This window comes from Winogradskyella sp. (genome assembly GCF_045105575.1).
GTDB lineage: Bacteria > Bacteroidota > Bacteroidia > Flavobacteriales > Flavobacteriaceae > Winogradskyella.
Genome location: NZ_JBGCDQ010000002.1, coordinates 57672 through 109555 on the forward strand (window position 1 = coordinate 57672; position 51884 = coordinate 109555).

Sequence of the window (51884 nt, forward strand, 5' to 3'; positions counted from 1 at the left end):
CTGTTCCATAGACGCATCAGTAGGTTTTATTCAGCAATTAGAAAAACAATACAATGTGGATTTAATGGATAAAATGAATGTCTCTTACAAGCAAGGTGAATTTGTAGCCTACAAATCATTGATAGATTTTAAAAAAATGGCACAACAAAAAGCAGTTTCTAAAAACACCATCGTCTTTAATAATTTGGTGACGAATATTGCCGAATTTAATGAGAATTGGGAAGTGCCTGCAAGTGAAAGTTGGCATAGTAGATTCATAAAATAGAAATTCCAACGTTTAAATCTCAAATTCCAGTCCGTACGTAATAAATCGTACATCTTAAATCAAAATTCGTAATTCATTAAATGGACACAGACATTTTCTTATTAAATATTTCAGGACAAGATAAACCAGGATTAACATCCAGCTTAACAGGTGTTTTAGCTGCATACGATGCTAAAGTTTTAGATATTGGACAAGCAAACATTCATGATACCTTGTCTTTAGGCATTATGTTCGAAATAAAATCAGGTAAAAAATCAGCAGCAGTACTTAAAGATTTATTATTCAAGGCTTACGAGTTGGGTATTACTGCCAAGTTTTCACCAATATCACTTGAAGATTATGAGAAGTGGGTGAATCTTCAAGGTAAAGACCGCTACATTATCACCATTTTAGGCGAAAAATTAACGGCTTTACAAATATCTGAGGTCACTAAAATAATTTCAGCTAAAAACTTAAACATAGATTCTATAAAACGTTTAACAGGAAGAACCTCTTTGGTAAAACACGAAGACTATCCAAGAGCGTCGATTCAATTATCCATAAGAGGCAACATTAGTGACAAGTCAGATTTCACGCAGAAATTTATGGAGATTTCACGCGAATTAGATGCCGATATTGCGTTTCAAGAAGATACGATTTTTAGACGTAACAGACGTTTGGTGTGTTTTGATATGGATTCCACGTTGATACAAACCGAAGTTATTGATGAGTTAGCGGAATTGGCTGGAGTTGGTAAGGAGGTTAAAGCGATTACAGAATCTGCGATGCAAGGCGAAATAGATTTCAACGAAAGTTTTAAACAACGCATGAAACTTTTAGAAGGTTTAAGCGAATCGGTTTTACAAGAAGTCGCAGAGCGTTTGCCAATTACAAAAGGAGCTAAACGACTGATTGATACCTTACATTATTACGGATTTAAAACAGCCATTTTATCTGGTGGATTTACGTATTTCGGACATTACCTTCAGAAAAAATTAGACATCGACTATGTGTATGCCAATCAGCTCGAAATTAAAGATGGCAAATTAACTGGTGGTTATTTAGGCGATATTGTGGATGGCAACAAAAAAGCAGAATACTTACAGTTATTGGCAGATAATATGCAAATAGATATTAACCAAACTATTGCTATTGGTGATGGTGCTAACGATTTGCAAATGCTAAATTTAGCTGGTTTGGGTATTGCGTTTCATGCAAAGCCAAAAGTGAAAGACAATGCACAAAGTTCTATTTCTAGTATTGGCTTAGATGGTGTGCTGTATCTGTTGGGTTATCACGATCGTCAGATTGATTTGTTTGAGTAGGTTATACTCTTGGGTTTTTCAAAATTGTCCTGATAATTTTAATATACGGATAAATGAAGCGGTATGTGTTTTTAAAAAATGACTTTCTGTACTTTATCTGCGATACTTAAAATCACGATTCCATTTTTCAAGCAATTTCCATTATCAAAAATCTATCATAAAGTCTTTTTACTTCCTACGAAATATGCTAATTTGGCACAATATTCGTTATCACTTCAGATATTAAACCTATAAACGATACAGATTTCAATGCGTTACCTTGCCCTTTTTCTTATATGTGCTTGTTTTCAAATTAATGTTGCACAAGATCTTTCTGCTAATCCACTGCAATCTCAAGATGCTATTCAGCAACAAAAATGGGTAGATAGCCTTTATAATGGCATGTCTATTGATGAAAAAATTGGTCAATTGTTTATGGTTCAGGTTTTTTCTAATAAAGGAAAAGCGCATGAAAATGGTATCGCTAAACTCATTACCCAACAACATATTGGAGGTTTAATTTATTCTAATGGTGGGCCAATTCGTCAGGCCAAATTAAACAACCAATTGCAAGCGGCTTCTAAGATTCCGTTATTAATTGGTATGGATGCGGAATGGGGTTTAAGCATGCGCTTAGATTCAACATATGCATTTCCTTGGAATATGACACTTGGTGCTATTTCAGATAACCAATTGGTAGAACAAACAGGACGACAAATCGGTGAACATTGCAAACGTTTAGGTGTGCATTTTAATTTTGCGCCTGCGGTAGATATTAACACCAATCCAAAAAACCCAATCATTGGCAACCGTTCCTTTGGTGAAGATAGAGACAATGTTACGGATAAAGGTTTGGCTTTTATGAAAGGTATGCAAAGTGCAGGAACACTAGCCAATGCTAAACATTTTCCTGGTCATGGTGATACGGAAGACGATTCTCATTTAAAATTACCAACTATTAATTTCAGCGCAAAACGCATCGATTCTATAGAATTGTATCCTTATCGAAAATTGATTAAAGAAGGATTAGCAAGTGTCATGGTAGCACATTTAAATGTACCAAGTTTAGAATCAAGACCAGATTTTCCGTCGTCATTGTCTAAGCATATTGTCACCGATATTTTAAAAGACAGTTTAGGATTTAATGGTTTAATTTTTACGGATGCTTTAACCATGAAAGGCGCAGCAGATTATGTGGCACAAGATATTGATGGTACAAAAACCAAGAGTTTTGTACAAGGAGGTGAAGTAGATTTAATGGCATTTTTAGCAGGAAACGACGTAATGTTAATGTCCGAAAATCCAGAAAAAGGCATTGCTAAATTTGTTGAAGCCTTTAATAATGGCACCATCACTGAAGATCGTTTGGCACATTCGGTTAAAAAAATATTAATGGCGAAGTATAAAGTTGGGCTTCATAACTATTCACCCATTGGCATCTACGATTTAGAAAATGATTTAAATCGATTAGAAGACGACTTACTCTATGAAGAACTCATGGAAAATTCCATTACAGTCGTTAAAAACACAAATACCTTATTACCATTACGTAATTTAGAAACTAAGAAAATTGCCTATGTGAGTTTAGGAGATGATGATGGTTCTTTATTTTTAGATGAACTTAGAAAATACACCAAAGTTCACGAGATTAAAGCAGATAAGTTGGATGGTATCATTTCAAAACTTCAAAATTACAACACGGTTGTGGTTGGTTTTCATAAATCGAATTCGAATCCATGGAAAAGCTTCAAATTTTCGCAAAAAGAAATGACTTGGTTGTATGAAATTGCGAGAACCAATACCATTATTCTAGATGTTTTTGCCAGACCTTACGCCTTAAACGATTTACTTTCCATAGAAAATATAGAAGGCATGGTAATGAGTTACCAGAATAGTAAAATTGCCCAAGAGAAATCGGCTCAGCTTATTTTTGGTGCTATTGCTGCTAAAGGAAAATTACCAGTGAGTACAGGTCAGTTTTTTCCGGTAGGAACTGGAGAAACCTATAATTCCATTTCAAGTTTAAGTTACGGTTTGCCAGAACGTGTAGGTATGGATTCTAACCTATTAAGTAGAATTGATTCTGTTGCGAATCATGCTGTAAATGGCAAAATGACACCTGGTATTCAATTGCTCGTAGCACGAAAAGGGAAAGTGATTTACAATAAGAATTTCGGATATCATACCTATTCCAAAAAGAACAAAGTAGATTTTAATGATATCTATGACGTAGCGTCATTAACCAAAATATTAGCCACGTTGCCAGTATTAATGGAGTTAGAAGAGCGAGGATCCATTTCTTTAGATGATAAACTCAATAAGTTGATGCCTGAGTATAAAAACACGAACAAGAAAAATGTGACACTAAAGAAAATGTTATCGCATTATGCCCAACTCAAACCTTGGATTCCGTTTTATTATGCCACTTTAGATACGGTAACTAAAAAACCAGATCCTAAGTACTATAGAAAAACACGTACCAAAGGCTTTAATGTAGAAGTGACGAATACCCTTTTTATGCGTAACGATTATAAGGATTCTATTCAGAAAATTATACGTGAAAGTGAATTGCTATCGAGCTTGCGTTACCGTTATAGTGACTTGCCCTATTATATTCTTAAAGATTATCTCGAAGGGTTTTATGACAAACCGTTAAGTGAAATTGCGGACGATCGTTTTTACAAATCTCTAGGAGCCAATTACACCACTTACAATCCACGCAAAAAATTCAGCTTAAAAGATATTGTACCGACTGAAGTAGATAATTATTACCGTTACAAAAAAGTACATGGTTACGTACACGATATGGGAGCCGCTATGCAAGATGGTATTGGCGGACACGCAGGAGTTTTTAGTAATGCCAATGATGTTGCTAAAATAATGCAGATGTATCTACAAAAAGGCTTTTATGGTGGCAAACGTTATTTTAAAAATGAAACCGTAGATAAGTTTAACTATTGTTATTACTGTGGCAACAATAACCGAAGAGGTATTGGGTTTGATAAACCGCAATTAGGCGAGGAAGGTCCAACCTGTGGCTGTTTATCCATGACGAGTTTTGGGCATTCCGGATTTACAGGAACCTACGCTTGGGCAGATCCTGAGGAAGAAATTGTTTATATATTTTTAGCCAATAGAACCTATCCGCAAGCAGGAAAAAACTTATTGCTAAGAGAAAATATTAGAACCGAAATTCAACGCTTAATTTATGAGGCGATTATTGATTAGAGTGCCTAGAGTTTTAAGTTTGAAATTATTTAAAGTTGGAATTCGCCAATACGACAGTGTTAATTTCAAGAAGGGATGAATTTAAAAAAGACCGCACACTATAAATTTGCAAGGATTAAGAATCGATAACGACCGAAACCAAATACGTAACGTTAAGTGCTTGAAATTTCAGACACTTTAAATTTTAAAAAAAATGAAAATAGGAATAGTGTGTTACCCAACCTTCGGTGGAAGTGGAGTGGTTGCTACAGAATTAGGCTTAGAATTGTCTAAACGTGGTCACGAGATTCATTTTATAACCTACAGTCAGCCTGTACGTTTAGAATTGTTGAGTAGTAATGTGCATTTTCACGAAGTGCATGTTCCAGAATATCCGTTGTTTCATTATCAACCCTATGAGTTGGCCTTATCAAGTAAATTGGTAGATATGGTAAAGCTACATGGCATTGAATTATTACATGTACATTATGCCATTCCGCACGCTTATGCAGCTTATATGGCGCAACAAATGTTAAAGGACGAAGGTATTAACGTACCAATTGTAACTACGTTGCATGGCACTGATATTACCTTAGTTGGAAGTCATCCGTTTTACAAACCAGCTGTGACGTTTAGTATCAATAAATCTAACGCAGTTACTTCGGTTTCAGACAGTTTGAAGAAAGATACCATGCGTTTATTCAATATTAAAAAAGAGATTCATGTGGTGCCTAATTTTATAGATTTAGAAAAACAGAATCATAATTTTACGGATTGTCAACGTGGTATGATGGCAGACGATAACGAACGAATTATAACACACATTAGTAACTTTAGGGAAGTGAAACAAATTCCTGATGTCATAAAGATTTTTTACAACATCCAAAAAGAATTACCAGCCAAATTAATGATGGTAGGTGAAGGACCAGAAAAAGAAGGAGCAGAACGATTGGCTGAAGCATTAGGAATTTCGGATCGTGTTATTTTCTTTGGAAACAGTCATGAAATCGATCGTATTTTATGTTTTAGCGATTTATTTTTATTACCATCACAAACCGAAAGTTTTGGTTTAGCAGCTCTAGAAGCGATGGCAAATGGAGTGCCAGTAATTTCAACAAACACAGGTGGCTTATCTGAAGTTAATGAAGATGGCTTTTCTGGTTATTTAAGTGATGTCAATGCAGTTAAAGATATGTCTGTAAATGCTGTTAAAATCTTGTCAGATATACCTACTTTAAACAAATTCAAAGCCAACGCTAAAGCGCAATCACAGAAATTTGATCTTCGTGAAATTGTACCAATGTACGAAGCCATTTATGAGGAAACGTTAAAAACGTATATGGTGTACTAGTGATAGTTGCCACAAATATTCAGGAGAATCAGAGATCACTATTTTTTTCAATAATTTTGAAAGTCTAACTTTAAGAAAGCGTATCATCTTATTCAAGAAGCTATGATTGACGGTAGTTATGCCATAAGCATAAACTTTCGAATACAGAAAGTAACCAGAGATTGGCACCTGATACTGAAACGTCTTCCCTCTGGGAAGGTTGGATGGGCTTTTCTACCACATCGTACTAACCTCTTCCTTAATAAAAGCCAAAGCTGCATTACTCGGAGCCGCTTTATCCATAAGTTCGGTTAAAACCACTTCGCGCAGTTTTTCGGCAGTATCAGTACCTTCTTTCATAGTCGCTTTTCTAATCAACTGAATTGTGGCGTTTTTTGCCGCCTGGGTAATGGACCAACATTGATCGCTAACGTAGATTTGTTGCGTTAAATTGTGTTCAAACTCTTGCTCAATAGTGGCAATAAGTAGACTTTCGTAATCTTCTTTATTTGAGGATGTTGGATTCGTTCTTGTTAATAATTTTGAAGGCGCAATACGTTCTAAAAAAAGGGTTATGCGCTCATAGGCTTGCAGTCGCAATGGGAAGGATGCTTTTTGCATATCCTTTTGTAATAAAAAACGTCTGCGGTTGTCTTCATTTTCAATGAATTGTTTGAAAAAATAATAGGCTAAAGCACCAACAATTAAAGCAGGTGCAAGATTAAAAATAAGCGTTAAAAGGTCATCAATATCCATCGAAACTATTTTTTTGAGTTGATTTTTAGTTTATCAATTGCGAATATAAAAACAATCTAAAGAACTCTTATTTAGAATTCAAATAATCTAAAGTAAGTTGCGTAAATGCTTTTACTCCGAGTAACATGCCACTTTCATCAATCATAAAATCAGGAGTGTGGTGTGGAAAAGCTCCTTTCGATGTGTCGCTTGGCGTCATACCTCCTAAAAAGAAATAAATGCCAGGCACTATTTCTTGAAAATATGAGAAATCTTCACCACCTGTGGTCGCTTTCATAAGTTTTACATTCTCAGTTCCTGCGACTTTTTGCAATGATGGTAACATTTGGTCTGTTAACTCAGGATCGTTGTAGGTAATCGATGTTTGGTTTCTAAAAGAAATTGTAGCTTCACCACCATAGGCTTTCGCAATGGTTTCGGTCATTTCAGTCATGCGCCTTTCAATCATAGTCCGCATGTCTTTGTCTAAAGTTCTTACCGTTCCTATTAATTGAGCGGTTTCAGGTATGATATTAAATCGGGTTCCTGCGGTTATTTTTCCAACGGTAATTACAGCAGCTTCATCCGTTAATTTGGCTTCTCTACTAATAATGGTTTGCAAACCATCAATGATTTTAGCCGAAATTAAAATAGGATCTACACCAGACCAAGGTTGAGAGCCATGGGTCTGTTTCCCTTTTACATCGATAACAAAACGCTCTACAGAAGCCATAATGCCACCTTTTTTATACTTTAAAGTACCAACAGGAGTGCCTGCGTTAATGTGCAGTCCAAAAATAACATTGACCTTCGGATTTTCTAAAACTCCTTCTTTAATCATGAGTTTTGCGCCACCTTTTTCGCCTGGCGGAGGGCCTTCTTCCGCAGGTTGAAAAATAAATTTTATCGTCCCTCTTATTTTGTCTTTATGTTTAGAGAGCACTTCAGCTGTAGCCATTAAAATAGCGATATGCGTATCGTGTCCACAAGCATGCATCACGCCAGTTTCTGTACCTAGAAACGTCGTTTTGACATCAGATTTAAACGGTAAATCATTTCGTTCTGTTACAGGAAGCGCATCAATATCGGCTCGTAAAGCCACCACTTTACCAGGTAAGTCGCCTTTTAGTAAGCCAACAACTCCAGTGATCGCTACTTCGGTTTCAACTTCCAATCCTAAAGATTTTAAATGCGCAGCAATTTTTTCAGCGGTTTTAAATTCTTGATTCGATAATTCTGGGTTTTGGTGGAAATACCGTCTCCATTCAATAAGCTTTGATTCAATGGACGCAATGTCTTCATCAAGAGCGTTTTGAGCAAATGATAAGGTTGATGCAAATAGTAACAGGTATAAAAATGGCTTCATGTTGTTTAATTTTGCCCTAAGATATCGAAATTTTATCAAACTAAATTTTGAAATATTTTTATAATTTATACGCTTTACATTCGGAAAACTATAAGACTATCCGTAATTTCACAACTTCAAAAAAACGTAACTTGGAAAAGTATCTCAGTCAACTTAACGACGCACAATTAGAACCTACCTTACAGATTGATGGTCCGATGATTATCATCGCTGGCGCAGGTTCGGGCAAAACACGTGTGTTGACTTATCGTATCGCTTATTTAATGAGCAAGGGTGTGGATTCTTTTAATATTTTAGCACTCACCTTTACCAATAAGGCTGCCAAGGAAATGAAAGGAAGAATTGCTGATATTGTTGGCGATGGTGAAGCTAAAAATCTTTGGATGGGAACGTTTCACTCTGTTTTTGCTAAAATATTACGTTTTGAAGGGCACCACCTCGGTTTCCCAAGCAATTTTACCATTTACGATACACAAGACTCTCAGAAATTAATGGGTTCCATTATTAGGGAAATGGGACTCGACAAAGATATTTACAAAACAAAACAGGTTTATAGTCGTATTTCATCTTACAAAAATAGTTTGGTGACTGTAAAAGCCTATTTTAAAAATCCCGAATTGATGGAAGCCGATGCTATGGCAAGGCGACCAAAAATGGGAGAAATCTATAAAGAATATGTAGACCGTTGTTTTAAAGCAGGTGCTATGGATTTTGATGATTTGTTGTTAAGAACCAATGAGTTGTTAACCCGTTTTCCGAATGTATTAGCACAATATCAAAATAAATTTCGCTATATTCTGGTCGATGAGTATCAAGATACCAACCATTCTCAATATTTAATTGTGAGAGCCTTGGCTGATCGTTTTCAGAATATCTGTGTGGTAGGTGATGATGCACAAAGTATTTATGCATTCCGTGGTGCTAACATTAATAACATCTTGAATTTTCAAAAAGATTACGATAATGTTAAAATGTACCGATTAGAACAAAATTACCGTTCTACAAAAAATATTGTTGGTGCAGCAAACTCAGTCATTGAACATAATAAAACCAAGATTGATAAAATCGTTTGGACGGCAAATGTTGAAGGCGAAAAGGTGTTGGTGCATCGTGCTATGACAGATGCAGACGAAGGACGCTATGTAGCAAGTACCATTTGGGAAACCAAAATGAATCACCAATTAGCCAATAGCGAGTTTGCGGTTTTGTATAGAACCAATGCACAGTCTCGTGCTATTGAAGATGCCTTAAGAAAACGTGATATTCCCTACCGAATTTACGGTGGATTATCATTTTACCAACGCAAAGAAATTAAGGATGTTACGGCTTATTTGCGTTTAATTCTCAATTCTGCAGATGAAGAAGCCTTAAAACGCGTTATTAATTATCCTGCCAGAGGCATAGGTCAAACCACCATTGATCGTTTGTTAGTGGCGGCAAATGCCACAGGAAAAACCATTTATGATCTTATTAAGAACATTGATACTATTTCCATAAACATTAATAATGGGACTAAAAATAAACTTCGAGATTTTGTAACGCTTATTGAAAGTTACAAAGTCATGAATCAGACAGCTAATGCGTTTGATTTAGCAGAGCATGTCACTAAAACCAGTGGTTTAATTAGAGAGTTAGGAAAGGATGCGACACCAGAAGGAGTGACACGTATTGATAACGTTCAAGAATTATTGAATGGTATCAAAGATTTCGTAGAAGGCCAAATGGAACTCGCTGATGCTGGTGACTCTTTGGCTGAATTTTTAGAAGATGTGGCTTTGGCAACTGATTTAGATGCCGATAAAGGCGATCCAGATCATGTGGCTTTAATGAGTATTCACATGGCGAAAGGCTTGGAGTTTGGTCATGTATTTATTGTAGGTATGGAGGAAGATTTATTTCCAAGTGCCATGAGCATGAATACGCGTAGTGAACTCGAAGAAGAACGTCGCTTATTTTATGTCGCCATTACCAGAGCAGAAAAACAAGCGTATTTAACCTATACCTTATCGCGTTACCGATGGGGAAAATTAATAGATGCCGAACCTAGTCGATTTATTGAAGAGATTGATGAAGAATTTGTAGACATTATTACACCATTAAAAGAACAACGATTCAACCCAATGCTCGATGCCTCCATTTTTGGAGATATTGAGCCTAACAGAGTAAGATTCGCAAAACCAAAGACAGCCAAAATGCCGAAAAAGAACACAAAAGCCAAACCTGAAAATTTTGAAATCAAAGCGCCAAAGAAAATGGTTCCAGTTGCTAAAACTGAAGAACAGGCATCTTTTGAAACAAAATTAGAGGTAGGAGACAAAGTGAATCATCAGCGGTTTGGTAGAGGTGAAGTGATTAATATTGAAGGGAAAGGTGCGGACTCTAAAGCTGAAATTAAATTTCAGAAAGGTGATGTCAAAAAATTATTGTTGCGTTTTGCAAAGCTTCAGATTATGAGATCTTAAAAAGGGCGCATTAAACGCTTAATAGCTCCGCTTTAGATACTTTAAGGTAAGGGTTAGTAATTCTAAAAATTATATGTTATTTTGTTAATGCAATTTTAAAAACTGCATGGTATGGCTGAGTTTATTAAAATATATCCTGAAAACCCGAATCCGAAAGCGATTCAGAAAGTCGTTAGCGTTTTAAAAAGTGGTGGATTAGTCATTTATCCAACCGATACCGTTTATGGTTTAGGCTGCGATATTACCAATATAAAAGCTTTAGAACGCATTGCCAAAATTAAAGGGGTTAAGCTAGAAAAATCTAATTTCTCATTTGTCTGCGAAGATTTAAGTAACCTGAGTGATTACGTTAAGCAAATTAATACAACGACCTTTAAAATCTTAAAACGTGCTTTACCTGGACCTTACACGTTTATTCTACCAGGTTCAAAAAACTTACCCAATCCCTTCAAAAAACGAAAAACAGTTGGTATTAGAGTACCAGACAATTCCATCGCTTTAGCCATTGTAGCAGCATTAGGAAACCCAATTGTATCCACGTCAATTAGAGATGACGATGACGTTTTAGAATACACTACTGACCCAGAATTAATTCTTGAAAAATGGGATAATTTAGTCGATTTAGTTGTTGATGGTGGTTATGGCGACAACGAAGCTTCTACTATTATTGATTTGTCCGAAGACGAACCTGTAGTTATTAGAGAAGGTAAAGGGAGTTTGGAGATTTTTTAAATATCTCATATGAATATTTTATAGAGGTAGAAGAATAAAGAAGTGATGTTTGTGTGGAACAGTAGCTTCACCTGTTTTAAAATTATTGATAAATATCAAATTAGTAATAATCAGATTAATCTTCTGATTCTTAAAAAAGCTCATGAAGGAATTCCTATAGAAAATTGGGATATGTTTATTCAATTTTAGATAAATCTTATATCAAATCTTAAACGTTTACCCTCGAGCAGGTTTCTTCACACTATAAAACAAGACCAAACCAATAACACCTGTGACTAAAAAACCAATAAACAAAGGCAGTACTGAGGTTGTAACGAAACTACCGATATAGTTGGCAATAGGAACAGCCATAACGGTTGAAATAAAGCCATTGAGTGCAGAACCAATACCTGCAATATGTCCCATGGGTTGCATGGCTAAAGCCCGATAATTTCCGAATAAAAAGGCAATACTTGCAAATTGAAGCATTAAAAATGCCATCAATATTTCGATGGGTGGATTGATGCCAGACCAAAATATAATCACATAACACAATGATATGGTGACGAATGAAATCATAGCGATATGCACTAAATTCCACATACCAAAGCGCATCACAATGGTACTGTTTAAAAACGTGGCTAAACCAATGGTTGTGGCTAAACTGGCAAAGATGTATGGAAAGTAGTCTCCCAAATTATATTGCACCTGAAAAATTTGTTGAGACGTACTCAAATAGACCATAAAAGAACCCGTTACTAATCCTGAAAGTAGGGTGTAAACTACTGCTGATTTTATTCTAATAAATGAAATGGTACCCGATTTAAAAATAGAGAGTTTAAAGGTTTTCTTATATTTTTCGTGAAGTGTTTCGGGTTGCCGTTTCCAAAACCATAGGATCACTATTAATCCGAATATGAGATTGAAACTAAAAATGGATTTCCAACCAAATTGTCCAAGCAAAAATTGACCAAGCATAGGTGCAACGACAGGAACTAAAATAAAGGTCATCACTACAATAGAAAGAATCTTAGCCATATGGTCACCACTGTAAGAATCTCTCACCATCGCAATACTCATGGTTCTCGCAGAAGATAAACCAATACCTTGCAGTACGCGTCCAAAAATCATCATTTCAAAATTACGCGTGGTCACACATATAATAGACGCGATTACGAATACTCCAAAACCAACATAGATCACAGGTTTGCGTCCAAAACTGTCTGATAATGGTCCAAAAAGAAGCTGACCAAATCCGAGACCTAAAAAAATAGCGGTTATCAGTTTCTGATTTTCAGTAGCACTTGCACTGCTAATATGTGCACCAATATTAGGCAATGCAGGTAAAACAGCATCAATAGATATAGCGACGATAGCCATTAAAGCTGCCATTAATAACACAAATTCTAATTGCGACCGTTGTTTATTTTGCATGGCGCAAAAGTAGTTTAATTATACATGAATTAAGGTTTGGTTTTAGAGGAATATAAGAGATAATGCTATTATAAAATTTATGATTTATGAATATCATCCGAAACTAACCAAAACCCACAGGTTCATCTTATATTTGCATAAAATTAAAGGGAATGCAGCATTATAAAGAACGTTCTAAAACGTCAAAAACGGATAAGCCAAAAGTTACTATGGCAACGGCTTTTAAAACGATTATCTGGCCAAGACGAAATTTGGTTTTACTAGGCTTATTACTAATTGTTATTAGAAGTTTATCAGGTCTTATTTTGCCATGGCAAAGTAAAGTATTGTTAGACGATGTGGTGCCTAACAAAGATTTCGACCAGTTGTATTTACTCATTGGTATTGTAATTGCAGCAATTACCGTTCAGGCGCTAACATCGTTTGCTCTAACTAAAATATTAAGCGTACAAGCCCAATACCTTATCAGCGAATTACGTGCACAGGTGCAGAAAAAAGTACTGTCGTTGCCTATTAGTTTTTTCGATAACACAAAATCAGGTGGTTTAGTGTCGCGTATTATGAGCGATGTGGAAGGTGTACGGAATTTAATTGGTACTGGTCTAGTGCAATTGGTAGGTGGCACGTTTACAGCCATTGTATCTATGGTAATTTTAATAAAATTGAATGCTTGGATGACGCTATTTGTGTTTGTTCCGCTATCAATTTTTGCGGTCATCGCTTTAAAAGCCTTTAAATATATTCGACCAATATTTAGAACACGAGGAAAAATCAATGCAGACGTTAAAGGCCGTTTAACAGAAACCTTAGCTGGTGTGCGTGTGATAAAAGCATTTAATGCGGAAGAACAAGAAAATAAAGTCTTTGAAAAAGGAGTCGATGCTATTTTTCAGAATGTAAAAAAGAGTTTAACAGCAACAGCGTTAATGACGAGTTCTTCCACCTTTTTGATAGGAGTAGCCACTACCGGAATTATGGGAATTGGTGGTTACTACATGATTGATGGTAGTATGACGACAGGTGAATTCTTATTCTTCACATTAGTCCTCGGTTTTATGATTGCACCCATTGTACAAATGAGTAATATTGGGAGTCAACTTACGGAAGCTTTAGCTGGTTTGGACAGAACTGAAGAGTTAATGAATATGACAGCCGAAGATGATGACGAAAATAGAACTATTGAAATTGAAAACTTTAAAGGCGAATTAGAATTTAACGACGTGTCTTTTGAATATGAAGAAGATAAAGAGGTGCTACACAACATAGATTTTAAAGCTGAGTCTGGTTCCGTCATTGCCTTAGTTGGAAGTTCAGGTTCTGGTAAATCGACGATTGCAGGCTTATCTGCCACATTTTTAAATCCGAAATCAGGAACCATAACCATCGACGGTCAAGATCTATCGAAAGTAAAATTGAATAGTTTTAGAAAGCATTTAGGTGTGGTGTTACAAGATGAATTTTTGTTTGAAGGTTCTATTAGAGAAAATATTATGTTTCCGAGGCCAAACGCCACTGAAGCCCAATTACTAGCTGCGGTAAAAGCGGCTTACGTTAATGAATTTACAGATCGTTTTGATGAAGGCTTAGAAACGTTGATAGGTGAACGAGGAGTGAAATTGTCTGGAGGGCAACGCCAACGAATAGCCATAGCAAGAGCCATTTTAGCCGATCCGAAGATTATTATTCTAGATGAAGCGACCTCTAATTTAGATACCGAAAGTGAAGGGTTAATTCAAAAGAGTTTATCTGAATTGACTAACAATAGAACAACGATTGTTATTGCGCACCGTTTGAGCACCATTAAAAAAGCAGATCAAATTTTAGTGATTGAAAACGGACGCATTGCAGAACGTGGTACGCATGATGAATTGCTGAAAGCAGAAGGACGTTATTATGATTTGTATACGTTTCAGGCTAAAATATAATACTAAAGTGTCTAAGCTTTAAATAAAAATAAGACCTGCTAGGTTTTTAAAACCTGACAGGTCTATTAAAATCTCGTTAAAGAGGAATATTCCCATGCTTACGATTAGGTCTAACAACATCCTTATTTTCAAGCATGCTAAACGCTTTTATCAATTTACGTCTCGTGTTTTGTGGTAAAATTACATCATCTACAAAACCACGTTCGGCTGCACTGTAAGGATTGGCAAATAATTCAGCATACTCAGCTTCTTTTTCTTTCCATTTGGCTTCTTTATCGTCAGCAGCATTGATTTCGCGTTTAAAGATAATTTCCGCAGCGCCTTTGGCTCCCATCACCGCAATTTCGGCATTTGGCCACGCAAAATTCATGTCCGCACCAATGTGTTTAGAATTCATAACATCATAAGCGCCACCATAGGCTTTTCTCGTAATCACCGTGATTCTTGGAACGGTAGCTTCGCTAAATGCGTAGAGTAATTTTGCTCCGTTAACGATAATGCCACTCCATTCTTGGTCAGTTCCTGGTAAAAATCCTGGGACATCTTCTAAGACTAACAACGGAATATTAAAACAATCACAGAAACGTACAAATCGTGCTGCTTTTTTAGAACTGTTTACGTCTAAAACACCAGCTAAAAACATAGGTTGATTCGCAACAATACCAACAGATTTGCCACCTAAACGTGCAAAACCAACAATGATATTTTCTGCGTAATCTTTATGAATTTCGTAAAACGAGTCTTCATCGATAATGCCATGAATCACCGCATGCATATCGTAAGGTTTGTTAGGGTTTTCAGGAACTATCGATGATAGTACATCTCTAATTTCGTCTTTTAATTCAAATGGGATGTCATCGGCTTTTGTTTTATTACTCTGTGGTAAATAGCTTAAAAGTTTTTTAATGTCTTCTAAACATTCCACATCATTAGTGGATGTTTTATGTGCCACACCAGATTTTGAGGAATGTACGCTGGCACCACCTAATTCTTCACTGGTTACTTCTTCATTAGTTACTGTTTTTACCACATTTGGACCCGTCACAAACATATAACTCGTGTCTTGAACCATTAATGTAAAATCCGTCATCGCAGGCGAATATACCGCTCCACCAGCACAAGGACCCATAATTGCAGAAATTTGAGGAATCACACCAGACGCCTGAACATTGCGATAAAAAATATCAGCATAACCACCTAAAGAACGCACACCCTCTTGAATTCGTGCACCACCAGAATCATTCAATCCAATAATTGGTGCACCAACGTTAACGGCCATATCCATAATTTTACAGATTTTCTCCGCATGTGTTTCTGATAATGACCCACCAAAAACGGTAAAGTCTTGTGCAAATACATAGATTAATCTTCCGTTGACAGTGCCGTAGCCTGTAACCACACCATCACCATAAAATTGTTGGTCTGCCATTCCGAAATCCTTGGTTCTGTGTGTGACTAAGGCTCCGATTTCTTCAAAAGAACCTTCATCTAAAAGATACATTACACGTTCTCTTGCGGTTAGTTTTTTCTTTTGGTGCTGTTTGTCTATTCTGGCTTGTCCGCCGCCTAGTTTGGATAAGGCTAGTTTTTCGTTTAGGGTTTTTATGTTGTTGTTCATACTTTTTTCTTTTCTTGCTTTTTTCTCGCAAAGTCGCTAAGACGCAAAGCTGTATGTATTATATTGTTTATTGTTTAGTTGTCAGTTCATTTGAAACTCTGAAAACTGAGACTGCGACTGAAAACTAATTTGGTACTCGTAATAATTTCTGTTCTTCTAAATATTTTTTCAATGCAATTTTCGCAGCAATTTCTGCTTCTAATTTGTGTTGTGCTTCTAAAAGGCTAGGTGAGTAGTACTTTTTTACAAAATGGGTATCGAAGTTGCCACTTCTAAAGGCTTCATGTTCGCAAACAAACCGTCCAAATGGTAATGTGGTTTCTACACCTTTAATATGATAATTATCAATGGCTTTAATCATCAATTCAATAGCTTCTTCACGTGTTTCACCATAAGTGATTAATTTTGAAAGCATTGGATCGTAATAAATGGGAATATCCATACCTTCCTCAAAGCCGTTATCCACTCTAATGTTTTCACCTTCTGGTAATTTATAAACTTCTAAATTTCCCACGCTTGGTAAGAAATTGTTCATGGGATCTTCTGCATAGACTCTGAGTTCTAGAGCATGACCTTTGATTTTTAAGTCTTCCTGTTTAATATCTAGTTTTTCACCTCTAGCGACTTTAATCTGAAGTTCTACCAAATCAACACCTGCAATCCATTCCGAAACAGGATGTTCTACTTGTAATCTGGTATTCATTTCTAGGAAGTAGAAATTTAGGTTTTCGTCTAATAGAAATTCAACAGTACCAGCACCAATATAATCACAAGAACGTGCTACGTTGATTGCTGCTTGTCCCATTTCTTCTCGTAATTCAGGAGTTAAAACCGCAGAAGGAGCTTCTTCAACTACTTTTTGATGACGACGTTGTACAGAACATTCACGTTCAAAAAAATGTAATAAATTGCCATGCATATCAGCCATGATTTGTATTTCGATATGACGTGGCGAACCTACATATTTTTCAATAAAGACAGAACCGTCTCCAAAAGCTGATGTAGCTTCACTGATGGCTCTATTCATTTGCGATTCAAATTCGGCTTCATTTTCTACAATCCGCATGCCTTTTCCACCACCTCCAGCAGAAGCTTTAATTAGAATAGGAAAGCCAATATCCTTAGCAATTTTCTTAGCTTCAGGAATATCAGTTATGGCTTCATCTGTGCCAGGAACCATTGGTATATTGTAATCTTTAACCGTATCCTTTGCCGCTAATTTGCTTCCCATAACTTTAATGGCATGTGAGCGTGGTCCAATAAAGAGGATATTATTTTTTTCGCACAATTCTGCAAAATCAGCATTTTCACTCAGAAAACCATAACCTGGATGAATGCCGTCAACGTTAAGATTTTTGGCGACTTCTATAATTTTATCACCTCGTAAATACGATTCATTTGAAGGTGCAGGTCCAATACAAACCGCTTCATCTGCGTATTTTACATGCAATGCATTTCTATCGACTTCAGAAAATACAGCGACCGTTTTGATGCCCATTTTCTTTGCGGTTCGCATCACTCTGATGGCAATTTCTCCTCTATTTGCTACTAGTATTTTTTTAATTTTATGCTGAACTTGTTTCAGTATCTATTCCATATAACACGGAATATCTTTTAATTAAACTTACAATATCTACAAGGTTTTGACTTCGACTTCGCTCAGTCACCATAAAACTTTGCAGTATAACATTAGGCTTCAAATTCTATTAACATCGCATTTTTATCAACGGTTTCTCCTTGTTTCACACTGATAGATGTAATAACACCATCTCGTGGTGAATTAATGACATTTTCCATTTTCATGGCCTCCAAAATCAGTAAAGGGTCATTTTCTTTTACCTCTTGACCTTCGTTGACGCTAATTTCTAAAATTAAACCAGGCATTGGTGCTTTAATATCGTTGACTTGTTTTGAAGCACCAATTTCAAAGCCAAGGGCTTCAATTTGTTGGTCTAAATCATCATGGATAGAAACGTCATAGACGTTATTGTTCACCTTTACGGCATACGACTTTCTGTTGAAATCTGATTGTAAAATTTTAGCCTTTATAGACCTGTTATCTTGAAGAATATGATAATTATCTGTTGTGGTTTCTATGGCATCTAGAGACTCTAAAGTGTCTTTTGAAATATCGAAACTATGAGAACTATTGACTTTTATTTTGTACATAAACTAAGGATTATTATCTAATTGCTAATTTAAAACTAAATCATCAAATAAAATATAAAAATAATCAGCTTATTTTAAGAATCTTCTAAAGTTTTAAAGTTTGAATCGTCTTGGTGTTTTTTAATCGCTTTTTTAGATAGAACGATACCAATGATTAAAGAAACAAAAGCACCTATGGTGATACCAGGAATAAAGCTGATAAATAAGAAAAAATCATAAGCTCCGTGAAATAGAATGGCCAATCCTAATCCTGAAAAATTCAATAGTACTCTATTTTTAGAGAATTTTGCTTTTCCCATATAGTAACCCATTAATATACCAAAAGTAGCATGAGCAGGCACTGCGGTAAACGCTCTAGCAATGGCAACATTGTAACCACCATCAAGCACATACATAATGTTCTCGGTGCAGGCAAAACCCATAGATACCATTACAGCATAGATAATACCATCGTAAGGTTCGTTGAATTCTTTTTTTGGTTGTGCATAGTATTTAACAATAATGTATTTACTAAACTCTTCAGCTAAAGCGACGACGACAAAGGCCTGAATGAATTGCTGCCAAATACTAAACTGATCAGTGATGGGAATTAATCGTCCTGTAAAAAAGTATAATATAAATACGATAATAACACTGACGATTGCTCCTGAAAGAAAACTATAAAGTAATAAGCTTCTGGGTTCTTTTTCGTGTTTGTCTTGTACATAAATATATAAGATGATACTGAGAACTGGCGCAATTGCGAGTAAGAGTAAATTCATTATAAGGTGGTTTCTTTTATTGCTTTGAGTACAAATTCATAATAATTTGCATTGCTCGCTATAAAATGCTGATTGGTTTCACTGTGCGATAATAGGGTTTCAAATTCTTCAAAACTTACCAATTTCAGAGCTTCAACTTCGTCTTCCTGTGGCACTAAATCTTGCAGAGCAACGTTCAATTCACCAATAAAAACCTGATGAAATTCATTATCTTGAATTTTTCCATTACCATAACTCGATTCATGCAGAAACACACCAATATGTTGAAGCTTTTCTGGCTTGAGTTGTAAGCCTATTTCTTCTTTTGTTTCTCGCAAAGCCGCTTCAATAAACGTTTCTCCAGCATCAATATGGCCTGCGACTGAAACATCCCAAAGTAAAGGGTAAATCAGTTTTTTGTGCGAGCGTTGTTGTAGAAGAATTTCACCTTTAGCTGTAAATAGCCATAAGTGAATAGTGTTGTGATATAAGCCTTTGGCATGTGCTATGGATTTTAGGGCTGTTGTGCCTGTTGGTTTGCCTTTATTGGTAACAATGTCTAGAAGTTCGTCCATAGTTATAAGAAGACCTCAAGGGTTTTGGACACCTTTGAGGTCTTTAAAATTATTGTTTTGCTAAATCTCGCTTAGCGAGTTATTTGAAGTAACTAAACGTCTCTCCGTCTTCAATCTTAAGTAAAGTTTCATAAATCAACTTAATTACATTTTCAACATCATCTCTATGTACCATTTCTACAGTAGTGTGCATATAACGCAATGGCAAAGAGATTAAGGCCGAAGCGACACCTCCATTGCTGTAGGCAAACGCATCTGTATCTGTACCAGTAGCACGAGATAAGGCGGCACGTTGAAACGGTATTTTCTTTTCGTCTGCTGTATCTGTAATTAAATCTCTTAATTTTTGTTGAACGGCTGGTGCATAAGCGATAACAGGACCTTTTCCGATTTCTGCATAACCTTGTGTTTTTTGCTCAATCATTGGAGTAGTAGTATCGTGCGTTACATCTGTAACAATAGCCACATTTGGTTTAATGGTTTGTGTAATCATTTCAGCTCCACGCAAACCTATTTCTTCTTGTACGGAATTGGTAATGTAAAGTCCAAACGGTAAGGTTTTCTTATTTTCTTTGAGTAAACGTGCTACTTCGGCAATCATAAACCCACCCATTCTGTTGTCTAAAGCTCTGCAGACAAATTTGTCTTTATTTAGAATATGAAATTCATCTGGATAGGTAATGACACAACCGACATGAACTCCCATTTTTTCAACTTCAGCTTTATCTTTCGCTCCAATATCAATACAGATATTATCTGGTTTTGGCGCTTGCTCTTTAGCTTTACTTCTGGTATGGATGGCTGGCCAACCGAAAACACCTTTTACAATGCCTTTTTTAGTATGAATATTTACAATTTTACTTGGTGCAATTTGGTGATCGCTTCCTCCGTTTCTAATGACATAAAGCAAACCATTATCCGAAATATAATTGACATACCAAGAAATTTCATCAGCATGCCCTTCAATAACGACTCTATATTTTGCTTTCGGGTTAATTACAGCAACGGCTGAACCGTAAGTGTCTGTAATGAATTCATCTGCGTAGGGTTTTAAATAATCCATCCAGATTTTTTGACCTTCCCATTCGTAACCCGTAGGCGAGGCATTATTTAAATATTTTTCGAGAAAAGCAAGTGATTTTTTATTGAGAATACTTTTAGGAGCCATAAATACTTATTTTGTGTTTCTGTAAAAATAATAGGATTTCCTTAGCTTTTAGTCGCTTTTGAAATATTTTTGTAACAAAATGGTCTATTTTTACACTCATACAACTATAATCTTAAACGCACTATAATGAAGCTAGTTATAACCGATCTTACTAAAACGTATAAAAATGGAGTTAAGGCCATTGATAACCTTAATCTTGAAATTGGAACAGGTATGTTTGGACTCTTAGGTCCGAATGGAGCTGGGAAATCGTCTTTAATGCGGACGATTGCCACTTTGCAAAGTCCAGATTCAGGATCGATAGTGTTTGGCGATATTAATGTTTTAGAAGATAAAATGGCTCTTAGAAAGGTGTTAGGTTATTTGCCGCAAGAGTTTGGTGTTTACCCTAAAATGAGTGCCAATGATTTACTACATTACTTTGCAAGTTTAAAAGGAATTACCAATAAACAAGAACGAAATGATTTAGTAGATAAAGCACTTGAGGTAACAAATTTGAGTAGCGTCCGTAATAAACACGTTGCTGGATATTCTGGTGGAATGAAGCAACGTTTTGGAATTGCTCAGTTGTTATTAAACAATCCGAAATTAATCATTGTTGATGAGCCAACGGCAGGATTAGATCCAGCAGAACGTCATCGTTTTCTAAACGTATTAAGAGAAATAGGAACAAATCACATTGTCATTTTTTCAACGCATATCGTAGATGATGTAAAAGAATTATGTACAGATATGGCGATATTAAATGGAGGTCGAATACTCGCTCAAGCCACGCCAAAACAGATGACGGCAGCTTTAACGGATAAGATATGGATGACTACTGTTGCGCGTGAAGCCATTGAACAAATGCAAGATACTTACAATGTTATTTCTTCTAACTATAACGAAGACAATATGCTGAATGTGCGTGTGTATTCAGAAGGGTCTCCTGGTGCTGCCTTTGAAAAAGTGAAACCAACACTAGAAGATGTGTACTTTACAACCTTAAGTAATGACGAATTTGTCGCTCAATCAGAAATCGCTTAATTATGTTTTCAACAATATATTTACACGAAATAAAAACATGGTTTAAGAAACCTGCTTTTTATATATACGCTGGTATTATGATTTTGTTATCAATAGGATTGTCTGCGCTTGCAGTTGGTGTTTTTGATAGTGATAATGTTACGGTAACTAGTGCCATAAAACTGAATAGTGCTGTAGGTATTTATGGGTTACTGGGCCTTTTTGCCATATTTACATATTTACTAATACCTACCATTATTGGTGGTACGATACAGCGTGATTTTAAGAATAATACGCATTACGTACTTTACTCATATCCACTAACTAAAGTCAGTTATTTATTGGCAAAATTTAGTGCAGGCATGACGATTACATTGCTTGTAATTATAGCAAGTGCTATTGGTATTACTTTAGGTTTCTATTTGCCAGGTGCAAATGCAGATTTGGTTGGGCCGTTTAAAATTATGAATTATTTACAGCCGTTCTTAGTTTATGTTATTCCTAATGTGTTCTTTTACGGAGCAATCGTTTTTGCTATTACTGCTTTTTTTCGAAATATAAACATAGGTTTTATGTTTGTTTTGGTTATGATCATTCTTCAATTTGCAGCACAATCGAGTCTATCAACTATGGATGATACCTATTGGGTAGAGTTGTTGGAACCTACAGGTGATAGTGCAACTTATAATCAAATTAGATATTGGACGCCAGAAGAGCAAAGTACGCAACTCATTCCAGTTACAGGAACATTGTTGTACAACCGTCTTATATGGTTAGGTCTTGCGCTTCTTGTATTTGTGAGCGTATTATTCAAGTTTAAATTTTCTCAAAATCCTACAACCATTTCCTTGGTAAAAGCAAAAGCGCAACGTGTCACCAAAAGGAATTTTGGAACTATACAGAAAGTTGTTATGCCCGAAGGGACGCAAAACTTCTCTTTTTTAGGCCAACTTAAAACCGCTTTTATACTTGCCAAGTCTGATATTGCTTATATCGTCAAAGGATGGCCATTTATCATAATTGCATCGGTAGCTTTTGCCTTTTCATTACTGACAATGTTAATTACAGGTCAGCAATACGGAACAGATATATTACCTAAAACTTGGGTGATGCTCCAATTTGCAGGTGGTATTTTTAGCACATTTGCGTACTTATTAATATATCTCTACACAGGATTGATTATGAATAGAGCTAAATCAGCTCATACAAATCAGTTGGTAGATACAACAGCAACTAGAAATTGGGTGTTACTGTTTTCTAAATTTGTAGCCATATTTGTAATGGTGGCTGCGTTATTATTGATAGTTATTTTAAGCGGCATAATCATTCAGGCTTATAATGGTTATTTTGAATTCGAATTACCACTGTATCTATTTGATTTATATATGGTTAATATTTGGGATTTTCTTCCATGGATATTAATGTCTTTATTAATTCATACACTTATTAAAAATCGATGGTTAGGCTTAATTACCTTATTGGTCTTAGCTTTAGGAATACCGCCTTTATTAGAAGCTATAGGTGTTGAGCAAAGTCAATTTATATTTAATCAAGGAGCAGGTTCACCTAGTCCTAGTGATATGAATGGTTATGGCAGTGGTTTACCAGCTTACTTTACCTATCGTTTATATTGGATTCTATTTGGTATCGCTCTATTTGTTTTAGCCATTGTATTTTATCGTCGTGGTATGGGCTCTAATGTAAAAGAACGCCTTGCTTATGCAAAGCAGCGGTTTACAAAGCCATTAATTGGTGCAGTAACCGTTTGCTTATTAGGTTTCTTTGCTATTGGCGGATATATATGGAAAGTCAACAACATAGATAATGAGCGCACAACAGGCAAAGAACAAGAAGAACTTGTGGTTAATTATGAAAAAGAACTCAGTAAATTTCATAAAGTGCCTCAGCCTCGATTGGTAGCTGTTAATACATTTATGGATATATTTCCAAAGACACGAGATTTTAAAGCTGGTGCAACTTACACACTTATAAATCAAACCGATGTGGTTATAGATACGTTACATGTTAACTATCCTGATCGACCTACAACCATTGAACTAAATCGTACGACCGAAATTGTTTACGATCATGAAGACTATGATTATCGTATGTATAAATTTAAAACACCTTTGCAACCTGGAGATACGCTTATTATGACGTTTACTACAAATAATAGGCCTAATGCGTTTCTTGATAATAATTCTCCTGTTGTAGATAATGGAACGTTTATAAATAACTCTATTTTTCCATCTATTGGTTACAACGATCAAGGCGAATTGCGCAACCCTCAAGTGCGTAAAAAATATGATTTACCAGCAAAAGATATATGGCCAGATCAAAACGCTCCTGGTGCTAGAGAAAATAATTACATAGGCGGAAACAGTGATTGGATAGATTTTGAAGCCACAGTAAGTACCTCTAGCGATCAGATAGCGATTGCTCCAGGATATCTTATTAAAGAATGGGAAGACGATGGACGAAAATATTTTAAGTACAAAATGGATTCTAAAATCTTAAATTTCTATGCGTTTTTAAGCGGTCGTTATAAAGTGAAACGTGATGAGCACGATGGAGTAAAGCTAGAAATCTATTACCATCCAGATCATCATTATAACGTGGATCGTATGATGAATGGCTTAAAGGAAGGGCTAGATTATTACAACGACAATTATACACCTTATCAGCATAGGCAAGCACGTATTATTGAATTCCCTAGAACAGGTGGCGGATTTGCACAAGCATTTCCAAATACCATTCCGTTTAGTGAGGCCATAGGATTTATTGCAGATGTAGATGATGAAGATGATGACGCTGTCGATTACCCATTTAGTATAACAGCACATGAATTAGCACATCAATGGTGGGCGCATCAAGTTATAGGTGCAAAAGCTAAAGGTGCTACATTACTTTCTGAAAGTTTATCAGAATATAGTTCACTCAAAGTACTAGAAAAAACCAATGGAAAACAGCAGATGCGTAAATTCCTTAAAGATGCTATGGATGGTTATCTTTTAGGAAGAACTGTTGAGCAAATAAAAGAAAATCCATTAATGTATAACGAAAATCAACAATACATACATTACCAAAAAGGGTCTCTCGTTTTATATGCAATGAGCGATTATTTAGGTGAAAAGAAATTTAATAATGTTATAAAACGGTTTGCGGAGAAGTATCAATTTAAGGGTGCACCTTATCCAGTGGCAGCTGAATTTGTAGACGATATTAAAGCCGTGACTCCAGACAGTCTGCAATATGTCATTAAAGATATGTTTGAAACGATTACGTTGTATGACAATAAAGTGAAAGATGTAAAATCAACCGCATTAGACAACGGCAAGTTTCAGATAGATATTGAATTTGAAGTCAGTAAATACCGAAATGACGAAAAAGGGAAGCAACACTTTTCTGAAGTTGGTCGTGATTCAATTTCATACCTACCAGAAGGGAAGAAGAAACCTATATTGTCATTGCCACTTCAAGATTATATAGATATCGGTATTTTTGCAGAACATGAAGTAGATGGTAAAATGAAAGAGAAAGAACTGTACTTAAAGAAACATAAAATTACAGCCATTGATAATAAGATTACAATTATTGTAGATGAGAAACCAAAGGACGTTGGTGTAGATCCTTACAATAAGCTAATTGATAGAAATTCTGGTGATAATCGTCAGCGTTTGTAGATGGATTTTAAATTATGACAAGAAAGACCTTTCAGATGATACAATTTGAAGGGTCTTTATTTTTGCACTATTATTTTGCTAAAATGGAAATTCTTCAGCAAATTTAGCTGATACGTTTGGGTGTTTTTACATTTTGATGGCAACGTATTATTGGTGACTTAAAATGAGGTCATCGTTCGTGATTCTAATAGCGAAGTGATCTTAAGTCTTTTTAAGCAATATTAATAAGAATTTAAGGTTATACATTTGAATTATTACTAATTTTGAAAGGTCTTAAAATTCAACTTTGGAACGGTTTTAGCACTGCACAGATTCATGAAGTACATCGCCTACATACTATTATTTTTTTCAGGAGTCTTAAGTGCGCAAGAAAACCCTGTGAAACAAGACTCGACGGAAGTGCATTATATGTACATTGAAGGCGACTCTATTCCTGTAACTTCGGTAGAATTAGACGAAGTTTTGGTATTACCAAATCTTAAATTCACGGATCGCGAAGCCCGAAGACGTTATATCATTTTAAGACGAAAAACATTAAAAGTATACCCTTATGCTAAACTTGCCGCTGAACGATTGGAAGCTTTACAAAAACGCCTAGACGAATTAAAACGTAAGCGCGAAAAAAAGCGGTATGCAAAAATTATTCAGAATTATATTGAAGAAGAGTTTTCTGCTGAGTTAAAGAAGTTAACTAAAACCGAAGGTCAGATTTTAGTAAAACTCATTCATAGACAAACTGGTAAAACAACGTTCGATCTTATTAAAGAATTACGCAGTGGTTGGCGTGCCTTTTGGTTTAATAGCACAGCAAGTGTCTTTGATATTTCTTTAAAACGTGAGTTCAACCCAATGGAAGATGAAGAAGATTATTTAATAGAAGATATCTTGCAACGTGCCTTCCGAAATCAATATTTAGAACGCCAACAACCAGCGTTTGATATCGATTTTTACGCCTGTGCAAACAAATGGTCTAAATCTAAAAAAGTAATTGATACTAAGACCAAAAGTTAATTATGCGCATTCAAACCAAACGAGAAGAACAGCTTAATACCTTAACACACGGCTTTGGAGCACTTTTAGGAATAATTGCCTTAGTATTACTAATATTTAAAGTAGATGATTCTACACCTTGGAGTCTGTTTAGTGTTGTGGTTTATGGACTTTCAATTATTATTTTATTTTTTGCGTCAACATTCTATCATGCTGTAGAAGGAGAGAAGCGCAAACACTATTTCAGAATTGTGGATCACGTTAGTATTTATCTGTTAATTGCAGGGACTTATACTCCTGTATTATTAATTTTACTGACAAATAGCTTGGGTTGGGAGTTGTTTTGGTCGGTTTGGGGAATTGCAGTCTTTGGTGTGATTTTAAAACTCTTTTTCACTGGAAAATTCGAAATATTTTCAACACTCTTGTATTTGGTAATGGGTTGGTTGATTGTTCTCGATTTTTCAAACGCATCCAACGCATTAGGTACAGACGGAGTCTTATGGTTATTTGCTGGAGGTTTGTTCTATACCGTTGGTATCGTTTTTTATAGCATTCAAAAAATACCTTATAACCACGTTATTTGGCATTTATTTGTACTTGCAGGAGCGATGTGTCACTTCTTCATGATCTACCTTCACGTTATTCAACCTATTTGTAAAAAATAATAAATTGTACTATAATTCCGATTAGAATGATAACTCCAATTTCTATTTTAGACATCGTTGCCGATGTTTTTAAAGAGCTATTGGCAAAGTTCGTCATACTTTCGCCTTCTTGTAATTGTATTAGCGCTAAGTCGTCTAAATCTTTTTGAATTCTTTTAAGCTGCATTTGTAGTTTTGCGCGCATTTCTTTAGAATTTAATTGCATCATTGAGTTTTCAAAGATTTTTAATTCGTTAAAATGGTTCTCAAAATTATCCAACGACGTCTTTTCACCACGTGTTAATTTAGTAGATTTAAAACTTATAATAAGATCATCTACTTCATTATGATAAGATTCTGCTTTATAACTAAGGGTATCTGCAAGTAAGCCCTTTTCTTGATCGTGAAATATATTATTTAATTTATATAAATGACCTTTAGCAACCAAACGATCTTCATAAACTGACGTTAAAGATTCACTGATGGTGGTGAAGCGTTTTTTGTCTATTCTATTTGTGGCTAAAACGAGTAAGAATACAATTGCAAATGAAAAGCCAATTTTAACGCGGTTGTTGAGAGATAATTTATTGCCCATATTTTTCGTTTAATTAGGTGATCGAAAATACTTTAAATCTATGATTTTTACTAATATTTAACAGATGCTTTAAGAATTGGTACTATTAAAAAGAAAGATTTATAACAAGAATTATGGAGTTAAGGTTTAAAATTTTATTCACGAATAAAAACCATACAATGCTGCCAAGGTAGATTTGAAATATTCTCTTTTAATTTAAATCCAACGGCTTTCATTTCTTTAACAGCTTGGCTTTCGCTCATTTTGTGTACTTTTTTAATGGGCACAGTAGCATCTTCAGCACGATACTCAATTAAATAAATTTCACCATCTTCTCGCAGAGCTTCTTTAATAGACAAGAGCATTTCGTAAGGATAATTAAATTCATGATACACATCTACCATCAGTATTTTGTCAACGGAATTTTCAGGAAGGTTTACGGTTTTTTCAGTGCCTAAAACGGTACTAATATTTTTGCGAGACTCGTCATCTGAATTCTCAGTAATAGCTTCTAACATTTCTTCTTGAATATCTACAGCAAAAACAAACCCTTGGTTCGCAATTTTAGCCATTTTAAAGACATGATATCCAGATCCTGCACCAATATCTGCAATGGTGTCTTCTGGTTGAATATTCATGTTTTTAATAAGTTTGGACGTGTTTTCTTCGGCTTCAAGCTCAGGACGTTCTAACCAGCTCATACCTTGAAATCCCATCACATGCGCAATTTCGCGACCCATGTACCATTTGCCAATACCATTAGGATCTCCTTTTTTGAACGTGTACTTTTCGTCTTTTGATGTGTCTTGTCCAAATGAGCCTGTTGGTAAAGCAACGAGCGACAGAATTATTAAGAGTTTTGTAATGTGTTTCATGTAGTTTTTAATTATTTGTTTCAAGGTTTCTTAGCATCTAGTATCTATTTCATTCCGTTTTAAGTTAAGCAGTGTGCTAACTACTCTATCAATTCTACCGTCTTAATAAATACATTTTTTATGGGCCATTCTCCATCATCGGTTTCTACTTTCGAAATTTCATCAACCACATCCATTCCAGAAATGACTTCCCCAAAAACGGTATATTCACCATCTAAATGATACGCGCCATCTGGTTTCTGAACAATAAAAAACTGATACGGACTTGCTAATTTATAAGCATTTTCAATTTCACTACTTGGCATGGAAACTGCACCACGTTTGTGCGTATAACCACGTTTGGTATCTGGCGGAAGCAAATAACGACCAATTTGGCGACGTCTTTTGTAAATATCCATGCCATCGCTACTGCCGCCTTGAATCACAAAATTTGGGACGACTCTGTAGAATTGGGTATAATCAAAATAGTTTCGTTTGGTGAGATAGATGAAATTGGCGCGGTGAAATTTAGTTTTATCATAAAGTAAAATATCAATATTCCCAAAGTCAGTAACGATACGAACTTTATTTTCTTTGTGCTCTTTTTCGTATTCTAAAAAGAATTCCATGGCATTGTCGTCCGTAAGTTTTGGATAGGCTCTTTTTGTTTGCGAGGTAGCTTTGGTTTTAGCAATCGTAGAATCTTTTGCAACTGTTGTATTCGTTTTTTTTGAACTTTGCTTATCTTCACAACTCAGAAGTAACAATCCAACACTCACAGTAAATACGAATAGAAATCTCATAAATGCAATTTAGTACGTTTTTAGAATCGGTAGTAAAAATAAAACATATCACGCTTTCTGGCGAAGACTCTCATGCTAAAATGTCTCCTCCATATCGATTAGATTTGGCTAAGAAGATGAAAGAGAAATCGCAAACAGCACGAAAAGCCGCAGTTATGGCGCTGTTTTATCCCAATCATAATGATGAAACGTATTTAGTGTTGATTCTGCGAAAAACATATAAAGGAGTGCATTCTGCGCAAGTAGGATTTCCTGGTGGAAAATATGAAGACGAAGACGCTAATGATTTAATGGTTACAGCCATTAGAGAAACAGAAGAGGAAGTAGGTGTGTCAAAATCAGCTTATGAGGTTGTAAAAACCATGTCACCAATATACATTCCGCCAAGTAATTTTATGGTACATCCTTTTTTTGGCATTGCAAAACATCCTATAAAATTTACAAAGCAAGACGACGAAGTAGAAGCCATAATAGAAGTAAAGCTAAAGGATTTTCTAGACGATACAAATAGCATAACTACAAGAGTACCAACGTCTTTTAATGTTGAAGTGGACGTTCCTGCTTTTCAATTAAACGGCCATAAGGTTTGGGGTGCTACAGCCATGATGTTGGGAGAAATAAAAGACGTGCTAAAACAGGTTTTATAGTGCATCTTATTAATATATTTGTAAACGACTAACTTTTAAAATTAACTATGGGATTATTCAAAAGAAATCCTTTCGGTCATATACTTTGGGTTAAAAAATGGCTGATTAGACTTTTAGGTGTTTTTACACACAGACGTTTTAGAGGCTTTAATGATTTACAGATAGAAGGTTCTGATATTATTAAAAATCTTCCAGATACCAATGTATTGTTCATTTCTAATCATCAAACTTATTTTGCTGATGTTATTGCCATGTTTCATGTCTTTAATGCCAGTTTAAGTGGTCGTTTAGATAGTATTAAAAATGTGGGTTACCTATGGAATCCGAAGTTAAACATGTACTACGTAGCGGCAAAGGAAACGATGAAATCTGGTTTTCTTCCAAAGGTATTTGCTTACACAGGGTCTATAAGTATAGAACGAACCTGGCGTGCCGAAGGAAAAGATGTAAATCGCCAAGTTAAAATGAGTGATATCACCATGATAAAAACCGCTTTGGGTGACGGTTGGGTGATCACATTTCCTCAAGGCACTACAACACCTTTTAAACCGATTAGAAAAGGAACGGCACACATCATAAAAAAATACCAACCCATCGTCGTACCCATTGTTATTGATGGATTTCGACGTTCATTTGATAAAAAAGGACTGAGAATTAAAAAGAAAAATATATTTCAATCTTTTGAAATAAAAGAACCTTTAAAAATCGATTACGAAAATGAATCGATTGCCGACATTGTTGAAAAAATAGAGTATGCTATAGAGCAGCATCCATCGTTTTTAAAAGTAATTCCTCAAAAAGAACTTGAAGAAAAGGAGCGATTTAATAAGGAATTACGTGATATGTAAGTGTTTTATTTGTATTCATTAATAAATATTAGAATCCTTAAGAAATCAATTAAAAATGAAACTCATTCTCTCGTACATATTTAGGCTATAATAAATAAAGGCAACTTTTAAGTTATCACTATTTAACTGCAAGCTTTTACACCTCCAGCTTCTTCAATTCATCATAATTTGCCGTCAATCGCTTAATTAAAATACCATAAATTAATCGGTAGAATAACCAAAATAGAAATATAAACGCTGCTGATGCCACAATAACAATTAAAAGCATCACTGCTAATTGGGTATTTGATGCTGTGTTTAACATTTCTGAAATTTCAGGATGCTCGTTAATACTAAAATAGAGTGAAATAGGAATACTTATAACACCTGTAAATAAAATATAAAGCACGTAATATTTCACTATTTTGCGTGTCTTTAAAATGCTTTCCATAAGTTTTTTTACATCATCTGTTACTGTGATGGCTTTTTGCGCCTTAAAGAGTAAAAAGATGAAAAATATAGTGACTCCAAGGCTGAGACTGTTCAATCCAATATAAATCCAACTCTGACTAATATTTCCGAGTTCAGATTTCATTTGGTCTGAAAGCACAAAGGGCAAAAAGTTAATTAAGATCCAAAACACCAATTCTGCCATACTGATGTAAAACAAGGTTTTAACAATGGTAGATGATTTTTTATGACTCATTTTATAGATATCACTATCTGAAAACGATGCAAATTGATTGTCGGTTTTCTGCCAATCTTTTTTTAATAATTCTAATTCATCCATAATCTTACGGATTTAATATGGTTTTTAATTTCTTTTTCACACGGTTCATCTTCACTCGTGCATTAACTTCGGTAATACCTAAAGTCGCACTTATTTCTCTATAATCTTTGTCTTCTAAATACAAGAAGACCAAGGCTTTTTCAATATCATTGAGTTGGTGCACCGCTTGGTATAATAGTTTCAGTTGTTGCTCTTCCGTATCGTCATAATCCTCTGCTTTAATTTTAAATTGAACGGTATCAAAAGCTTGTGTATTGATGCGCCTTTTAGATTTTCTATATAAGGTAATAGCGGTATTTAAGCCTACGCGATACATCCAAGTACTAAACTTTGCTTCACCTCTAAACTTAGGGAATGCTCGCCATAATTGTATGGTGATTTCTTGAAACAAGTCGTTATGAGCATCGGCATTGTTAGTGTATAAACGACACACTTTATGCACAATGTTTTGATGCTTTTGCAACTGTTCTACGAAACTATGTTCTAGTTTTTTGTTCAATTAATAAATTAGTTAGTTATAATGTTAGTAGTAAACGGATCTGTTTTGTTACAAATTTATACAACAAATACATATTATTTTTTTTTGTCTATTAATTATTGGTAATGGTACTAAGTTTTTTTGATCTTAATACATTTAATAGTTCCTGTGGGTTTTATAAAGTCAGGGATTTTGCTTTTGAACAGAACGTATAATTTTAGAACATTTGAGAATATAGTTTTTAAATGATGTTTTTAGTTTTAATCGTTTATTTTTGCCGCCATTATTAACCATAGCCCATCGTGGCTTTTATATTTTTTAAATGAAAAAAATTTTTATTTTAGTTTTGGCGGCCTTTTTTGCAGTGTCTTGTTTAGATGATTCTGATGAAATAACACTACCTTCTAATGAAATTACTAACAGTCTAGCTTCTGGAACAGTATATGGCTCAGATTTTACTATTGGTGGAGGTAAAGTACAAGCGACAGACTTTTTTGATGTACCAAGTTTTAGATTTTGGATGACAGAAGAAGCTCTAGGTTGCGAAACATTAGGTTTTTCTGGTTTTCCAATCGTAGTAACTTCTCCAAATACGGTAGGTGTTCACACAGTGAATACGTATGCGACTTTTACTGATGCTGAGGCAGATTCGTTTATAAGTTTTTCTAGTGATATTACTGTTGAAATCATTTCAATTACAGATGATTTAGTTGTTGGTAAAGTACGCGCCATAGACAGTTTTACAAATAACGCCATTGAAGGTAGATTTGAGTTACCACTTTGTGAATAAACCTTCACATCAATTTTATAATTACAGAAAACCGCTTTTTAGCGGTTTTCTTGTTTAAAATAGATAGGTATTTTGGCTTAAACAAACTATTTGCAGTACCATACTAAAAGTTGAAATGTAAGTCAAGTAAGATGCCCATATGTAAATATACGAGAGCCTTATTTTATTATTACAATCAACTTTATTTTTACTAAATATGTCCTGTTAAGGACAACCTATTGGTAGAACAATAAAATTAGCGTTTGGCATTGTGCCTTTAGGTACAACATATGGTGTACTTAAAGGCACACTTGATTTCAGTAAAAGATATTTTTTACCTATATAAAGTCCCTAACGTGATAAAGCAAGAGTTTTGTTAACCTATTTGGTTGGTATTAAAACTAAAGGTAATAATTGAACTTTTTGTTTTAAGCTCAATTTGTAACACTCTAAAAATCGAATTTACAAAAAAATCAATGCTCAACCCAACTAGAGCTTAAACCAAATATATTCAATTCATCTCTAAAATTTTACAGTTCGGAAAAATAGAATTCGTGTTGGCTTAAAAATGGTTCAAGTTTGTACCAATCAATCAAATTCAAACTTTTATTATCAATCAAAAATGAAACATGTATTCACATTTATTTTTTTATTTCTTTTCACACTGACGTTTGCACAGACCATTATTTCTGGTAAAGTTCTCGATAAAAGAAATCAACCGATCATAGGTGCCAACGTATATTTAAACGGTACTTATGATGGAGCCACGTCAGATGATAATGGTAAATTCTCTTTCACTACAACTGAAAAAGGAGCACAAACCTTAATCATTTCGTTTATGTCTTTTGAAACAAAACAAATTATGGAAGATGTTTCAAAATTGAATAATATGACGATTAACTTACGTGAAGATGTGGAATCTTTAGATGCCGTAGTTTTGAGTGCAGGTACTTTTGAAGCTAATGATAATAGTAAGGTGTCTGTTTTAAAACCTTTAGATGTGGTCACAACAGCAAGTGCACTAGGTGATTTTGTGGGAGCCTTACAAACCTTACCAGGCACGTCTAACGTTAATGAAGACGGACGTTTATTTGTACGTGGTGGTAACGCAGACGAAACACAAATTTTCATCGATGGTATTCGTGTGTTTACACCATATACGCCTACCACTAATAATATTCCAACGCGTGGTAGGTATTCACCATTTTTATTCGATGGTATTACGTTTTCCACAGGTGGTTACTCGTCTGAATTTGGGCAAGCACTTTCTAGTGTACTACTTTTAAATACGATTAACGAACCAGATCAAGAAAAAACAGATATCGGTATTTTAAGTCTTGGCGCAAGTTTAGGCAATACTCAAAAATGGGAGAACTCTTCACTAAGTGTTAATGCATCATACATTAATTTAGCACCTTATTTGGCTATTTTTGAAGACAGAAATGAGTGGAAAAAGCCTTTTGAAACGGCTCAAGGAGAAACCGTTTTTAGACAAAAATTAGATAATGGTCTTTTAAAATTTTATGCGGCTTTCGATACCTCGTCTTTTGAATTGAACCAAGAGAATATTAATTTTGAAAATGGTATCGATCTTAGCCTAAACAATAATAATCTGTATTTCAATACATCATATAAAGGTGTTTTTGGTAATAATTGGACCTTATCTTCAGGTTTGAGTTATACTTATGCTAAAAATAAAACAGGTATTGATATTAATAAAATTACTGATACTGAAAACTCTGTTCATGCTAAAATAAAGTTGAAAAAGCGCTTTAACAGTCATTTTAAATTAAGTTTTGGAGCTGAACAATTTACAACCAAGTTTAAAGAGAATTTTAACGATGGAGTTATAGATGTTACTTACGGATTTGATAATAATATCACTGCAGGTTTTGCGGAAGCAGATCTTATTTTTTCTAAAAAATTAGCCTTAAAAGCTGGTGTGCGTGCCGATCACGGCTCTATATTTAATAGTACTGATATTGCACCTAGAGCAGCTTTAGCCTATAAAGTCTCTAAAAATGGACAGTTTTCTTTAGCCTATGGTAACTTTTTTCAGAATCCAAATAGTAATATTTTAAAGTTTGAACAAAATTTACAATCCCGAAAAACATCACATTACATTTTAAACTATCAGTACGTTAATGATGGAAAAATATTTAGAGCAGAAGCCTACCGAAAAGATTATGATAATTTGGTAAAGTTTGATGGTGAATTTGAAAACTTCGCTACTAACTTTTCATCCACAGGAAATGGATATGCACAAGGCTTAGATTTATTCTGGCGCGATAATACAAGCGTAAAAAATTTAGATTATTGGTTAAGCTATTCTTATTTAGATACCGAACGCAACTATCGTAATTTTGATAGCGCAGCGCAGCCTAATTATGCTAGCAATCATAATTTATCTATTGTTTGTAAATATTGGATCGAAGGTTTAAAAAGTCAGGTTGGTATGGATTACGGATTTTCATCTGGTCGTCCTTATACCAATCCAAATACAGGCCTTTTGTTAAGTGAGCGTACCAAATCATTTAATAATATCAGTTTAAATTGGGCCTATTTGCTCGATCAGCAAAAAATACTTTACTTCTCTGTAAATAATGTATTGGGTTTTAGAAACATTAATGGCTATCAATACGCCAACACTCCAGATGCTAGTGGAAATTTTAGCAGACAAGCTTTAACTCCTGCAGCAGATCAATTCTTTTTTGTAGGATTCTTTTGGACGCTAAGTGAGAAAGGAACGGACAATCAATTAGATAATTTATAATTTTTCAACCGTTGATTTGGTAATAGCATAATTTTTCGAGCAATTTCTTAATCAATAGAAATTCAATCTAATAATTAATTAACTTTAAAGCATAAAGTTAAAAGATTTATTATGAATCAGGTCATCACATTCGGAGAAGTATTAATGCGCATTTCACCAAGAGGGAATAAGAAATTTATGCAATCTAATATGGTTGAGTTTTATTTTGGTGGTACCGAATTAAACGTCGGTATATCTATAGCAAATTTTGGAGGAAAGGTAAAGCATATCAGTGCTGTTTCAGATGATTTTATTGGAGACACAGCCTTATCTTACATTAGAAAATTTGGAGTTAGTACCTCTTCAATTGTGCGCTCTAAGCGTCCTTTGGGTGTGTATTTTTTAGAAGTAGAAGCAGTGATGCGACCAAGTAAAATATCATATAATAGATCGCATTCATCATTTTCTGAAATTGTACCAGCAATGGTAGATTGGGAAAAAGCCTTGAGAAAAGGAAGTTGGATGCATTGGACTGGAATTACACCAGCATTAACAAAAGGTGCTTTTGATACGCTAAAAGAGGGCTTAGTTCTTGCTAGAGAAAAAGGTTTAACCGTTTCTGCGGATCCAACTTATAGAAGTGGTTTATGGCAATATGGACAAGACCCAAAAACGGCTTTAATAGAGTTGTTGCATTTATCTACAATTTTTATTGGTGGTATCAATGAGATAAATGAAGTATTAGGAACGGACTTTAGTTACTCGAATGAAGATTTTATAGAAGCTAGCCAGCGCATTATGGATACCTTTCCTTCTATAGAAAAAGTATTTGATAAAATTAGAACGTCCAAGAATTCATCTTGGCACCAAATTAGAGCAAGGATGTGGAACGGATCAGAGTTTAGAGAAACCCAAGACTTAGATATTACCCATATTGTTGATAGAATTGGCACAGGTGATGCTTTTGCAGCTGGTTTAATCTATGGGTTACAACAATACGACGATTATAAAGCCATGCTATTTGCAAGTGCAGCATGTGCATTAAAACATACTTACGAAGGAGATGTAAACCTTACCAATGTAGATGAAGTCATTTCCATTATAGATGGAAATATTTCTGGACGTTTTGTAAGATAATGTTCTTTAAATTATTGATTTTCAGGTAAACATGACATATGTCATATTTTTTACGCTTTATGATGATTAACTTTATAACATAAAATTAAACGTCATGGAAACTAAAAAAAACCCAAGAGCCAATGTAGGTCGAAACAGCAGTTTATATTTTGCTGTTGGCTTAAATGTAATGTTACTCCTTACTTATTTAGGACTAGAACATAAGACTTACGACACGCAAGCAACAAAAGTTGATATCTTAATGTTAGACGATCAATTTGATGAAGACATTCCTATTACAACGATCGATTTTGTGCCACCACCACCTCCTGCACAAAAACAGATTATTACAGAAACAATAACCATAGTAGAAGATGTGGTTGATGTGGAGGAAAGCCTTATTGAAAGTACCGAAATCGGACAAGACGATATTATAGATGATCGTGAAATTGGTATAGAAGATGTCGCCGTAGTAGAGGTTGAAGAAGAGATTGAAGTGGCTTTTGCGGTCATTGAAAAAGTACCAATATTTCCTGGTTGCCAAGGGACTAATGCAGAGTTAAAAGCTTGTTTTGAGCGAAAGATGCAAGAACATTTGCAAAAAAACTTTAGATATCCTGAAACAGCTGTCGACTTAAATATACAAGGTAAAGTCTTTGTGTTCTTTAAAATTGATAACAACGGTGTGGTAACAAAAGTGAAGAGTAGAGGGCCAGATCAACTTTTAGAAACCGAAGCCGAGCGTATTATTAATTTGTTACCAAAAATGGAACCTGGTAAACAACGTAACAAATCCGTAAGCGTTCCTTATAGCATACCAATCAACTTTAAATTACGACAACAATAACCGCTACTAACAGCCAGTTTTAATAGAGCCGATGTCTTCAAAAAGATTTCGGCTTTTTTTAGTTGTAATTTTTTAGTGTGTACCAATTACACAAATCCCCTTCATAAGTAAAAGTGCCAGAAGCTTGCATGCCTATATGTTTTAAAATTGTATTCGATGCGACATGGTCTATAGCTGCAGCAGCACCAATTTCTTCAAGTTTTAAATCTGTAAAGCCATAGTCTAAAGATGCTAATGCTGCTTCTGTGGCATAACCTTTCCCCCAGAATTGTTCTTTAAGTCGGTAACCTAGATCGTAATAACTAAATTCTTTTCTTAGGTTTTGCTCAAATTTTATTCCAGCCCAACCTATAAATGCAGTTGTTGATTTTTCAATCACTGCCAAACGTCCCAAACCATTGGTCTCATATTGCTCTAAAATGGCATCGATCATGAGTTGAGATTCTTCAAGACTTGTCACTGGCTTATTACCGAGATACACGTGTACTTTCGGATTAGAATCTAATTCAAAGAAATCGTGTAGATCTGTTTCTTCAACAGGTCTTAAGATGAGACGGTTGGTTTCTATGGGTTTAAAATTCATGAGTGGTTTTTGGTTATCGATTAAAAAAGATGTTCTAATAAATTAATTTTCGTTCTTGTTAATTTAAGTTTAAAGCTTTATAATGGTTCAGTACTACTATAACGGTCAGATAATTAACGATAAAAACACCAATTTAAGGCTAAAAAGTTTAGGTTTTTTTGCTACAACGAAATTAGTTAATTATTAGTTAAACTAAATGTAAGACTAGTAATAATGAAAGTATTACTATTATATTTGCATTCAAAATAACTAAAAATGACATTAAGACTTTCGGTTTTGATTATTGTACTAGGAATGTTTAGCTTATCTGCTCAGGTAGAAGAATCTGAAACAGGGGCATGGTACATGTATTTTTTAAATCATCAATTCAAGGATAGTCAATGGGGAGTTCAAGGCGATTTTCAGTACAGAGATTGGCAAGGACTTGGCGATATGGAACAATTATTATTGCGTTCTGGTCTTACTTTTACTCCTAAAGATTCTGGTGTAATGTTTACCTTAGGTTATGCTAATATCACTACAGGTCAGTTCGGTGATAATGATGATACTTCTGGTGAAAATCGTATCTATCAAGAGGCTTTAATTCCTCAAAAATTAGGATCACGGTTTTACTTAACACATCGTTTTAGATATGAGCAGCGTTTTGTAGAGAATCAAGATTTTAGAACACGTTACCGTTACAATTTATTTTTAAATGTGCCTTTAAACAAAACAGATTTGAGTCCTAAAGCATTTTATGCAGCTTTTTACAATGAATTATTTATCAACGGACAAACCGATATTGGTGATGGTAGAGCTGTTGAATTATTTGATAGAAACAGAACCTATCTCGGCATGGGCTATGTTTTAACTCCTAAAATACGCTTTCAGCTAGGTTGGATGAACCAAAAAACAGTGGCTTGGGGAAAAGGACAATTACAATTTAGTATGCATCATAACTTTTAAAATAACGTAAATAGTAATACATATGAAAACAATGATAAAAAAATTAGGTTTAGTAGTAATTGCTTTAGGTATGATGTCTTGTGAAGAGACTAAAAAAGAAGCTGTACCAGCTGATGATGTAGTTGCTGAAGTTGAGCAAACTCCAATAAAAAGTATCCTAACGGCCGAAGAACAAGCTGATATGTCGCCCGATGAAATTATTGGCAGATTGAAAAAAGGAAACGAGAATTTTGTAAGTAATAATTTAACGCAACGCGATCACTCCGAACAAAGACGTTTAGCCATGATTGGTCAGTATCCAAAGGCTATTGTATTATCTTGTGTAGACAGTAGAGTGCCAGTAGAAGATGTATTCGATTTAGGTATTGGAGATATTTTTGTAGCACGTGTCGCAGGAAATATAGAAAATGATGACATCGTTGGTTCTATGGAATTTGCAACGGCTGTTGCAGGTTCTAAAGTGGTTATTGTTATGGGACACACCGCTTGTGGTGCTGTAAAACACGCCATTGATAATACAGATGCGGCTTCTATGGATATGAATGCGCTTCAAAATTTATTAAACGAAATAAAGCCTTCAATGGCAGGTGTTGAGAACACAGGAGAGGTATCTTCAAAAAATCTTGAATTTACCAATAGTGTTATTCGTAATAATGCCATGCAAACGGTTAAAGATATTAGAGAAACGTCTCCTAAAATGGCATCCTTAGAGAACGAAGGAAAAATTAAAATTGTAGCTGCTGTCTATGACATGGCTACAGGTAAGGTAAAGTTTATGTAATTTTTCATAAATTTTGATTGATTGGTTGTTAGTGGCGAAGGCATTAAATTTATTTAATGCCTTCGCTTATTTTATAGAGATTATGGGATAAATTTAACAAGTGAATCTTTATTTTTGTAACTATGATAAAAGCACGTTACCATCAACATATTCTAAATTTTAATAGACCAAGCGGCACATCGCGAGGTGTTATGACCACGAAAGAAACGTGGTTTTTGGTTTTAGACAAAAAAGGAAAAACAGGAGTTGGAGAGTGTGGCATTTTAAGAGGGTTATCTGTAGATGATGTTTCAAATTATGAAGACCAATTAAAATGGGTTTGCCAAAATATAAATTTAGGATTAGATCAGCTCTTGTCGGAGTTAATAGAATTTCCAAGCATTCAGTTTGGCTTAGAAACGGCATTTAAATCTTTAGAAAGTCAAGATCAGTTTCAATTATTTCCTTCAGATTTTACTAGCGGAAAGGATGTAATTCCTATAAATGGATTGGTTTGGATGGGAAGCGAAGCGTTTATGCGCACTCAAATTCAAGAAAAAATAGAAGCAGGTTTCAATTGTATTAAATTAAAAATTGGAGCTATAGATTTTCAAACAGAATTGGATATTTTAAAATCAATTCGTCAAGAATTTTCAGTGTCAGATATGGAATTACGTGTGGATGCCAATGGTGCATTTTCACCACAAGATGCTTTAGAAAAGTTAAAACAATTATCAGACTACCAATTACATTCCATAGAACAACCCATAAAACCTAAGCAATTTGAGGCTATGGCACAACTTTGTGCAGAAACACCTTTGCCAATTGCTTTAGATGAAGAGTTGATCGGTGTTTTTAAATCCGAAGAGAAAGCACAAATCTTGCAAACCATTAAACCACAATATATTATTTTAAAACCAAGTTTGGTTGGAGGATTTGCAGGCAGTAAAGGATGGATCGATTTGGCTGAAGACCTAAACATAAATTGGTGGATTACCAGTGCCTTAGAAAGTAATATTGGCTTAAATGCTATTGCACAATGGACCTACACACTAAAAAGTGAAATGCCACAAGGTTTAGGTACAGGTAGTTTATTTACTAACAATTTTCCATCGCCATTAACTGTAAAAAATGGTACTTTGCAATACGACATAAACCAAAATTGGAATTTTAATATATAAGTATGAATTATATTCAACAAGCCTACAAAGGACAGCGCGAACTCTGGATGTTTATCTTAACTACGTTTTTAGTAGCTGGTATATTTATTGGTAATTTTATTTATTTCTTAGTCGCAGATCCTGCAGACTTGGATATGGCTTATGATTTAATGAAGCAGATACCAGCAAATGTATCTTTAGTTATGAACCTCTTACCATTTGCCTTTCTGCTCGGCCTGCTCTTCATATTAGTGAAATTTGTGCACCAAAGATCTATATTGTCGTTAACCACAACACGATCTAAAGTAGATTTTAAACGCATCCTATTTTCATTTTTAATGGTAACCTTCTATGCCGTTGGTGGCTTTTTCTTAATGTATTATATAGATTCATCAGAAATCGTGTATCAATTTGATGCGGTTAAATTCACTATTCTGTTCATTATAAGTATCCTGTTATTTCCGTTTCAAATAGGTTTAGAAGAATATCTGTTTAGAGGCTATTTAATGCAACACATAGGAATTTTAGTTAAAAACAAGTGGTTTCCATTAATTTTTACATCGATTTTATTCGGAATAGCACATAGTGCAAATCCAGAAGTTGGTGCTATCGGTTTTTGGCAAATGATGATTTTTTATATCGGAACAGGTTTGCTATTAGGGATTATGACCTTAATGGATGAAGGTTTAGAACTCGCATTAGGTTTTCATTTAGGAAATAACTTAATTGGTTCATTGTTAGTGACAGCAGACTGGACAGCCTTACAAACTGACGCCATTTTTAAAGATACGTCTGAGCCCATGATTGGCACTATTTCAGAAATTATACTACCTGTTTTAATAGTGTATCCTATAATGCTATTGATTTTATCAAAGGTTTACGGATGGACCAACTGGAAAGATAAATTATTTGGAAAGGTGACAGCGCCACCAAAAGAAGATTATAAAATAATTGAATAATAAGTAGAACACGTATAAAGTTATTTAGTTATTTATGAAATGCTCTAAACAACTAAACAACCAAATCGAAATCATTGTTTTAACCTTAAATTGCTAATAGATGACACCAACATATAATAAAGTACATAACCGTTTTAAGTTTAACGGACTTCATTTTACGCACGAAGATTTAAAAGAAGTCGCTTACAGCCTTATTAAAGAAGGCCTGCCTTACGAAAAAGTAACTGGTAATTTTTTACTAGATTGGTTAAATAGTAAAGATTACTTGTATGTTGCAACTTCCGGTTCTACAGGTCAGCCTAAGGAAATTAAGTTGATGAAACAAGCCATGGTCAATTCTGCCATAGCAACAGGTAACTTTTTTGGTTTAGAGCCTGGCGATAAAGCATTACATTGTTTGCCAAGCCATTTTATTGCTGGTAAAATGATGTTTGTACGTGCTTTGGTTTTAGGTTTAGAACTCGATTTTGTAGAGCCTTCTGCACATCCTATTTTCGATTACGAAAAAATTTACGATTTCTGTGCTATGATTCCGTTGCAATTAAAGCATACTATTGATTATGTTTATAATATAAAAACCATTATTGTTGGTGGTTCAAAAGTCACCAAACCTCTATTACAAAAGATTGCTAATGGTCAACCAAAGTTTTATGAAACTTATGGTATGACGGAAACCGTGACGCATGTTGCAGTAAGATCACTACAATCTAAATCTGGAAAAAAGGAAGCTTATTTTGAGGCGTTAGAGCATGTTAGTTTTGCTGTAGATGATAGAAATTGTCTCATTATTAATGCTCCAAATTTGGTTGAAGAGGCACTGATTACCAATGACATCGTTGATTTAAAAACCGAAACAAGTTTTGAGCTTTTAGGGCGATTTGATAACGTGATTAATTCTGGTGGAGTCAAACTTTTTCCGGAACAAATTGAAGATAAATTACAACCTGTAATTGATGAGCGTTTTATTATAGCAGGAGAAGACGATGCCGAACTTGGTGAGAAATTAATTTTGATTATAGAAAACCCAAGAGATTCTGCTGAAAGTATTAAAAACAGAATCATACAATTAAAAGGCATTACTAAATTCGAAATTCCAAAAGAAGTCTATACCGTAGATAAGTTTTTAGAAACCGTTAATGGAAAAATTCAGCGTAAAAAAACAATCAAGGCGGTTCTGAGATAGTTAACTCATTCAAATTGCCACTTCACTCATTCTAGGTTTTAACGCTTCGAGTTTATTTATAGGTTTACAGCAACTTATAAATCAACTCTTATGAAAAATTTCGTATTTATTTTATGTCTCGTATGTGCGTCTTGGCAGATACAATCTCAAGAAAAAACAATTTCAGGAACAGTCACTTCGGCTGACGATGGCTTGCCACTTCCTGGAGCAAGTGTCGTTATAAAAGGGACTTCCGACGGAGTTCAAACCGACTTTGATGGCAAGTATACGCTTAAAGTTAATTTAGGTGATGTTCTAATAGTGTCTTACGTAGGTATGGTAACTGAGAAAATTACGGTTGGCAAAAGTCTTACTTATGATGTAGCCTTGAAAGGCGATCATAGTCGCTTAGATGAAATTGTGGTAATGGCTTATGGGAAAACAACCAGACAATCAATATCTACTTCGGTATCAGCAGTTTCGGCGCAAAACTACCAACCAAGCAAATCACAACTTAGAAACCAAGCTAAAAAGCGAATGCACAATAAAATTGCTCAGCAACTCTCAGGTAAAGCTGCAGGTTTAACGATTAAAGGAACTCATTCGTCTGATGATTCTAACGTGTTGTATATCGTGGATGGTATTCCGATTCAAAAAGGATATAATATTTTGATAAAAGAAATTAAATCAGATGCAATAGAACATATCAATGTTTATAAATCTACTGAAGCCGTTGATAAATTTGGAGATTCCGCAAAAGATGGTTGTATTGTAATTACAACAAAACAAGGAAATTATCGCATTCAGAATGACGAAGACTATGCCAATATCACCGAGAATAATTTTGAACGCACCCAATTATCTCCCTTATCTACCTTTTCAATTGATGTAGATAAAGCAGGTTATAGTAACGTAAGACGTTTAATTAATAATGGAGAAACGATTCCTACAGATGCCGTTAAGCTTGAGGAAATGGTGAATTACTTCAATTATAACTATCCTCAACCCACAGACGAACATCCTTTTTCTATAAATACAGAAGTGGTAAAAACACCTTGGCATAACGACACACAATTGGTGAGGATAGGACTTCAAGGCAAAACGTATGAAAATGACCTGCTTCCAGCCTCTAACTTAACATTTTTAATCGATGTTTCGGGTTCAATGAGTGCTCAAAATAAATTGCCATTATTAAAAAGTGCATTCAAACTTTTGGTCAATCAATTAAGAGAAAAAGATAAAGTGTCTATTGTGGTGTATGCAGGTGCTGCAGGTGTGGTATTGGAGCCGACTTCTGGCGACCAAAAAGAAAAGATATTGGCGGCTTTAGACCAGTTAAATTCAGGTGGATCCACAGCTGGAGGTGCAGGTATTGAATTAGCTTACAAATTAGCAGAAAAGCATTTTAAGAAAAAAGGCAACAATCGTGTCATTCTAGCTACTGATGGTGATTTTAATGTTGGTGCTTCAGGTGATAAGGACATGAAGGCATTAATTGAAGAAAAACGTAAAACTGGAGTGTTTTTATCTGTTTTAGGCTTTGGATATGGTAATTATAAAGATTCAAAATTAGAAATTTTAGCTGATAAAGGCAACGGAAATCACGCGTATATTGACAACATGCAAGAAGCACAAAAAGTCTTCGGAAAAGAATTTGGTGGCACGCTTTTTACCATCGCTAAGGATGTAAAAATTCAAGTAGAATTTAATCCTAAAAAAGTACAAGCTTACAGACTTATTGGTTATGAAAATAGATTGTTGGCCGACGAAGATTTTATAGATGACACTAAAGATGCTGGCGAATTAGGAAGCGGTCATACGGTTACGGCTTTGTATGAAATCATTCCAGTAGGAATTCAAAGTGACTACCTTAAAACTGTACCAGAATTGAAATATACTAAACCTGAATCAGTTTCAGATTATAATGAAGAACTATTCACAGTAAAATTCAGATATAAAAGACCAAATGAAGCCAAAAGTATCGAAATGGTTCATGTGCAAGATCATAACATTACTGAAGCGTCTAGTGATATGAATTTTGCTTCAGCCGTGGCCTTATTCGGTATGCAACTGCGCAATTCAAAATACTGCAATAAAGCAACAACGGCAGAGGTGATTGCCTTAGCTGAAAATGGCAGAGGAGAAGACAATGAGGGTTACAGAGCTGAGTTTATCCGATTGGTAAAATCTTATGACAATTTGAAATAGAATCTTCTTAAAGTAAAAATTTCTCTAATACCTTTAGAAACGCTTTGGCGAATTCTAAAGGTATTTGTTTGTATTCAAAAATCAAAAACAAGAAAAAAATTATAATAAAAGTTTGCAGGTTCATTAACTCATTCAAACCAATACTTCACTCATTATGAGTTTTATAAACTGTATATCATGCTTAAATTTAGGAAACTAAAAATTTTTAACCATGAAGAAAACAGCCACTCTAGCAATTGCATTACTCATGTTTTTAACTAGTATTGCACAAGAAAAAGCCATTGAAACAGAATCTGTAACTTTAGATAACCTCATTACTTTTATCGTTGAGCATTACAGCGTTGAAGCAGATTCTACTAAAACTAAACACCTCACATTTCTTATTGAAACCTATGATGATGACTTTAATACGGAAGATGGTGTTATTTTGAAACAAGCCTTTAAACTATTGTCTAAACGTGTTACTGAAAACGATGTCATTACTATGGTAACTTATAATTATCTTAATGGCATTGCACTTAATAAAGCTAAAGCGACAGAGGTGAAAAAGTTATTGTATGCTATAGAGCATCCAAAAATGAGTATGACTAAACTTGAAGACGATGGCATTTCAGTTGCTTATAAATATGCTGAAGAACATTATATAGAAGGTGCTGAAAACGCAGTAGTAATGATCCGACTTCCAAATAGAAAAGTAGACGTTTCTAGAGCCACTGTAAATACTGCTAAAAACACCAATTCAAATAAAGGAAATGCGGTTGTTTTGTCCGCTATTGCCTTATTACCAGAATTAATTGCGATTATAAAAGATTAATAAGCATAAAAAAACCCAATGCGCTGGCATTGGGTTTTTTAACACTAAAACTTGCAAGAATTAATTTCCAGCAGATAAATTTTTCATTTCTTCTTCAACCATTTCGTAGAATTGATCAATTTTAGGTAATACAACAATACGTGTACGTCTGTTTTTTGCTTTATTCTCAGCAGTGTCATTTTCTACTAAAGGCACGTAAGAACTACGACCAGCAGCAATTAATTGTTGTGGATTAACTTCTAAGCTTTCTAAAACTCTCACTACAGAAGTGGCGCGTTTTACACTTAAATCCCAGTTGTCTAATAATGGTGGCTTGCTGTAAGATACATTGTCTGTGTGCGATTCTACCATAGCTTCAAAATTAGGCTTGCTGTTAATCACTTTTGCAACTTTCGCTAAAACTTCGTTAGCTCTATCTGTTACAATATAACTACCACTTTTAAATAACAATTTATCAGCAATAGAAATAAAGACGACTCCTTTTTCTACATTCACTTCGATGTCAGGATCACTAATACCAACGGCTTTCTTAAGGCTACTGACTATGGCAAGGGTGACACTATCTTTTTTAGTCAGTGCATCTTGTAGTCTTGTAATTTTTAAATCACGTTCTTTTAAACTTTCTAAAGATTTTTCAAGATTTTCTGAACCTTGTTTTGTCAATGTGGTTAAATCTCCTTTTGTATCGATTAAATCTTGGTTAGATTTACGCAAATCTGCTAGTTGTTCTCTCATAGTTTCCACACGCGCCATTGCAGCAGCTTTGTCAGAGAGGCAGCTATTTAATTTAACGGTTGCAGTATTTAATAAATCTTGACTTTCTTGATATTTTTCTTGAAGTGCTAAATGTTCTTTTTTCGCGACGCATGACGATAATACTAGCATCGCACCAACACCTAATAACATTAATTTTTTCATAATTGAATTCTAGTTTTAATTTTTAATAACAACATATCAAAATTATAGAAAAGAAAGGCGCGTAGTACATGGATTAACAAAAACTTTAACAATTTTACAAACAATTAAAATCGCGTGCGGTTTTTTATAAAATAAGACCAAACAATGGAGCTAGTTTCGTAATAACGAGCCCGTTTTGGAAGTTGCTTTCGCTGTTTTAGAATTCGAGGTAAATTAATGTAGAACGCAACGTGTGCCTTAAGAATGGCAGCAAAAAACAAGGGTTTAAATTGAAACAAAAAACGAAGGGCTGCAATGCCGTCTAAAACCATTCGGACCCAGATTTTAAATACCACATTCTTGTCCGCGTTTTTTAATAAAGAAAACAAGCTATTTCTAAAATTGAGATAGGTTTTCTTTGGGTTGGTATGGCTTAACGTTGCACCACCAACATGATAAACCACAGAAGTTCCCACGTATTTTGAAGTATAGTCGCTATTAAAAGCGCGCCAGCACAAATCAATTTCTTCCATATGCGCAAAATAGCTCTCATCAAAACCGTTTAAGGTTTTAAAAACCCTCGTTTTTATAAAGAAACAGGCACCAGAAGCCCAGAAAATAGATGTAGTAGCGTTGTATTGTCCTTTATCTTTTTCGATGGTATCAAAAATACGTCCACGACAATAAGGATAACCAAATTTATCAATAAATCCACCAGCTGCGCCAGCATATTCAAAATGCGATTTTTTTTTGTAATCTAAAATTTTTGGCTGAATGATGGCTGTAGCTTCGCTAGCATTGAATTCAGAAATAACAGGTTGAAGCCAATTTTCCGTGACTTCAATATCGCTATTCAACAAGCAGAGTAGTGGTGCTTCAATTTGTTTTAGGGCGTCGTTATAGCCTTTGGCATAGCCACCATTTTCAAGATTCTGAATGATTTTTACCGTTGGAAAATGTGTCGTCACAAAAGCAACTGAGTCGTCCGTTGAGGCATTATCAGCAACATAAATTAAGGCATCTTCAGAATAGTGTATCACTGAAGGTAGAAATTTTTCGAGCAAGGCCTTTCCATTCCAGTTTAAAATAACAACAGCAAGATCTTTAGTTTGAAGCATTTATTTCGTTTTATAATCTGGAATATCTTTTAAAAACGCGTAACGTTCGGCTTTAAAATCCATTTCACAATAATAATGATTTAAACCATTAGTTACCATTAAATACGTGGCATTTAAGACCAAGTTGTAACGTGCAATCTGATCGAAAGTCGTTTGATCGATATTAATTTTATGCGATTTGCACTCAACAATTAGATAAATGCTGCCATCTGGATTAAAAATGACAATGTCATAACGTTTTTTTAAACCATTAATGATGAGTTCTTTTTCAACATTAATTAACGATTTAGGATAGTTTTTGTCATTAATTAAATAATGTACACAGTGTTGTCTTACCCATTCTTCGGGTTGAAGAATGATGAATTTTTTCCGAATGACATCAAAAATAGAAACTTTATTTTCTGTACTTTTGAAACGGTATTCAAACTTTGGAAAGTTGAGTTCTTGCACTAGCGTTAACACAGTAATTTGATCAAAGTTAAACAGAATACTATAAATCACAATCTTTAAATCCCAAAATTCGAAATTGAGCTTTTAGCTTAATGTAAACGTATTTGAGTTTGGAATTTATTTTTTGGAATTCTAAAAGTTTTGGACGACGTAAAACAATTAGTTACAGCTATTAAAAAAGGCGATCTTAAACCTATCTATTTCTTAATGGGTGAGGAGGCTTACTATATCGATAAGATTTCAGATTTTATTGAAGATACTGTTTTGGACGAAGCTGAAAAAGGATTTAACCAAATGGTATTGTACGGTCGAGATGTCACTATAGATGACATTGTGAGCAATGCAAAGCGCTATCCGATGATGGCTGAACGCCAAGTTGTGATTGTAAAAGAAGCTCAGGATTTGAGCAGAACAATTGAGAAATTGAAGCAATATGCCGAAAACCCTCAACCCTCTACGGTTTTAGTTTTAAATTATAAATACAAGAAATTAGATAAGCGAAAGCCTTTATATAAGGCTATCAATAAAAATGGAGGTCTAGTTTTTGAAAGTAAAAAACTTTATGAAAATCAAGTACCCGATTGGATTAGACGTGTCTTAAAAGGACAAGGTTATGATATTTCACCAAAAGCAGCTCAGATGCTAGTTGAATTTTTAGGTACAGATTTAAATAAAGTGAATAATGAGCTCAATAAGCTCAAAATTGTTTTACCAAAAGGAACACAGATTACACCGGAGCACATAGAAGAAAATATAGGTATAAGCAAAGACTACAATAATTTTGAATTACGAAAAGCAGTAGGTGAGAGAAATGTTGTGAAGGCTCACAAAATCGCAAAGTATTTTAGTGATAATCCAAAGGATAATCCGATGGTGGTGACAGTAGCATTACTCTTTAATTTTTTCTCACAATTATTGCATCTTCATGGTATGAACGATAAGAATCCACGAAGTGTTGCAACGGCTTTAAGGGTAAATCCTTATTTTGTAAATGAATATCTCACGGCAGCTCGTAATTACCCAATGCGAAAAGTGAGTGCAGTGATTGCAATATTAAGAGAATTTGATGTGAAAAGTAAAGGTGTTGGAGCTAATGCACTACCTCAAGGCGACTTGCTTAGGGAGTTGCTAGTTAGGGTTTTAGGGTAGAGACTATTGTTCTTCGAGAATAGATGTGCCTTCGGACTGATCACCAGAAGTCCATTTCCATGTTTCATGAAGTCTTATGGTTCCATTTGGAAGAATTTCAGGTTTAGACGTGCATATCCCAGTCATTAATTCATTATTTTGGTTTACTTGATGGTAGTGCATATCAATAGTACCATCTTCAGAGACAAGACCTATAAGATGTCCTTTTTTAATAGTACTTCCTGCATAGTCCGAGGTTAAAATGGGTCCATGTTGTTTGTACTGAAAAATAGTATCACTAGAAGTTTCACTATTATGAGATGTTTTTATAGGCTTAAAAATCTTTCCGTCATAGTTCATTTATTAGTGTTTTTTTCTTGAGAATTCTATTATGTTTTGTAGCATATTTCAGGTTCTCAATTCACTCTTTTGTGAAGAGAGACACTTGTGTAATATGGATTGAAATAGAAATATGAGCTTCTAAAGAAAAAAATTAATTCAATAAAAACGCCTTCATTTCATTATAAGATCCAATGGAAATTGCGACTTTTTCTTTATCCATAACCGCTTCAATTTGAGGTGGTAACTCTATATTTTCCTTAATAACATCCTCAACAACATCCAGGAATTTAGTAGGATGTGCAGTTTCTAAAAAGATGACGTGAGCCTTGTTACGTTCCAAATATGTCTTTGCACCTAAATACCCAACAGCACCATGAGGATCTGCTATATAATTATAGTCGTAATAAAGCTCTAAAAGTGCCTTTCTTGTTTCATCGTCTGTATAACTAAAAGCCGATAAGTTGGCTTTTAAATCATCAAAGTTATTATCATGTAATTCTTGTATTCGTATAAAATTACTTGGATTACCAACGTCCATGGCGTTACTTATCGTTTGCACAGAAGATTTAGGTATATAGGACTGAGTCGTCATAAAATTAACTACCGTATCATTGGCATTATTAGATGCAATAAAATGCTTTACTGGTAAACCTAATTTTTGTGCCACCATGCCCGCACAGATATTGCCAAAATTACCACTTGGTATAGAAAATGCAATGTCTTTATGTTTGGCTTTTAATTGCTTATATGCAAACATAAAGTAAAAGAGTTGCGGTAACCAACGTGCAATATTTATAGAGTTGGCAGAGGTTAATTGCATTTTACTTGTTAGTTCCTCGTCCATAAAAGCACGCTTTACCATATCTTGGCAATCATCAAATACACCGTCTACTTCTAAGGCTGTAATGTTTTGCCCTAAAGTTGTAAGTTGTTTTTCTTGTATATCACTTACTTTGCCACTAGGATACAATATAACGACATTAACACCTTTTACGCCTAAAAATCCATTGGCCACAGCACCACCCGTATCTCCAGAAGTAGCTACTAAAACCGTAACTTCGTTGGTGTTAGATGTGTTGAAATAGCCTAAGCATCTGGCCATAAAACGTGCGCCAACATCTTTAAATGCCATTGTTGGGCCATGAAATAATTCAAGCGTAGAAATGTTCTCATTGATTTCTACAACAGGAAAATCAAAATTCAAAGTTTCTTCAACTATAGTCTTTAAAACGGCTTCTGGAATCTCAGGTACTATAAATTGTTTAATTGCTTCAAAGGCAATTTCTACATTCGATTTATCTTCTATCGTTTCAAAAAAGGAAGCGTCTAAAGGTGTGATTGTTTCAGGGAAATATAACCCTTTGTCAGGTGCTAATCCTCTAACAACAGCATCTGCAAAGGTCGTGTTTGGTGCTTTTCTATTTAGTGAGTAGTAATTCATAGTTGTTTAATTAGTTCAGTTTTTTGAATCGACTGATAATGTCAGTCTGAGCCTAGTCGAAGACCTTTTGAAATTAACTGATCTGCACGTCGGCTGAGCTCAGTGTAACAGCATTATTAGTTTATGGGCTTTATACCTTTAACATTT

45 protein-coding genes (1 of these 45 only partly in view) are annotated in these 51884 nt (G+C 34.7%); 25 read left to right on the forward strand and 20 right to left on the reverse strand.

The annotated features are described in order from the left end of the window. The 4 genes from AB8B52_RS00285 to bshA form a co-directional block, all read left to right on the forward strand. Window positions 1-265, forward strand: partial view of an ABC transporter ATPase gene (locus tag AB8B52_RS00285; protein WP_406024071.1) — the 3' portion only. Its footprint begins 221 nt before the window's first position; only the last 265 of its 486 coding nucleotides appear in the window; the start codon falls outside the window, past its left edge; it ends in the stop codon at window positions 263-265. An 80-nt stretch (window positions 266-345) separates the two neighbouring features. Further along, window positions 346-1569 (forward strand): phosphoserine phosphatase SerB, encoded by a 1224-nt coding sequence (gene serB / locus AB8B52_RS00290; protein ID WP_406024073.1) that lies wholly within the window; start codon window positions 346-348, stop codon window positions 1567-1569. 249 nt (window positions 1570-1818) lie between these two features. After that, complete coding sequence (locus AB8B52_RS00295; RefSeq protein WP_406024075.1) at window positions 1819-4776, forward strand: glycoside hydrolase family 3 N-terminal domain-containing protein; 2958 nt, start codon at window positions 1819-1821, stop codon at window positions 4774-4776. A gap of 193 nt (window positions 4777-4969) precedes the next feature. After that, window positions 4970-6106, forward strand: a complete 1137-nt coding sequence (gene bshA / locus AB8B52_RS00300) for an N-acetyl-alpha-D-glucosaminyl L-malate synthase BshA (RefSeq protein WP_406024077.1) — start codon at window positions 4970-4972, stop codon at window positions 6104-6106. 213 nt (window positions 6107-6319) lie between these two features. On the opposite strand, the gene AB8B52_RS00305 is transcribed toward bshA, so the two are convergent. Together AB8B52_RS00305 and AB8B52_RS00310 are read right to left on the reverse strand one after the other, a co-directional pair. Continuing rightward, window positions 6320-6841, reverse strand: coding sequence for a hypothetical protein (locus tag AB8B52_RS00305; protein ID WP_406024079.1), 522 nt, complete (start codon window positions 6839-6841; stop codon window positions 6320-6322). Between the two features lie 67 nt (window positions 6842-6908). Continuing rightward, a complete protein-coding gene (locus AB8B52_RS00310) occupies window positions 6909-8186 on the reverse strand; it encodes a M20 family metallopeptidase (protein WP_406024081.1) in 1278 nt (425 codons plus the stop codon). A gap of 131 nt (window positions 8187-8317) precedes the next feature. On the opposite strand from AB8B52_RS00310, the gene AB8B52_RS00315 reads away from it, so the two are divergent. Beyond that, window positions 8318-10648, forward strand: coding sequence for an ATP-dependent helicase (locus AB8B52_RS00315; protein WP_406024083.1), 2331 nt, complete (start codon window positions 8318-8320; stop codon window positions 10646-10648). 111 nt (window positions 10649-10759) lie between these two features. After that, window positions 10760-11380 carry an L-threonylcarbamoyladenylate synthase gene (locus tag AB8B52_RS00320; protein WP_406024085.1) on the forward strand — a complete coding sequence of 207 codons (621 nt, stop codon included), beginning with the start codon at window positions 10760-10762 and terminating at the stop codon, window positions 11378-11380. 216 nt (window positions 11381-11596) lie between these two features. Here AB8B52_RS00320 and AB8B52_RS00325 read toward each other — a convergent pair whose 3' ends face one another. Next, window positions 11597-12793 carry a multidrug effflux MFS transporter gene (locus AB8B52_RS00325; protein WP_406024087.1) on the reverse strand — a complete coding sequence of 399 codons (1197 nt, stop codon included), beginning with the start codon at window positions 12791-12793 and terminating at the stop codon, window positions 11597-11599. 152 nt (window positions 12794-12945) lie between these two features. Here AB8B52_RS00325 and AB8B52_RS00330 point away from each other — a divergent pair, with 152 nt between their 5' ends. Then, window positions 12946-14718, forward strand: coding sequence for an ABC transporter ATP-binding protein (locus tag AB8B52_RS00330; protein ID WP_406024089.1), 1773 nt, complete (start codon window positions 12946-12948; stop codon window positions 14716-14718). A 76-nt stretch (window positions 14719-14794) separates the two neighbouring features. Here AB8B52_RS00330 and AB8B52_RS00335 read toward each other — a convergent pair whose 3' ends face one another. The 6 genes from AB8B52_RS00335 to AB8B52_RS00360 form a co-directional block, all read right to left on the reverse strand. Continuing rightward, a complete protein-coding gene (locus AB8B52_RS00335) occupies window positions 14795-16336 on the reverse strand; it encodes an acyl-CoA carboxylase subunit beta (protein WP_406024091.1) in 1542 nt (513 codons plus the stop codon). Between the two features lie 124 nt (window positions 16337-16460). Beyond that, window positions 16461-17900 (reverse strand): acetyl-CoA carboxylase biotin carboxylase subunit, encoded by a 1440-nt coding sequence (accC, locus tag AB8B52_RS00340; RefSeq protein WP_406024153.1) that lies wholly within the window; start codon window positions 17898-17900, stop codon window positions 16461-16463. Window positions 17901-18025: 125 nt separating this feature from the next. Next, a complete protein-coding gene (locus tag AB8B52_RS00345; RefSeq protein WP_406024093.1) occupies window positions 18026-18505 on the reverse strand; it encodes an acetyl-CoA carboxylase biotin carboxyl carrier protein subunit in 480 nt (159 codons plus the stop codon). Window positions 18506-18579: 74 nt separating this feature from the next. Next, window positions 18580-19266 carry a PrsW family intramembrane metalloprotease gene (locus AB8B52_RS00350; protein WP_406024095.1) on the reverse strand — a complete coding sequence of 229 codons (687 nt, stop codon included), beginning with the start codon at window positions 19264-19266 and terminating at the stop codon, window positions 18580-18582. Then, complete coding sequence (locus AB8B52_RS00355; protein ID WP_406024096.1) at window positions 19266-19820, reverse strand: NUDIX domain-containing protein; 555 nt, start codon at window positions 19818-19820, stop codon at window positions 19266-19268. Before AB8B52_RS00355 ends, AB8B52_RS00350 begins: the two co-directional genes overlap by 1 nt. 79 nt (window positions 19821-19899) lie before the next feature. Next, window positions 19900-20988 carry a M42 family metallopeptidase gene (locus AB8B52_RS00360; protein WP_406024098.1) on the reverse strand — a complete coding sequence of 363 codons (1089 nt, stop codon included), beginning with the start codon at window positions 20986-20988 and terminating at the stop codon, window positions 19900-19902. A 126-nt stretch (window positions 20989-21114) separates the two neighbouring features. Here AB8B52_RS00360 and AB8B52_RS00365 point away from each other — a divergent pair, with 126 nt between their 5' ends. The 4 genes from AB8B52_RS00365 to AB8B52_RS00380 all read left to right on the forward strand — a co-directional run bounded on the left by AB8B52_RS00365 (window position 21115) and on the right by AB8B52_RS00380 (window position 27334). Further along, on the forward strand, window positions 21115-22014 hold the full coding sequence (locus tag AB8B52_RS00365) for an ABC transporter ATP-binding protein (RefSeq protein WP_406024100.1): 900 nt from the start codon (window positions 21115-21117) through the stop codon (window positions 22012-22014). Window positions 22015-22016: 2 nt separating this feature from the next. Then, the gene (locus AB8B52_RS00370; protein ID WP_406024102.1) at window positions 22017-25676 is read left to right on the forward strand and encodes a M1 family aminopeptidase; all 3660 of its coding nucleotides are present in this window, start codon (window positions 22017-22019) and stop codon (window positions 25674-25676) included. 315 nt (window positions 25677-25991) lie between these two features. After that, window positions 25992-26687 carry a DUF4294 domain-containing protein gene (locus AB8B52_RS00375; protein WP_406024104.1) on the forward strand — a complete coding sequence of 232 codons (696 nt, stop codon included), beginning with the start codon at window positions 25992-25994 and terminating at the stop codon, window positions 26685-26687. A 2-nt stretch (window positions 26688-26689) separates the two neighbouring features. Continuing rightward, on the forward strand, window positions 26690-27334 hold the full coding sequence (locus tag AB8B52_RS00380) for a hemolysin III family protein (RefSeq protein WP_406024106.1): 645 nt from the start codon (window positions 26690-26692) through the stop codon (window positions 27332-27334). Here the strand turns inward: AB8B52_RS00380 and AB8B52_RS00385 are convergent. The 3 genes from AB8B52_RS00385 to AB8B52_RS00395 all read right to left on the reverse strand — a co-directional run bounded on the left by AB8B52_RS00385 (window position 27318) and on the right by AB8B52_RS00395 (window position 29544). Further along, the gene (locus AB8B52_RS00385) at window positions 27318-27908 is read right to left on the reverse strand and encodes an MCP four helix bundle domain-containing protein (RefSeq protein ID WP_406024108.1); all 591 of its coding nucleotides are present in this window, start codon (window positions 27906-27908) and stop codon (window positions 27318-27320) included. The two genes, AB8B52_RS00380 and AB8B52_RS00385, sit on opposite strands and share 17 nt — an antisense overlap. A 134-nt stretch (window positions 27909-28042) precedes the next feature. Continuing rightward, a complete protein-coding gene (locus AB8B52_RS00390) occupies window positions 28043-28762 on the reverse strand; it encodes a class I SAM-dependent methyltransferase (protein WP_406024110.1) in 720 nt (239 codons plus the stop codon). An 80-nt stretch (window positions 28763-28842) separates the two neighbouring features. Then, a complete protein-coding gene (locus AB8B52_RS00395) occupies window positions 28843-29544 on the reverse strand; it encodes a peptidylprolyl isomerase (RefSeq protein ID WP_406024112.1) in 702 nt (233 codons plus the stop codon). 2 nt (window positions 29545-29546) lie between these two features. Here AB8B52_RS00395 and AB8B52_RS00400 point away from each other — a divergent pair, with 2 nt between their 5' ends. Continuing rightward, complete coding sequence (locus AB8B52_RS00400) at window positions 29547-30191, forward strand: NUDIX hydrolase (protein WP_406024114.1); 645 nt, start codon at window positions 29547-29549, stop codon at window positions 30189-30191. Window positions 30192-30238: 47 nt separating this feature from the next. Beyond that, window positions 30239-31039: a lysophospholipid acyltransferase family protein gene (locus AB8B52_RS00405; RefSeq protein WP_406024115.1), complete on the forward strand. Its 801-nt coding sequence runs from the start codon at window positions 30239-30241 to the stop codon at window positions 31037-31039. A gap of 136 nt (window positions 31040-31175) precedes the next feature. On the opposite strand, the gene AB8B52_RS00410 is transcribed toward AB8B52_RS00405, so the two are convergent. Together AB8B52_RS00410 and AB8B52_RS00415 are read right to left on the reverse strand one after the other, a co-directional pair. Continuing rightward, complete coding sequence (locus tag AB8B52_RS00410) at window positions 31176-31808, reverse strand: hypothetical protein (RefSeq protein ID WP_406024118.1); 633 nt, start codon at window positions 31806-31808, stop codon at window positions 31176-31178. 4 nt (window positions 31809-31812) lie between these two features. Beyond that, window positions 31813-32307, reverse strand: coding sequence for an RNA polymerase sigma factor (locus AB8B52_RS00415; RefSeq protein ID WP_406024120.1), 495 nt, complete (start codon window positions 32305-32307; stop codon window positions 31813-31815). A 301-nt stretch (window positions 32308-32608) separates the two neighbouring features. On the opposite strand from AB8B52_RS00415, the gene AB8B52_RS00420 reads away from it, so the two are divergent. The 4 genes from AB8B52_RS00420 to AB8B52_RS00435 all read left to right on the forward strand — a co-directional run bounded on the left by AB8B52_RS00420 (window position 32609) and on the right by AB8B52_RS00435 (window position 37770). After that, entirely contained in the window at window positions 32609-33076 is a 468-nt protein-coding gene (locus AB8B52_RS00420) for a hypothetical protein (RefSeq protein WP_406024122.1), read from the forward strand. Window positions 33077-33677: 601 nt separating this feature from the next. Then, window positions 33678-35828 carry a TonB-dependent receptor gene (locus tag AB8B52_RS00425; RefSeq protein ID WP_406024124.1) on the forward strand — a complete coding sequence of 717 codons (2151 nt, stop codon included), beginning with the start codon at window positions 33678-33680 and terminating at the stop codon, window positions 35826-35828. A gap of 111 nt (window positions 35829-35939) precedes the next feature. After that, window positions 35940-36944 carry a sugar kinase gene (locus tag AB8B52_RS00430; protein WP_406024126.1) on the forward strand — a complete coding sequence of 335 codons (1005 nt, stop codon included), beginning with the start codon at window positions 35940-35942 and terminating at the stop codon, window positions 36942-36944. A gap of 94 nt (window positions 36945-37038) precedes the next feature. After that, window positions 37039-37770 (forward strand): energy transducer TonB, encoded by a 732-nt coding sequence (locus AB8B52_RS00435; RefSeq protein ID WP_406024128.1) that lies wholly within the window; start codon window positions 37039-37041, stop codon window positions 37768-37770. A gap of 58 nt (window positions 37771-37828) precedes the next feature. Here AB8B52_RS00435 and AB8B52_RS00440 read toward each other — a convergent pair whose 3' ends face one another. Next, entirely contained in the window at window positions 37829-38353 is a 525-nt protein-coding gene (locus AB8B52_RS00440) for a GNAT family N-acetyltransferase (RefSeq protein WP_406024129.1), read from the reverse strand. 255 nt (window positions 38354-38608) lie between these two features. Here AB8B52_RS00440 and AB8B52_RS00445 point away from each other — a divergent pair, with 255 nt between their 5' ends. The 7 genes from AB8B52_RS00445 to AB8B52_RS00475 all read left to right on the forward strand — a co-directional run bounded on the left by AB8B52_RS00445 (window position 38609) and on the right by AB8B52_RS00475 (window position 46361). Beyond that, on the forward strand, window positions 38609-39298 hold the full coding sequence (locus AB8B52_RS00445; RefSeq protein WP_406024131.1) for a DUF2490 domain-containing protein: 690 nt from the start codon (window positions 38609-38611) through the stop codon (window positions 39296-39298). Between the two features lie 31 nt (window positions 39299-39329). Beyond that, complete coding sequence (locus tag AB8B52_RS00450) at window positions 39330-40079, forward strand: carbonic anhydrase family protein (protein WP_406024133.1); 750 nt, start codon at window positions 39330-39332, stop codon at window positions 40077-40079. A gap of 122 nt (window positions 40080-40201) precedes the next feature. After that, window positions 40202-41239, forward strand: a complete 1038-nt coding sequence (locus tag AB8B52_RS00455) for an o-succinylbenzoate synthase (protein ID WP_406024135.1) — start codon at window positions 40202-40204, stop codon at window positions 41237-41239. 2 nt (window positions 41240-41241) lie between these two features. After that, window positions 41242-42177 (forward strand): CPBP family intramembrane glutamic endopeptidase, encoded by a 936-nt coding sequence (locus tag AB8B52_RS00460; protein ID WP_406024137.1) that lies wholly within the window; start codon window positions 41242-41244, stop codon window positions 42175-42177. Between the two features lie 100 nt (window positions 42178-42277). Beyond that, window positions 42278-43360, forward strand: coding sequence for an AMP-binding protein (locus AB8B52_RS00465; RefSeq protein ID WP_406024138.1), 1083 nt, complete (start codon window positions 42278-42280; stop codon window positions 43358-43360). A gap of 90 nt (window positions 43361-43450) precedes the next feature. Beyond that, window positions 43451-45547, forward strand: a complete 2097-nt coding sequence (locus AB8B52_RS00470; RefSeq protein ID WP_406024140.1) for a von Willebrand factor type A domain-containing protein — start codon at window positions 43451-43453, stop codon at window positions 45545-45547. A gap of 211 nt (window positions 45548-45758) precedes the next feature. Beyond that, window positions 45759-46361 carry a hypothetical protein gene (locus AB8B52_RS00475; protein WP_406024141.1) on the forward strand — a complete coding sequence of 201 codons (603 nt, stop codon included), beginning with the start codon at window positions 45759-45761 and terminating at the stop codon, window positions 46359-46361. A gap of 60 nt (window positions 46362-46421) precedes the next feature. Here AB8B52_RS00475 and AB8B52_RS00480 read toward each other — a convergent pair whose 3' ends face one another. From AB8B52_RS00480 to AB8B52_RS00490, 3 genes are all read right to left on the reverse strand, one after another. After that, the gene (locus AB8B52_RS00480; RefSeq protein ID WP_406024143.1) at window positions 46422-47279 is read right to left on the reverse strand and encodes a flagellar motor protein MotB; all 858 of its coding nucleotides are present in this window, start codon (window positions 47277-47279) and stop codon (window positions 46422-46424) included. 104 nt (window positions 47280-47383) lie between these two features. Then, window positions 47384-48376 (reverse strand): glycosyltransferase family 2 protein, encoded by a 993-nt coding sequence (locus AB8B52_RS00485; protein ID WP_406024145.1) that lies wholly within the window; start codon window positions 48374-48376, stop codon window positions 47384-47386. Beyond that, on the reverse strand, window positions 48377-48826 hold the full coding sequence (locus AB8B52_RS00490) for a type I restriction enzyme HsdR N-terminal domain-containing protein (protein ID WP_406024155.1): 450 nt from the start codon (window positions 48824-48826) through the stop codon (window positions 48377-48379). Window positions 48827-48967: 141 nt separating this feature from the next. On the opposite strand from AB8B52_RS00490, the gene holA reads away from it, so the two are divergent. Further along, window positions 48968-49975: a DNA polymerase III subunit delta gene (holA, locus tag AB8B52_RS00495; protein ID WP_406024147.1), complete on the forward strand. Its 1008-nt coding sequence runs from the start codon at window positions 48968-48970 to the stop codon at window positions 49973-49975. A 3-nt stretch (window positions 49976-49978) separates the two neighbouring features. On the opposite strand, the gene AB8B52_RS00500 is transcribed toward holA, so the two are convergent. Beyond that, window positions 49979-50314 (reverse strand): n-acetylglutamate synthase, encoded by a 336-nt coding sequence (locus AB8B52_RS00500; RefSeq protein ID WP_406024149.1) that lies wholly within the window; start codon window positions 50312-50314, stop codon window positions 49979-49981. Between the two features lie 133 nt (window positions 50315-50447). Then, window positions 50448-51737, reverse strand: a complete 1290-nt coding sequence (gene thrC, locus AB8B52_RS00505) for a threonine synthase (RefSeq protein WP_406024151.1) — start codon at window positions 51735-51737, stop codon at window positions 50448-50450. Between the last annotated feature and the right edge of the window lie 147 nt (window positions 51738-51884).

Bases quoted from the DNA above. Each gene is read 5' to 3' on its own strand.
- AB8B52_RS00305 (WP_406024079.1), bottom strand. From the start codon at position 6,841: ATGGATATTGATGACCTTTTAACGCTTATTTTTAATCTTGCACCTGCT.
- AB8B52_RS00325 (WP_406024087.1), bottom strand. From the start codon at position 12,793: ATGCAAAATAAACAACGGTCGCAATTAGAATTTGTGTTATTAATGGCA.
- AB8B52_RS00440 (WP_406024129.1), bottom strand. From the start codon at position 38,353: ATGAATTTTAAACCCATAGAAACCAACCGTCTCATCTTAAGACCTGTT.
- AB8B52_RS00320 (WP_406024085.1), top strand. From the start codon at position 10,760: ATGGCTGAGTTTATTAAAATATATCCTGAAAACCCGAATCCGAAAGCG.
- AB8B52_RS00350 (WP_406024095.1), bottom strand. From the start codon at position 19,266: ATGAATTTACTCTTACTCGCAATTGCGCCAGTTCTCAGTATCATCTTA.
- AB8B52_RS00360 (WP_406024098.1), bottom strand. From the start codon at position 20,988: ATGGCTCCTAAAAGTATTCTCAATAAAAAATCACTTGCTTTTCTCGAA.
- bshA (WP_406024077.1), top strand. From the start codon at position 4,970: ATGAAAATAGGAATAGTGTGTTACCCAACCTTCGGTGGAAGTGGAGTG.
- AB8B52_RS00475 (WP_406024141.1), top strand. From the start codon at position 45,759: ATGAAGAAAACAGCCACTCTAGCAATTGCATTACTCATGTTTTTAACT.
- AB8B52_RS00445 (WP_406024131.1), top strand. From the start codon at position 38,609: ATGACATTAAGACTTTCGGTTTTGATTATTGTACTAGGAATGTTTAGC.
- AB8B52_RS00395 (WP_406024112.1), bottom strand. From the start codon at position 29,544: ATGAGATTTCTATTCGTATTTACTGTGAGTGTTGGATTGTTACTTCTG.
- AB8B52_RS00420 (WP_406024122.1), top strand. From the start codon at position 32,609: ATGAAAAAAATTTTTATTTTAGTTTTGGCGGCCTTTTTTGCAGTGTCT.
- AB8B52_RS00435 (WP_406024128.1), top strand. From the start codon at position 37,039: ATGGAAACTAAAAAAAACCCAAGAGCCAATGTAGGTCGAAACAGCAGT.
- AB8B52_RS00335 (WP_406024091.1), bottom strand. From the start codon at position 16,336: ATGAACAACAACATAAAAACCCTAAACGAAAAACTAGCCTTATCCAAA.
- serB (WP_406024073.1), top strand. From the start codon at position 346: ATGGACACAGACATTTTCTTATTAAATATTTCAGGACAAGATAAACCA.
- AB8B52_RS00375 (WP_406024104.1), top strand. From the start codon at position 25,992: ATGAAGTACATCGCCTACATACTATTATTTTTTTCAGGAGTCTTAAGT.
- AB8B52_RS00370 (WP_406024102.1), top strand. From the start codon at position 22,017: ATGTTTTCAACAATATATTTACACGAAATAAAAACATGGTTTAAGAAA.
- AB8B52_RS00485 (WP_406024145.1), bottom strand. From the start codon at position 48,376: ATGCTTCAAACTAAAGATCTTGCTGTTGTTATTTTAAACTGGAATGGA.
- AB8B52_RS00425 (WP_406024124.1), top strand. From the start codon at position 33,678: ATGAAACATGTATTCACATTTATTTTTTTATTTCTTTTCACACTGACG.
- thrC (WP_406024151.1), bottom strand. From the start codon at position 51,737: ATGAATTACTACTCACTAAATAGAAAAGCACCAAACACGACCTTTGCA.
- AB8B52_RS00400 (WP_406024114.1), top strand. From the start codon at position 29,547: ATGCAATTTAGTACGTTTTTAGAATCGGTAGTAAAAATAAAACATATC.
- AB8B52_RS00380 (WP_406024106.1), top strand. From the start codon at position 26,690: ATGCGCATTCAAACCAAACGAGAAGAACAGCTTAATACCTTAACACAC.
- AB8B52_RS00450 (WP_406024133.1), top strand. From the start codon at position 39,330: ATGATAAAAAAATTAGGTTTAGTAGTAATTGCTTTAGGTATGATGTCT.
- AB8B52_RS00460 (WP_406024137.1), top strand. From the start codon at position 41,242: ATGAATTATATTCAACAAGCCTACAAAGGACAGCGCGAACTCTGGATG.
- AB8B52_RS00345 (WP_406024093.1), bottom strand. From the start codon at position 18,505: ATGTACAAAATAAAAGTCAATAGTTCTCATAGTTTCGATATTTCAAAA.
- AB8B52_RS00295 (WP_406024075.1), top strand. From the start codon at position 1,819: ATGCGTTACCTTGCCCTTTTTCTTATATGTGCTTGTTTTCAAATTAAT.
- AB8B52_RS00480 (WP_406024143.1), bottom strand. From the start codon at position 47,279: ATGAAAAAATTAATGTTATTAGGTGTTGGTGCGATGCTAGTATTATCG.
- AB8B52_RS00390 (WP_406024110.1), bottom strand. From the start codon at position 28,762: ATGAAACACATTACAAAACTCTTAATAATTCTGTCGCTCGTTGCTTTA.
- AB8B52_RS00310 (WP_406024081.1), bottom strand. From the start codon at position 8,186: ATGAAGCCATTTTTATACCTGTTACTATTTGCATCAACCTTATCATTT.
- AB8B52_RS00330 (WP_406024089.1), top strand. From the start codon at position 12,946: ATGCAGCATTATAAAGAACGTTCTAAAACGTCAAAAACGGATAAGCCA.
- AB8B52_RS00465 (WP_406024138.1), top strand. From the start codon at position 42,278: ATGACACCAACATATAATAAAGTACATAACCGTTTTAAGTTTAACGGA.
- AB8B52_RS00500 (WP_406024149.1), bottom strand. From the start codon at position 50,314: ATGAACTATGACGGAAAGATTTTTAAGCCTATAAAAACATCTCATAAT.
- AB8B52_RS00455 (WP_406024135.1), top strand. From the start codon at position 40,202: ATGATAAAAGCACGTTACCATCAACATATTCTAAATTTTAATAGACCA.
- AB8B52_RS00385 (WP_406024108.1), bottom strand. From the start codon at position 27,908: ATGGGCAATAAATTATCTCTCAACAACCGCGTTAAAATTGGCTTTTCA.
- AB8B52_RS00355 (WP_406024096.1), bottom strand. From the start codon at position 19,820: ATGGACGAACTTCTAGACATTGTTACCAATAAAGGCAAACCAACAGGC.
- AB8B52_RS00365 (WP_406024100.1), top strand. From the start codon at position 21,115: ATGAAGCTAGTTATAACCGATCTTACTAAAACGTATAAAAATGGAGTT.
- AB8B52_RS00405 (WP_406024115.1), top strand. From the start codon at position 30,239: ATGGGATTATTCAAAAGAAATCCTTTCGGTCATATACTTTGGGTTAAA.
- AB8B52_RS00470 (WP_406024140.1), top strand. From the start codon at position 43,451: ATGAAAAATTTCGTATTTATTTTATGTCTCGTATGTGCGTCTTGGCAG.
- AB8B52_RS00430 (WP_406024126.1), top strand. From the start codon at position 35,940: ATGAATCAGGTCATCACATTCGGAGAAGTATTAATGCGCATTTCACCA.
- AB8B52_RS00410 (WP_406024118.1), bottom strand. From the start codon at position 31,808: ATGGATGAATTAGAATTATTAAAAAAAGATTGGCAGAAAACCGACAAT.